This is a genomic window from Comamonas aquatica NBRC 14918 (genome assembly GCF_000739875.1).
Taxonomy (GTDB): Bacteria; Pseudomonadota; Gammaproteobacteria; order Burkholderiales; family Burkholderiaceae_C; genus Comamonas; species Comamonas aquatica.
In genome coordinates this window covers 1-55,857 of sequence record NZ_BBJR01000041.1, presented here as the reverse complement: position 1 = coordinate 55,857, position 55,857 = coordinate 1, and the positions used below count along the sequence as shown (strand labels likewise).

Genomic DNA, 55,857 nt, shown 5'->3' with positions numbered 1-55,857 from the left:
ATCCCGAGCTGGAAACCGAATTCCTGCGTCGCCTGATGATCAAGCTGGGCACCAGCGAAGAGCAATCGCGCGCCCTGGTGGCCTCCAACAAGGCCGTGGCCGCACAGCCCACAGCCGCCGCCCAGATCGCCACCGTCAACGGTCTACCGGCCCTGCAGCTGAGCGAGCCCTTCGACCGCGCCTGGCGTCGTGTGGGTGTGGCCCTGGACCGCACCGGCTTCACCGTGGAAGACCGTGACCGCAGCAAGGGCCTGTACTTTGTGCGCTACGTGCCGCCCAGCGCCGACAGCACCGAGAAGAAGAAGGGCTGGTTCAGCGGCTGGTTCAGCAGCAAGCCCGAGAACAAGCCCGGCCAGTACCAGATCGCCGTGCGTACCGCGGGCGAGAAGACCCAGGTCACCGTGCTGGACGCCAAGGGCCAACCCGAAACCACCCAGGCGGCACAGCGCATCGTGCGCGTGATTGCCGACGACCTGAAGTAAGCACCACCGCCGCTGGCCCCCTGGTCAGCGCCACCGACGCCAGTCCTGCGACTGGCGTTTTTTTATGCGCTGCTCACACGCGCATCAAGCCTTACAAGGCGTAAAAAAACCCGCTGCGCACATGCGCAGCGGGTTTTTCATTCACGCCCCAGCGGAAACCCGCTGGAGGGAGCCAATTACTTGGCTTCGATGGCGGACTTGGCAGCGTCGGCAGCAGGAGCAGCAGCGTCAGCGGCAGGAGCGGCTGCGGGAGCAGCAGCGTCAGCAGCAGGAGCAGCGGCTTCAGCAGCGGGAGCAGCGGCTTCAGCGGCGGGAGCAGCAGGTGCTTCAGCGGCAGGAGCGGGAGCTTCCACAGCAGGGGCTGCAGGAGCAGCCACGGGAGCCTCTTCCTTCTTGCCGCAAGCGACCAAAGCAGCAGAAGCGATCACGGTAGCCAAGATGAGAGAGTTTTTCATGTCAATACCTCTAGGGGTGTAAAAAGTTGGGGGCGGCGCAGCAGACTTGCCGCAATTCCTGCCACCAATGCCGATAGCCAGCATTGGCTTCCCCTGCACAACGGTCCAGTTACAAACTTGGTTTACAGCTTTGCGCACTAAATTTGTAACAAGAACCAAATCAGCCTTCGACGCTGTCGGCCCAGCCGGCATCGACCCAGGACGACAGCAGTTCCAGGGCATCGTCGCTGAACTGCTGCACCTCGCGGCGCGACAGCTGGCGCTCATCGGCCAGCTTGCGCATCAGCTGGGCGTCCTTGCCGCCGGCCAGATAGCTTTCGCCGTTGATGAAGATGTGCTTGGCGTCGTACAGCATGCGGGTACGGCGGTTCAGGCGCACGCCTTCGAGCATGCCGAAATCGTCCGCAGGCTCGAACCAGACATTCGGCTTGGGATCGCTCATGTACTCGCCCAGCGCGCGCTCCAGCGCCAGGGGTTCGGCCAGGGCCTTCTTCAGGGCCTCGCGCGCGAAATCGTACAGGTCGGCGGGGATCTCGGCAGGATGTGCCACAGCAGGCTGCTTGGGGTCCTTGTAGACCACGTCCTTGGGGCACTCGTCCGGGGCATCCGACATGCGCAGGAAGATTTCGCGCGCCATCTCGTCCTGCTTGGGCGAGCGGAAGCCGATCGAGTAGGTCATGCACTCGCCCTCGGCGATGCCGTCATGCGCCCACTTCGGGGGCAGGTACAGCATGTCGCCGGGCTCCAGCACGAACTCTTCCTCGGGCTCGAAGTTGGTCAGGATCTTCAACGGCACATCGGGCTGCAGCGAGAAGTCCTTCTGGCGGCCGATGCGCCAGCGGCGCTTGCCATGAGCCTGCAGCAGGAACACATCGTAGTTGTCGAAGTGCGGACCCACGCCACCCTGGTCAGTGGCGAAGCTGATCATCAGGTCGTCCATGCGCGCATCGGGCACAAAGCGGAACTGCTGCAGCAGCGCATGCGCCTGCTCGTTGTGCAGGTCCACGCCTTGCACCAAGGCCGTCCAGCCGGGCTTGCTCAACGCCGGCAGCTTGCGGCGCGGAAACGGACCGTGCGAAAGCTTCCAGGCCCCATCACCCAACTGCTCGATCAGGCGCGCCTCCACGCCCTCTTCGCCCGCCAGCGCCAGCAGCTGTGCACGATTCAGGATGGGCTTGAAACCGGGGATCGCCTGGCGGATCAGCAACGGTTTCTTGTGCCAGTAGGTGCGCATGAATTTCTCGGGCGAGATACCGCCAAGCAGCGCGATGGGAAGTGTGGTGTCCATAGGAAAGAGCGGGCAACGATTCTGTAAAGCAGCCCCTATTGTCTTATGACCGGCCCCGCGGAGCTTGACCCAGCACAGCTCAACCATGCAGGTCCACCTGATAAGGACCGGCGCACCGGTGCCCCACCTGCACCGACCTTCGGGCAGGCGCATGGCTGTAGGCCAGCGCAGACCTTATACTTGACAGCCTCTCCCGCAAAGGATTTGCCCCATGCTCCAACCCAGCTTGCTGATGGGCGGTCAGGCCGCCACAGCCACCGGCGGCGCCAGCTTTGACCGCCACAACCCACTCGATGGTCAGGTGGCCACGCGCGCACCGGCCGCCACGCCGGACGATGCACGGGCGGCCGTCGATGCCGCCGCCCAGGCCTTCCCCGCCTGGGCTGCCATCGGGCCGGGGGAGCGCCGTGCCCTGCTGATGCGGGCCTCTCAGGCCCTTGCGGCCAAGGGCGAGGCCATCGCGGCCGCGATGGCGGCGGAAACCGGGGCTTCTGGCCTCTGGGCCAGCTTCAACGTGCACCTGGCGGCCGACATGCTGCTGGAAGCCGCGGCACTGACCACGCAGATCAGCGGGCAGATCATCCCCTCCAACATTCCGGGCAGCGTGGCCATGGCCGTGCGCCAGCCCGCGGGCGTGGTGCTGGGGATTGCGCCATGGAATGCCCCGGTCATCCTGGCCGTGCGCGCGATTGCCACCCCCTTGGCCTGCGGCAACACCGTGGTGCTCAAGGGTTCGGAGCTGTGCCCCGCCACGCACGGGCTAGTGATTGAAGCCCTTCAGGATGCCGGCCTGCCGGCCGGTGTGGTGAATTTCGTGACCAACGCCCCTGCGGATGCCGCGGCCGTGGTCGAGGCCATGATCGCCCACCCGGCCGTGCGCCGCGTCAATTTCACCGGCTCCACGCGCGTGGGCCGCCTCATCGGCCAGACTGCGGCCCGGCACCTCAAGCCCGCGATCCTGGAGCTGGGCGGCAAGGCTCCCTTCATCGTGCTGGACGATGCCGACATCCCGGCGGCCGTGGCGGGCTGCACCTTTGGTGCCTTTGCCAATTCGGGGCAGATTTGCATGTCGACCGAACGCATCATCGTGGACGAGCAGGTCGCCGACGACTTTGTGGCCCGGCTCACGGCCCGCGCCCAGGCGCTGCCGCTGGGTGATCCGCGCCAGGGGCCGGTGGTGCTGGGGTCGGTGGTGGACATGCAGACTGTGCACCGCGCGAATGCGCTGATCGACGATGCCCTGGCCAAGGGTGCCCGGTTGCTGTGCGGCGGCAAGGCCAGCAGCACGCTGATGCCCGCCACGCTGCTGGACCATGTGACGGCCGACATGGACATCTTCCGCGAAGAGACCTTTGCGCCGGTCAAGGCCATCGTGCGGGTACGCGGGGTCGAGCAGGCGATTGCCGTCGCCAATGACAACGAGTTTGGGCTGTCCTCGGCCGTCTACGGGCGCGACACGGCCCGCGCCTGGCAGGTCGCGGCACGCCTGGAAACCGGCATCTGTCACATCAACGGCCCGACAGTGCACGACGAAGCCCAGATGCCGTTTGGCGGCGTCAAGGCCTCGGGCTATGGCCGCTTTGGCGGCCAGGCCGGCATCGATGCCTTCACCGACACCCGCTGGATCACCATGCAGACCCGCGAACGCCACTACCCATTCTGACGGGTGGCCCGGGACTGGCAATGCCCGGCACACAGCCAGACCTGGACAGCCATGGGAAAATCCCGCCCAGTGCGCCGCCTGCGCGCCCCCCACGGGGTGCTGCGCAGCCGGCCGTTTTCTTTTTTCCTCTGCGGCACTGGCCGCACAAGGCTGCAACTCATGGACATCACAGAACAATGCGTGGTCGCGCTGACCTGGACCCTCAAAGACACCCTGGGCGATGAACTGGACGTGCTGGACGAGCCCGTGGAATTCCTCGTCGGCGGCGACGACCTGCTCAAGCGCATCGAAGAAGCCCTGCAAGGCCACACGGTGGGCGACACGCTGCAGCTGCACCTAGAACCCGAGGACGCCTTTGGCGACTACATCGACACGCTGATCTTTCTGGAAAAGCGCGAACTCTTCCCCCAGGAGCTGGAAGAGGGCATGACCTTTGAAGGCAGCGCCCTGCCGCAAGGCTGCAACCCCGAGGCCCCCAAGGATGCGCTGTACACCATCACCGAGATCTACCCCGAGCATGTGGTGCTGGACGGCAACCACCCCCTGGCCGGGATTGCCCTGCGCATCGAGATCAAGGTCGAAGCCGTACGCGAAGCCACGGAAGAAGAAGTTGGCCGCGGCAGCGCGGGCACGGGCTTTTTCCGCATCCAGCCCCAGGCGCCAGGCAGCGACCTGCTGCACTGACACGGTCAGCGCATCTGGAACGCCTCCTGGTGCAGGCGCCAGCCACGCTGGCGATCGGCCGCTTGGCGCACCGCCTGCCCCAGCCCGGCGGGCCCGCACAGCCAGATGTCCAGGGCCGTGCCATGCGGCACCAGGTGTTCTGGGCGCAGGCAGTCACCCTGGGCCGCATCGTGCACCTGCAGGTGCACCGGGGGTTGCGCCTGCTGGCACAGCTGCCGCACCCGGGGTAGCACGGCATCTTGCGCCGCATTGCGGGTGCAGTAGTGCAGGTGCGCCGGCTGCAGCACCTCGGTCTGCGCTGCACCGGGCTGCCGTGCCTCCAGCAAGGCCAGAAACGGCGTCACCCCCACGCCCCCCGCCACCCAGACCTGGGTGCGCGCCTGGGCGCCCTGCCCGTCGAAATGCCCGTACGGCCCTTCGATGCGCACGGTCTGCCCCGGCTGCAGGGCCGCATGCAGGCTGCGCGTGTAGTCGCCCAGCGGCTTGATGACCAGGCGCAGCAGCGGGCGCCCATCGGCGGTGCTGCCGCAACTGCCCGGCGCACTGGCGATGGTGAAAGGGTGTGGCCCCTCCAGCCCCTCGAAGCTGGCAAACACGAATTGCCCGGGCTGGTGCCCCTGCCAGGTGGTCGGCATAGCGCACAGCACTTCCAGCGGATCCCGACCGGCCACCGGCCCCAGCAGCTGCACCGCATGCACCTGCCCCCGATGGCTGTTGCGCCCACGGCCGATGCGCCCTGCCAGTGACCACAGGGCGGCGGCGCTGCCAACGCCCAGCAGCACCGCCATCAAGCCCCCCATGGGCAGGCGCCAGAACGACAGCGGCATCAACGCCAGCGTATGGAAGGCCAGCATCAGGTACAGCGCCGGCATCACGCGGTGCAGGCGGCGCCAGGGCCGATAGGGCAGCAGGCGCTGCCACAGCGTCAGGACCACCAAGGCCAGCAGGGCGTAGAAGGCCCACTCCCCCAGGTCCTTGGCGGTGCCGCGCCAATCCACGGCCCAGGCCAGGACGGCGTCGCGTGCCGGGCGCCCTGCGCTCCCCCAGACGTCCTTGATCAGCCCACTGGATTCCTTGGCCCCCCAGTGCATGACCGCAGCCACGGCGGCGCCGATGCCGGCCCATTTGTGCAGGCGGTAGACCTGGTCCATGCCGCCCAGGGGCCATTCCATCCAGCGCTGGCGCAGCGACAGCAGCATGACCAGCGACATCATGCCGATGCTCCAGACGCCGCTGAGGTACAGCCCCTGCTGGCGCAACTGCCACCAGAACGTGGGCTCCGCCACGCCAGCGCCGCCCACCCAGGGGGCCGCCACCGCCATCCACGCCAGGGTCAGCCCCAGCCACCACGCTCCGAAAGCGATCCGCACACGCATACATCCTCCTTGCTGGTTCCGATGCTACGCAGGGCAACCCCAGGCCGCCCTGCCCGTTCTCAATGCTTGACGCGGCTGCGCAGCACGGCGCCAGTGTTGCCGTCCACGTCCAGCTTCACGCGTTCGCCCTGGGCGTTGCGGGCCTTGACTTCGTAGCGGCCATCGGACCACTCCACCTCGCGCAGATCGCGGTAGCCGGCGGCCTCCAGGCGGTCATACACCTGGCGGATGTTCAGCTGCGGCCCCGGGACGGTGGTCGCGGTCTGGGCGGCAGGGGCCGTGGGTGCAGTGGCTGGGGAGGAAGCGGTGGTCTGGGCGATGGCGCCGACGGCCAGACCCGCCAGCAAAGTGGCGGCGGCGAGACGGCGAACGGTGGCAAACTGCTGTGTGTACATGGTGAAGAACTCCTTGTGGGTGTGATGCAGGACCAGCACCGTGCTGGCCTGAAGTCATTCTTCAAAACCCAGGGTGAATGCATGCTGAAGCACCTGTTCATCTGCCATTCATCACCCTGTCGGTATAAGTTGCGGGTGTTCACCTGCACGAGGAAGCATTGCCATGGTCACCCGCTCTTCACTGTCCCGCCTTCGCTGGCCCCCGCTGCTGGGCGCCTTTGCGCTGGGTGGCGCGCTGTGGCTGGGCGCCGGCCTGGACCTGCCCCAGGCCCACTCCGACGAAAGCGACCACGAGCTGGCACGCCAGGCGCTGCAGCAGGGCAAGGTGCTGCCGCTGCGCACCGTGCTCGACCAGGTGGAGCGCCAGTACCAGGGGCAGGTGCTGAAGGTGGAGTTCGAGCACGACGATGGCCACTTCATCTATGAGATGCGGCTGCTGCACCCGAATGGTCAGCTGAGCAAGCTGAAGGTGGATGCCGTCGACGGCCGCGTGCTCAGCGTGCGCAGAAAGGGGCAGGACTGATGCGCATCCTGGTGGTGGAAGATGAACCCACGCTGTGCACCCAGCTGGCCCAAGCCATCGAGGCCGCCGGCCACACGGTGGAGACCGCCGCCGACGGCGCCACCGCGCGCTACCTGGGCGAGGTCGAGGATTTTGACGCCGTGGTGCTGGACCTGGGCCTGCCCGTGGTCGACGGCCTGAGCGTGCTGCGCCACTGGCGCGCCCTGGGGCGCAGCATGCCCGTGCTGATCCTGACGGCGCGCAGCGCCTGGCACGAGAAGGTCACCGGCATGGATGCAGGGGCCGACGACTACCTAGCCAAGCCTTTTCACATGGAAGAGCTGCTGGCCCGGCTGCGCGCCCTGCTGCGCCGCCTGTCGCCGCACAGCAGCGCCGATTGGCAGTGCGGCAGCATCCGGCTGGACACGCGCCAGGCCACGGTCTCGGTCGATGGCCAGCCGCTGGCGCTGACCAGCCACGAGTTCAAGCTGCTGTCGCTGCTGATGCAGCGCGTGGGCGAAGTGCTGTCGCGCACCGAGCTGTCGGAGCACCTGTACCCGCAGGACAGCGAACGCGACTCCAACACCATCGAGGTCTTCGTGGGCCGCCTGCGCAAGAAGCTGCCGCCCGGCAGCATCGAGACCGTGCGCGGCCTGGGCTACCGCCTGCTGCCTGTGGAAGGTGCGGCGTGAAGCTGCCACACGCCCTGTCGCTGCGCCATGGCTCGCTGCGCAAGCGCCTGCTGCTGGGCACGCTGGCCTGGATGGCACTGGCGATGGCCGTGGCGGGCTGGGGCCTGCGCGGCCTGTTCCATGAACACGTCAACCAGCAATTGCAAGGAGAGCTGGTGCGCCAGCTGGACCAGCTCAGCGCCAGCGTCAACCTGGATGCCGCGCAGCGGGTGGAAGTGCTGCCCATGGCCGGGGATGTACGCCTGAACGCCCCGCTGTCCGGCCTGTACTGGCAGGTGGACCTGCTGCCCGAGCAAGGCCCGGCCCAGCTGGGCGTGGTGCGCTCGCGCTCCCTGTGGGACCAGGTGCTGCCCCTGCCGCAGGACACGGCCTTTCCCGGCACGGCGCGCAGCGGCCACGCCGTGCTGCAACTGCGTGACAGCCAGAACCACCAGCTGGTGGCCGTCAGCCGGCCGCTGCAACTGCCCGAGGCTGAAGCCCCCCTGCTGCGCCTGACCGTGGCGGCCGACCAGGCCCTGGTGGCCGAGCCGGTGCAGCGCTTCACCACCATGCTGCTGGCCGCCCTGGGCACGCTGGCGCTGGGCCTGGCGGTGGCCGTTGCCGTGCAGCTGCAGCTGGCCCTGCAACCGCTGGACCTGCTGCGCCAGCGCCTGGCCACGGTGCGCACCGGCGAGGCCACCCAGCTGGACGGCCAGTTCCCCGACGAGCTGCAGCCGCTGATCAATGAGTTCAACCATGTGCTGGGGGCGAATGCCGACATCGTGCAACGCGCCCGCACCCAGGCCGGCAACCTGGCGCATGCGGTGCACACGCCGCTGAGCATCCTCGGCAATGCCGCCGCCCAGGACGACACGCCGCTGGCGCGCCTGGTGCAAGAGCAGGTGGCCACGGCGCAGCGCCAGGTGGACCACCACCTGGCCCGCGCCCGCGCGGCCGCCGCCATCCGCGCCACCGGCCTGCGCACACCGGTGCAGGGGCCGATGCAGGCCCTGCTGCGCACCATGCAGCGCCTGCACACGGCGCGCTCGGTGCAGTTCGTGCAGGTGGGCGAGGCCGCACCGGCACTGGCCTTCCGCGGCGAGGCCCAGGACCTGTTCGAGATGCTGGGCAATCTGCTGGACAACGCCGGCAAATGGGCGCGCAGCCAGGTGCAGCTGGGCGTGCAGCGCGACGGCGACTTGCTGTGTTTCACCGTGGACGACGACGGCCCCGGCATTCCCCCTGCCGAGCGCCAGCGCATCTTCGAGCGGGGCGAGCGCCTGGATGAGCAGTGCCCCGGCGCCGGCCTGGGCCTGGACATCGTGCGGGAGCTGGCCCAGACCTATGGTGGCTCGGTGCAGGCCGACAGCGCACCCCTGGGCGGACTGCGCATGCGCCTGTGCCTGCCGGCCGTGGCCACGGAGGCCACACGGCCTGCATCGCACTGAAGCCAGAAATGCAGCATGATTTTGGCCTGCAGTGCTTGCTGGCTGTGCGCTAGCAGCTATGGATTCGAGAGTCCACACCAACGTGGATGGCAGATCCGCCGCCGGCAGGCCGAAGGTTTTCAGCCTAGTACGCGCACAGCCACTGCGCTGGCTGCTCTGCATGTTGAAAATGCAGTGCTGCGGACGCGGGCCCACAGGCCCGCGCCAGCGGCCCGGGATCAGCGGTAGATCTGGTTGCCGTCCACGCGCACGTTGTCGCCGATGCGGAAAGGCGGCGGGTTGGGATAGTCGAAGCTGCGCTGGCTGCCGTCCTGCAGCTGCACGGTCACGCGGTAGATGTCGCGCACGCTGCCCCCCATGTTGTTTTGCACCGCATTGCCGGCCAGCGCACCGCCGACCACACCGGCAATCGTCGCCAGGTCGCGGCCCGTGCCTTTGCCGACCTGGCGCCCCAGCACCCCGCCGACCACACCACCGACAATCGCACCGCCTGCACCAATGCCGCTGGAATCCTGCACGCGCACGGTCTCGATGTGGGCGATTTGGCCATAGGCCATCTGGCCGTACATGCCGCCGCCCTGCTGGACCGGGTAGCTGGTGGCGGGATAGGCCGGCACCGGGTAGCTGGTCACCGGCTGGGGGGCCGTGGGATAGGCCGTGCGGGGATAGCCATTGCCGGGCTGGCCGGGATAGCCGGCACAGGCACTCAGCAACAGCGCCACGCTGGCGGCAGCGGCAAGACGGGGCCAATGGGAAAGAGGATGCATAAAAACTCCGGGTCACGTGGGCGGGACACGCGGGGCCGCAGAGCGGGCGGCTCGGCCCATGCCGGAGCCCCATGTGTTCGGAGTTTCAACGCAGCCGCCCACAGCCGGGACGACGGCCCTCACACTTGCTCACAAAAGAGTGAGCGTTGCCGCTGTGCTCAGGCCCGTCTGCCACGGCAGTTTCCCCGCAGAAGGAGCGCCGCCGGGCATTCGGGGCGCAGTCCGGGGCCACCGCCCTTCGCCCAGGAACCGAGGCCGCTGGGGCGACGTACCGGAGCTTACTGCTTGCCGGTCGAGCCGTAGCCGCCTTCGCCGCGCTCGGACACGGCTTCGAATTCGTCCACCAAGTTGAACGTGGGCTGCACCACGGGCACGACCACCAGCTGGGCCAGGCGGTCCATGGGCTGCAGGGTGAAGGCGGTGGGCGAACGGTTCCAGGCGCTGACCATCAGCTGGCCCTGGTAGTCGGAGTCGATCAGGCCGACCAGATTGCCCAGCACGATGCCGTGCTTGTGACCCAGGCCCGAGCGCGGCAAGATCATGGCGGCGTAGCCCGGGTCCTTCAGGTAGATGGCCATGCCGGTGGGAATCAGCTGCCACTGGCCGGGCTCCAGCGTGATCGGCGCGTCGATGCAGGCGCGCAAATCCAGGCCAGCGCTGCCAGGGGTGGCATAGGCGGGCATGTTCTCGCGCAGGCGCGCATCCAGGATCTTCAGGTCAACGTTCATAACAAAGGGATTCGGTGCCGGCCGCCACGGTGGCGGTCCAGGCAAAACAAAGAAGGCACGGATTGTGCCGGGGACGGGCCACCGCAGCGGCACGCGCGGGCATGTCAGGCCGATTCGCTGGCCGAACGAATGCCGCGGCGCACCGCGTTGATGATGGCAAACAGCAGCACCAGCGCCCCCAAGCCGGGCAGGGCCACGCTGAGGACGGCCAGGATCAGCAAGCCCACCACACGTCCCGGAGTGATCCGGAACCAGGGGCTGCGCGGGCCCGCGGCAGGCGTGGCCGGCTTCGGCGGTGCCTGCCGCGCCGCGCGCGCTGGGCGGTCGCCGGCCTTCTTGGGCGACGTCTTGCCGGCCGGGCTGCGGCTGGCGGTCTGCGCCTGCTGCTGCGCCTGGGCCATGGCGGCCTGGGCCCGCTCGCGCACCCGCGTCAGCACGGAGCCCGGTTGGGCTCCAGGGGACAGCACCTCGCCGGAGAAATCGCTGCGGCTGGCCTCCCGCAGCACCCGCCCCAGGCTCTGGTGCAGCGGGCTGGCGCGCAGCAGTTCATCGACGTAGCGCGCATAGTCGCCGCCGCGGGGGCCTTCGTAATTGGAAGTCGACATGGGTTTCAGCCTCGCAGGTATCGGTGGAGTGCGCCTCAGGCGCGGGGGGCCGGTGGCAGGCGCCGGGCCAGCTCCTGCACCAGTTGCACGCCCAGCGCAGCCTTGCTGGCCCGCGGCAGTTCGCGGTGACCCTGGGCATCGACCAGCAGCAAGGCATTGTCATCCTGGCCGAAGGTGGCCGGGCCGATATTGCCAACCAGCAAGGGCACGCCCTTGCGCACCCGCTTGGCCGTGGCGTGCTGCAGCAGGTCGTGGCTTTCGGCGGCAAAACCGACACAGTACAGCGCACCGCTTTGGGCACGCGGCGACTGGGCGACGCTGGCCAGGATGTCCGGGTTCTCGACAAACGCCAGCGCGGGCACATCGCCCGTGCCGTCCTTCTTGATCTTCTGGTCGCTGGCATTCGCCGGGCGCCAGTCGGCCACGGCGGCCGTGGCGATGAAGATGCTGGCCTGGTCGGCCTGGGACTGCACCGCTGCCAGCATCTGGCGGGCCGACTGCACATTGATGCGCTGCACGCCACGCGGCGTGGGCAGGTGCACGGGGCCGGCCACCAGGGTCACCGCGGCGCCCGCCGCCTGCGCGGCCGCGGCGATGGCAAAGCCCATCTTGCCGCTGGACAGGTTGGTGATGCCGCGCACCGGGTCAATGGCTTCAAAGGTGGGGCCGGCCGTGATCAACAGCCGGTGCCCGGCCAGCAGCTTGGGGGCAAAGAAAGCGGCGATGTCTTCCAGCAGCTCTTCGGGCTCCAGCATGCGGCCATCGCCGGTTTCGCCACAGGCCTGGTCACCCACGCCCACCCCCAGCACCTGCGCGCCATCGGCGGCAGCCTGGGCCAAGTTGCGCTGCGTGGCAGGGTGGGCCCACATCTCGCGGTTCATGGCCGGGGCCAGCAGCAGGGGCACGCGCTCGGTCGGCCGGGCCAGGCACATCAGGCTGAGCAGCTCGTCGGCCCGGCCCTGGGCCAGCTTGGCGACGAAATCGGCGCTGCAGGGGGCGATAACGATGGCATCGGCCTCGCGGCTGAGGTTGATGTGGGGCATGTTGTTGCCCTCGCGCGCATCCCACTGCGAGGTGTAGACCGTGCGGCCCGACAGGGCCTGCATGGTCACCGGGGTGATGAACTGCTCGGCCGCCTCGGTCATCACCACCTGCACGGTGGCGCCGGCCTTGGTCAGCAGGCGGCATAAATGTGCTGTTTTGTAACAGGCAACGCCCCCGGAGAGGCCCAGAACAATGTGTTTGCCAGCGAGTTCTTGCATGGCGCGAATGTAGCAGAGGCCACGGGGCTGATTGCCCCAGCTTTCAGCGGCAGTTTCTGGCCGGCACCTATAATTCGTCTTTACCACCACCATAAAAACGAACAAGACATGACCAAATTCGTCTTCGTCACAGGCGGTGTGGTGTCTTCCCTGGGCAAGGGAATCGCCTCAGCCTCCCTTGCTGCGCTGCTCGAGTCGCGCGGCCTGAAAGTCACCCTCATCAAGCTGGACCCGTACATCAACGTGGACCCCGGCACGATGTCCCCCTTCCAGCACGGCGAAGTGTTCGTGACGGACGATGGTGCAGAAACCGACCTGGATCTGGGCCACTACGAGCGTTTCATCGAAACGCGCATGCGCCAGTCCAACAATTTCACCACAGGTCGCATCTACCAGAGCGTGCTGGAAAAAGAGCGTCGCGGTGACTACCTGGGCAAGACCGTGCAGGTCATCCCCCACATCACCAACGAAATCCAGGAATACGTCAAGCGCGGCGCCGGCATCGGCACCGACGACGCCGTGGATGTGGCCATCTGCGAAATCGGCGGCACCGTGGGTGACATCGAGTCCCTGCCCTTCCTGGAAGCCGTGCGCCAGCTGTCCCTGAAGCTGGGCCCCAACAATTCGGCCTTCGTGCACCTGAGCTACCTGCCCTACATCGCAGCCGCCGGTGAACTGAAGACCAAGCCCACCCAGCACACCGTGCAGAAGCTGCGCGAAATCGGCATCCAGCCCGATGCGCTGCTGTGCCGCGCCCAGTACGCCGTGCCCGATGAAGAACGCGAGAAGATTTCGCTGTTCACCAACGTGCAGGAATGGGGCGTGATCTCCATGTGGGACGTGGACACCATCTACAAGGTGCCCCGCATGCTGCACGAGCAGGGCCTGGACGGCCTGATCTGCGACAAGCTGCGCCTGAACACCGCGCCGGCCAACCTCAAGCGCTGGGACGATCTGGTCTACGAAACCGAGCACCCGCAGGGCGAAGTGCAGGTGGCCATGGTCGGCAAGTACGTGGAACTGTCCGACGCCTACAAGTCGGTCAACGAAGCGCTCAAGCACGCCGGCCTGCGCAACCACACCCGCGTGAAGATCACCCACATCGACTCGGAAACCATCACCGACGCCAACGCCAAGGAACAGCTGTCCAAGTACGACGCCATCCTGGTGCCCGGCGGCTTTGGTTCGCGCGGTGTGGAAGGCAAGATCTCGACCGCCAAGTTCGCCCGTGAAAACAAGGTGCCCTACCTAGGCATCTGCCTGGGCATGCAGGTGGCCACCATCGAATACGCCCGCCACAAGGCCGGCCTGGAAGGCGCCAACTCCACCGAGTTCGATCCCCACACGCCCAACCCCGTGATCGCGCTGATCACCGAGTGGAAGGACGAGGACGGCACCATCAAGACGCGTGACGCCAACTCCGACCTGGGCGGCACCATGCGCCTGGGCGCCCAGTCGTCCGACGTGCAGCCCGGCACCCTGGCCCACAGCATCTACGGCGAAGTGGTGACCGAGCGCCACCGCCACCGCTACGAAGCCAACGTGCAGTACCTGGACCAGTTGCGCGCAGCCGGTCTGGTGATCTCCGCGCTGACGCAGCGCGAGCAACTGACCGAGATCGTGGAACTGCCCAAGGACGTCCACCCCTGGTACATCGGCGTGCAATTCCACCCCGAGTTCAAGTCCACGCCCTGGAACGGCCACCCGCTGTTCAACGCCTTCATCAAGGCGGCCATGGACCAGAAGAAGGCCTGATCCCGGCATCCGGAACAAGTCTGAAAAAAGGAGCTGCCAGCGCTTGAAACGCAATGACTTCAGCATCATTTAAAGCTGAAGTCATTGCATCACCTGCGCAAGCAGCTTTGATTTTTGAAGCATGCACCGCATGCCATAAAGGAACACCCCATGAAACTCTGCGGCTTCGACATTGGTCTGGACCAGCGCTTCTTCCTGATTGCCGGCCCCTGCGTGGTCGAGTCCGAGCAACTGCAGATGGACGTGGCGGGCCAGCTCAAGGAGATCACCTCCGCGCTGGGCATCAACTTCCTGTTCAAGAGCAGCTTCGACAAGGCCAACCGTTCCTCGGGCACCAGCTTCCGTGGCCCCGGCATGGAAAAGGGCCTGGAGATCCTGGCCAAGGTGCGCAAGGAGATCGGCGTGCCCGTGCTGACCGACGTGCACACCGTGGAGGAAATCCCCCACGTGGCATCGGTGGTCGACATGCTGCAGACCCCCGCCTTCCTGTGCCGCCAGACGGACTTCATCCGCGCCGTGGCCCAGTGCGGCAAGCCGGTCAACATCAAGAAGGGCCAGTTCCTGGCACCGCATGACATGAAGAATGTCATCGACAAGGCGCGGGCCGCCGCCATCGAAGTGGGCCAGGACCCCGACATGTTCACCGCCTGCGAACGCGGTGCCAGCTTTGGCTACAACAACCTGGTCAGCGACATGCGCTCGCTGGCCATCATGCGCGAGACCGGCGCCCCCGTGGTGTTCGACGCCACGCACAGCGTGCAGTTGCCCGGCGGCAACGGCACCAGCAGCGGCGGCATGCGCGAGATGGTGCCCGTGCTGTCGCGCGCGGCCGTGGCCGTGGGCGTGGCGGGCCTGTTCATGGAAACCCACCCCGATCCCTGCAACGCCCTGAGCGACGGCCCCAACGCCGTGCCCCTCAAGCACATGAAGGCCTTGCTGGAGACTTTGGTGGCACTGGACGACGTGACCAAGCGCCACGGTTTCCTGGAAAACCACTTTTCCGCCTGAGTTTGCGTAAGATGCGCAGCGCGCGTGACGTGATTGAATCTTGAAGCGAGAAAGCACGCTCTGTGGGCGTGCTTTTTCACATCCGCTCAAAGCATGCCTGGCCGCATGGGACGAACCACCACCCGACCCCACCGCCACGCCTGCCGCCCCGTTTTAAAAACCTTCCGAGGAAAACACCATGAGTGCAATCGTTGACATCGTAGGACGTGAAGTCCTGGACAGCCGCGGCAACCCCACCGTCGAATGCGACGTGCTGCTGGAATCTGGCGTGATGGGCCGTGCGGCCGTGCCATCGGGCGCGTCCACCGGCTCGCGCGAAGCGATCGAGCTGCGTGACGGCGACAAGGGCCGTTACCTGGGCAAGGGCGTGCTCAAGGCCGTGGACAACATCAACGGCGAGATCGCCCAGGCCGTGATCGGTCTGGACGCGTCGGAACAGGCGTTCCTGGACAAGACCATGATCGACCTGGACGGCACCGAGAACAAGAGCCGCCTGGGCGCCAACGCCATGCTGGCCGTGTCCATGGCCGTGGCCCGCGCCGCTGCTGAAGAAGCCGGCCTGCCCCTGTACCGCTACTTCGGCGGCATGGGCGGCGTGCAACTGCCCGTGCCCATGATGAACGTGATCAACGGCGGCGCCCACGCGAACAACTCGCTGGACCTGCAAGAGTTCATGATCATCCCCGTGGGTGCCCCCACCTTCCGTGAAGCCGTGCGCTGGGGCGCCGAAGTGTTCCACGCGCTGAAGGCCATCATCCACCACAAGGGCATGTCCACCGCCGTGGGCGACGAAGGCGGTTTCGCACCTTCCGTGGAAAACCACGAAGCCGCGATCCAGCTGATCATCGAAGCCATCGAAAAGGCCGGTTACACCCCCGGCGAGCAGATCGCCCTGGGCCTGGACTGCGCCGCTTCCGAGTTCTACAAGGACGGCATGTACGTGCTGGAAGGCGAAGGCAACATGACGCTGAACGCCACCCAGTGGACCGACATGCTGGCTGGCTGGTGCGACAAGTACCCCATCATCTCCATCGAAGACGGCATGCACGAGGGCGACTGGGACGGCTGGAAGATCCTGACCGAGCGCCTGGGCGCCAAGGTGCAGCTGGTAGGTGACGACCTGTTCGTGACCAACACCAAGATCCTGAAGGAAGGCATCGACAAGAAGATCGCCAACTCCATCCTGATCAAGATCAACCAGATCGGCACGCTGACCGAGACCTTCGCCGCCATCGAGATGGCCAAGCGCGCCGGCTACACCGCCGTGATCTCGCACCGCTCGGGCGAAACCGAAGACAGCACCATCGCCGACATCGCCGTGGGCCTGAATGCGGGTCAAATCAAGACTGGCTCGATGAGCCGTTCGGACCGCATCGCCAAGTACAACCAGCTGCTGCGCATCGAGGAAGACCTGGGCGACGTGGCCGTGTACCCTGGCCGTGACGCTTTCTATAACCTGCGTTAATCTTCGGGCTCACCCCCTGCACCAGAACCGGGGCCAACTGGCCCCGGTTTTTTGAATCCACCCATGGTTTCTCGCATCGTCACCGTCGTCTTGCTGAGCCTGCTGGCCATTACCCATGCCCAGTTGTGGCTGGGTGCGGGCAGCATGGACCGCGTGGCCGAACTGCGCGCCCAGATCAACGAACTGCACGCCACCAACGCGCAGGCCCGCAAGGAAAACGAGCGCCTGTCGTCCGAGGTCGCCGACCTGCGCGACGGTCAGGACAGCATCCAGGAAAAGGCGCGCAGCGAGCTGGGCATGGTCCGCCCCAACGAGATTTACGTGCAGATCATGCGCCGCTGAGGGCGCCCGGTCTGCCCTTCCTGCCTTCGGGCCACCCGCTTGCGCCAGCCCTTGCCTCCTGCCCCCCGCATCCTGTTGTGCGCCAGCGCAGCCCACTGCGCCCAGGTGCTGCACGCCGCCGCCCAGGCCCGTGTGCCGCTGCACGGACTGCAGCCGCTGACGCAATGGCCCACGCCGGCCATGCCGGCAGACAGTCTGCTGCTGTGGGCCCTGCTGCCTACCGGCGCGCCCGATGCCGCACTGCGCCTGGAAGCCGCCTGGCGCGCCGAACGCCTGCCGCACAGCCCCTGGCCGGTCCACATGCTGTACGGCAGCGCCGCGCAACAGGCCCAGCAGCTGCGCCCCTGGATCACCACGCCTGCCCAGGGCAATGCCCCCCATCCACAGGACGACTGCCAGGAGTGCCTGGACGCCGCCAGCGAACACCAGCTGTTCCAGCACCTGCTGCAGCGCTGAGCGCCAGCGCGGCCACGTTGGGCATAAAAAAAATAGCTGCCTGCGCTTGTTGGCCCTGGATTTCCGATCTCTTGAAACCGGAAATCCAAGCACACCGCGCGCTGGCAGCTATCTTTCATGCAGCACCCTGCGGGTGCCGCGACCCCTGAATTACTGCACCGAGGACGAGCCGGGGGCCTGGTGCTGTGCGGCCGTGAACAGCTGGGCCGCATCCACCGCGTCGAAGCGGTACTGGGCGCCGCAGTAGTCGCAGCCGACTTCCACATGGCCCTGCTCCTGCACCACCTGCGCCACTTCTTCCTGGCCCAGGTTGCGCAGCATGTCCTCCACGCGTTCGCGGCTGCAAGTGCAGGCGAAGTGCGGGCCCTGGTCACCGTCCTGGGGCACGAAGCGCAACAGCTTCTCCTCCCAGAACAGGCGGCGCAGGATGGTGTCCACATCCAGCCCCAGCAGCTCGTCGCGCGTCAGGCTGGCGGCCAGCGTGGCGATGCGGTTGTAGTCCTCGCTGGCGCCGATGGCGTCCTGCTCGTCCTGGCGGCTTTCGGTGGCCCCGGCCAGGTTGTCCTGGCCCTTGAGCGGCATGCGCTGGATCATCAGGCCCGCCGCCACCTCGTCGTTGGCGGCCAGCACGATGCAGGTATCCAGCTGTTCGGACTGGCGCATGTAGTGCTGCAGCACTTCGGAAATCTTCTCGAACGGCTCGCCGTCCATGCCCTGCAGCGGCACCACGCCCTGGTAGGGCTGCTGGCCCGGCAGGCGGTCCTTGGGATCCAGCGTGATGGCGCAGCGTCCGCCCCCCTGGAGGTTGACCAGCTCCGCCAGCTCGGCGCCCGCAGGCACGGCGCCATGCACCGAGGCCGTGGCGCGCAGCGCCAGGTTGGACTGCACCTCGGCCACGGCCACCTTGACCGGGCCGTCACCAAAGATCTGGAACACCAGAGCGCCATTGAACTTGATGTTGGACTGCATCAGCACGCTGGCCGCCGCCATCTCCCCCAGCAGCTCGCGCACGGCGGCCGGATAGGCCCCGGTGTCGGTGTTGCTGGCGCGACGCTGGAGGATGTCCTTCCAGGCATCGGTCAGTCGCACGATCATGCCGCGCACAGGCAGGCCATCGAATAGGAATTTGTGGAGTTCAGACACGCTGTGTGTATCCCAGTCAGTGATTGCTGTAAGTGCCGGGCCTCAGCCCAGCTTGCGCAGCCCCGCCTTGAAGCGGCGCGCATTCTCGATATAGTGCTGCGCACTGCGGCGCAGGCCTTCCATCTGCTCGGGGGTGAGCTGCCGAACCACGCGGGCCGGACTGCCGATGATCATCGATCCATCCGGAAACTCCTTGCCTTCGGTCACCAGTGCACCTGCACCCACCAAGCAATTTTTGCCAATTTTCGCCCCATTGAGCACGATAGCGCCAATTCCGATCAAGGACTCGTCGCCGATCGTGCACCCGTGCAGCATGACCTGATGGCCCACGGTCACGTGTCGGCCAATCGCCAAAGGCATGCCGAAATCGGCGTGCAGCACACTGGCGTCCTGCACGTTGCTGCCTTCGCCGATGCGGATGCTGTCCGTATCCCCGCGCACCACGGTGCCAAACCAGACGCTGGCGTCGGCGCCGATCTGCACCTTGCCCATCACCTGGGCGCTGTCGGCGATCCAGGCGCTGTCTGCCACCTCGGGCACCAGTTCTTCCAATGCGTATACGGCCATGCTGTGTCTCCTGTTTTTGTCTGCGCGGGAAAATTAGAATTGTAGGTATGGAGCTTCGACAACGCGCCCTTGAGGTTTTGTGCCTCTGCGACCCCATCCACAAAGCGACAGCTGCTATGGAAATGTTTGCGCACAGCGCACAGTTCTCCATCGCCCCGACCGCGCCCGCACTGCAGGCCGACTGCCACCTACCCGGGCATCCGCAGCGCCCGGTGCTGCGCCACCACACCGAAGTAGCCCGCCGCTCCCCGGCCACCCTGGAGGGCCGCATCACCCTGATGCACGCGATCGCGCACATCGAATTCAACGCCATCAACCTGGCCCTCGATGCGATCTGGCGCTTTGATGCCATGCCTGCGGCCTACTACCAAGATTGGTTGCAAGTGGCTGGTGAGGAAGGTAAGCATTTTTTACTAATCCGCGACTGGCTTTTGGCCCAGCAGCACGACTACGGCGACTTCCCGGCGCACCAGGGACTGTGGACCATGTGCGAGAAAACCGCACACGACATTACCGCCCGCATGGCCCTGGTTCCGCGCACGCTGGAGGCGCGTGGCCTCGACGCCACGCCCCAAATCCAGGCCAAGCTGCGCCAGGCCGGCACCCCCGATGCCTGGGCCGCCGTGGAGATCCTGGATGTCATCCTGCGCGAGGAGGTCGGCCATGTGGCCATCGGTAACCATTGGTATCGCTTCTTATGCCAGCGCAATGATATGGATCCGCAATCACACTACACTGCATTGGCTCTGAAATACGAAGCGCCTCGCCCTCGCCCACCGTTCAATACCCAGGCCCGACAGGCCGCAGGGTTTACCGACGAAGAGCTGGCCTGGCTGGAACAGCACTGACATGCTGGATTCACAGACCACCCAGATTACGCAACGCCAACCCGCAGACATGTCCGTTATTGCCCCCGTCCCGCCCTCATCCACGCCTGTTGCTCATGCCGGTTCTCTCATGATTGCACGCCAGGCCATCGTGAATGTGGACAAGGATGTGATTGGCTACGAGTTGTTCAACCGCTCCCGCGCTCCAGCCGAACACACGGCGGCCACCGACGTCATCCTGCTGTTCACGGCCATGTCCCATGCCGGCCGTGAAGACCTGGTGGGCACCAAGCTGCTGTTCGTCAACAGCACGCACGAAAGCCTGGCCGGTGGGCACCTGGAGTTGCTCAACCCCGAAAAAGTGGTGCTCGAGGTCGAGCCCCTGGGCCATGTCGCCGCCACCGAGGCCGTGGCCCGCCTGCCGATCCTGCGCGGCCTGCGGGAACGCGGCTTCAAGCTGTCCTTCAACCACACCGTGCTGGAATCAGCCTACGCCACTTGGCTGCCGCTGGCGGACTTCATCAAGCTGGACCTGACCGTGCTGCGCCCTGAGCAACTGGCCGTGCTGGTCAACTACGCGGCGCGCCATTCCAAGGCCCAGCTGATTGCCACCAAGGTCGAGACCCCGCAGCAGTTCGACCTGCTCAAGAGCATCGGCGTCTCCCTGTTCCAGGGCTACTGGTTCTCGCGCCCTGCCGTGGTTGAGACCAAGCTGCTGGCCCCCAACCAGGCCAGCATCATCCAGCTCATCAACCTGCTGCGCCGCCAGGCCAGCACCGATGAGATCGAGGAAGTGCTGAAAAAGGACGCCGGTCTGGCCTTCAACCTGATGCGCCTGATCAATTCCGCCGGCTTTGGCACCGCGCGCGAAATCACATCGTTCCGCCAGGCCGTGATGATCATGGGCCTGAAGAAGCTGTTCCGCTGGGCGGCCCTGCTGCTTACCGCCTCCAAGTACGGCAACACCAGCGCCTCGATCGGCCATACCGCCGTCATCCGCGGTCGCCTGATGGAACTGCTGGCCCTGGAGTTCATGAGCGAGGAAGAGGCGGAGCAGGCCTTTGTGGTCGGCATCTTCTCGCTGCTGGACGCGATGCTCAGCATTCCCATGCAGGATGCGCTGCAACTGATCAACATCCCGACCGCCGTGCGCGATGCCCTGCTCAAGCACGAGGGCGTCTTTGGCGAGCTGCTGCAGTTGGCCGAAGCCTGCGAAAGCAGCGATGACCAGGCTTTCGACCACTCGGCCTCGGTGCTCCAGCTCACCAGCCAGCAGATCAACTGGGCCCACCTCCAAGCCCTGGCCTGGTGCGACCAGATCACGCAATAAACCTGCGGGACATCACGTACGGAATACCAGTCGCCACGGTGTTGCCAATCCAGTACAGTGGGGCACCAGAGCCTGTTGCACCCACTACCATTGGCGGTTATCTGCTGCCCGCAAAGGCCCATGACCGCGTACACACCACCGATGATCTCTGATTCCAGTGCCTATCCGACCGCTCCCGCCCTGCCTGCCGGCGTGACCGATGACTCCGTGTCCATGATTGGCCGCCAGGCCATTCTGAACGAGCGCCGCGAAGTTTTTGGCTATGAGCTGTTCGATCGCACGACCGCCGTGGATGCGCACACGGCCGCCAGTGATGCGGCACTGCTGTTCAACGCCCTGTCGTATGCCGGCACCGAGGCCCTGGTCGGACGCAAGCTGGTGTTCGTCAACTGCACCCACGAGAGCCTGGTGGGCGGCCACCTGGAGCTGATCCACCCCGACAAGGTGGTGCTGGAAGTGCCCACCCTGGGCGATGACGCCACGCCCGAAGAAATTGCTGCCCTGATCCCCGTGTTCCAAAGCCTGCGCCAGCGCGGCTTTCGCCTGGCGTTCGACCAGAACCTGCTGCGCCGTGCCTACGTACACTGGCTGCCGATGGCCAGCTTCATCAAACTCGACATGCTGAGCTTCCCGGTCGAGAGTGCCGAAGCGCTGGTGAAATTTGCCCAGACCCACACCATGGCACAGATCGTGGCGGAGAAGGTGGAGACCCAGGAACAGTTCGACCTGATGCACTCGCTGGGCGTGCGCCTGTTCCAGGGCTTCTGGTTTGCACGCCCTGATGTGGTGTCCGCCAAGACCGTGCGCCCATCGCAAGGCACTATCTTGCAATTGCTCAACCTGGTGCGCAGCCAGAGCAGCACGGCAGAGATTGAGGAAGTGCTCAAGAAGGACCCCACGCTGTCCTTCAACCTGCTGCGCTTCATCAACTCCTCGGGCTTCGGTCTGTCCTGCGAAATCACCTCGTTCCGCCATGCAGTCATGATCCTGGGGCTCAAAAAGCTGTTCCGCTGGGCCGCTCTGCTGATGACCACCTCCCGCGCGGGGGGCACCGCCCCTGCCGTCGGCCAGACCGCCGTGGTGCGCGGTCGCCTGATGGAGCTGCTGGCCGCCGAGATGCTGTCCACGGAGGAAGTCGACAATGCCTTCGTGGTCGGGGTGTTCTCCCTGCTGGACGTGATGCTGGGCATTCCCATGGACAAGGCACTGAGTTCGATCGCCCTGCCCCAGACGGTCCAGGACGCCCTGCTGCACAAGACGGGGGTCTACGCCCCCTTCCTGGAGCTGGTGCTGGCCTGCGAGAACGGCGACGACGAAGTGTTTGCCCGCACCTCCGAAGCCCTGCACCTGTCCAACCACCAGGTCAACTGGGCGCACCTGCAGGCCCTGGCGTGGGCCGACAACCTAGCCGACGACATCGGCTGAGCCGGCACACCACGCCACCGCACATAAAAAAAAGCCACCTTCGCGGTGGCTTTTTTACACGGCCTCGCGGCGCTGCATCACTGCGCGCGCAGGTTGGCAGCCTTGATGATGCGGGCGTTGTTGGCCGACTCTTGCGCAATCTGCTTGGCAAAGGTCTGGGCATCGCCACCGGTCGGAACGTTGTCCGAAGCCTTGAGCTTGGCCTGGATGTCAGGCTCGGCCAGCGCCTTGTTGAATTCCTTGTTCAAACGCTGCAGCACGGCCTGCGGGGTCTTGGCCGGGGCAAAGATGCCGAACAGCGAGGTGGAATTGGCTTCGGGAAAGCCCAGCTCCGCCAGTGTGGGGACCTGCGGCAGCGATTCCAGGCGCTGCGGCGCACCCACGGCCAGGGCCTTGAGCTTGCCGGCCTGGATGTGCTGCATCACGGTGGGGCCGGCATTCGTTGACAGCACCTCAAACTGCCCGCCCAGGGCATCGTTGAGCTGCTGGCCACCGCCCTTGTAGGGAATGTGCGTGATGTCCACCTTACCGCTGTACTTCACCTGCTCCAGCACGATGTGCCCCAGGGAGGCCAGGCCGGCGGTCGCCCAACGCACCGCACCAGGATGGCTCTTGGACTCTGCCAGCAAGGCCTGGAAGCTGGACGCACGGTTGGCGGAAGTGCCCAGGATCAGCACGGGCGAATACATCACGCTGACCACGGGGGCCAGGTCCTTTTGCGGATCGAACGGTACCGCGCCCAGGTGCGGGTTCAGGGCCACGGGGCTGATGGCGGCAAAGCCGATCGTGTAGCCATCGGGGGCCGCCTTGGCCACGGCATCCAGGCCAATCGTGCCACCGGCACCGGCCTTGTTCTCCACCACGATGGGGGTGGCCAGTTGCACGCTGAGCTTTTCCCCCAGGGCACGCGCCACCGTGTCGCTCACGCCCCCACCGGGGTAGGCCACCACGATGCGGATCGGCTTGCTGGGCCAGGGTGCGGTCTCGGCCCAGGAAATGGCGGGTGCTGCAGCAGACAGCAGTGCGGCGGCCAGCAGGCCGCGGCGCATGGCGTTCATGATCGTTACTCCGTATTGACAAACCAATCTTTGATTTTGCATCAAGATTAATTTGCCTTAACCCACATCAAGACTGCTTAAGCACATCAGCCACGCGGGTGGTGCTGGGCGTGCAGCTGCTGCAGGCGCTCACGCGCCACATGCGTGTAGATGGTGGTCGTGGAAATGTCGGCATGCCCCAGCAGCATCTGCACCACGCGCAAATCCGCGCCATGGTTGAGCAAATGCGTGGCAAAGGCATGGCGCAGCGTGTGGGGCGACAGCGGGTCCGTGATGCCCGCCACCTGGGCATATTTCTTCACCAGCACCCAGAACATCACCCGCGTCATGCCGCTGCCGCGCTGGGTGACGAACAGGTCACTCGTGCTTTGGCCATGCAGGATGGCGGCGCGGGCCTCCTGCAGATAACGCAGCAACCAGGCCTGCGCCTCCTCACCAAACGGCACCAGACGCTCCTTGCGCCCCTTGCCCTCGGTGCGCAGCACGCCGGCCGGGATGTCCAGATGGTGCATCTGCAACCCCACCAGCTCGCTCACCCGCAGGCCGCTGGCATACATCAGCTCCAGCATGGCGCGGTCCCGCAGCCCCAGGGGCGTGGTGACATCCGGCGCCAGCAGCAAGGCTTCCACCTGGGCCTGGGTCAGGGTGTGGGGCACGCGCAGCGGCTTCTTGGCGGCCAGCAGGCGCACCGTGGGATCGCTCTGGATGCGACGCTCGCGCAACCCCCAGTGAAAATAGCGGCGCAGCACGCTCAGCCCGCGGTTGCTGGACACGGCCTTGACGCCCTGCACGTGGCGCGCCTGCAAAAAGGCCTGCAGGTGCGACTCCTGCGCCGCATCCAGCGTGCAGGCTGCGCTGGCCTGCGCCAGAAATTGCGCGCAGGCCGTCAGGTCCCGGCGGTAGGCCTGCAAGGTGTTCGAGGACAGGCCATCCTCCAGAAACAGGGATTCGATGAAGTCATCGATGGCCGATAGGCTGGCCTGCAGGGTTGCATCACTCATGGTCATGCGATTGTGGGCGATAAAAAAGGCGCGGCCCCTACAGGGCAGCGCCTTGGTACCCGGGGACCGATCAGGTCCTCATTCCAGCGTCAGCTTCTGCTCGACCACGACCTTTTTGTAGGTCTCGTACTCCGCCTTGATCTGCTGCGCAAACTCTTCCGGCGTATTGCCGATCACCAACGAGCCCGTGTCTTCGATGCGCTTGATCACGGCGGGGTCGTGCAGCACCTTCTTGACGGCGGCATTCAGCTTGTCGACCACGTCCTTGGGCATGCCCTTGGGACCCACGATACCGTAGTAGGCCATGCGGTTCACGGGCTCCAGACCCGCTTCCTTGAAGGTGGGCACATCGGGCAGCACCGCCAGGCGCGAGGGCGCGGCCACAGCGATCGGCAGCAGGCGCTTGTCCTTGATGAACGGCAGCGCCGAAGGCAGGTTGTCCAGAATCATGGGCACCTGGCCCGCCACCGTGTCGTTCAGCGCAGGGCCGGCACCGCGGTAGGGAATGTGTGTGATGAAGGTGCCTGTCAGGCTCTTGTACAGCTCCATCAGCATGTGCTGGATGCCCCCCGTGCCGGAGGAGGCGTACGAGAACTTGCCCTGGGAAGCCTTCAGCGTGGCCAGGAAATCCTTGTGGTTGGTGGGACCGAACTTGGGGTTCACCGCCAGCACATTCGGTGTGGCCGCGATGTTGATCACGGGAGTGAAGTCCGTGAGGGTGTTGTAGGGGATCTTGGGATTGATGGCGGGGTTGGTGGCCGTGGTGGACACCGTGGCAATCCCCAGCGAATAGCCGTCCGGCGCGGCGCGCGAGGTCTCCAGCGCGCCGATCACGCCGCCGCCACCGCCCTTGTTTTCCACGATCACTGTCTGCCCCAGCTCACGCCCCAGAGGCTCCGCCATCACGCGCGCAATGATGTCCGTCGTGCCGCCGGGGGCAAACGGCACCAGCAGCTTGATGGGTTTCGTGGGATAGGTTTGTGCCATGGCGGCAGAACCCACCAGCGCGAATGCAAGGCCAATGCAGGTGCGACGATTCATAGGTCTGGGACTCCTCATGTTGTAAGTTTGGGTGCAGCGTTTGATGCTAAAGGACGCACTTTCCCAACGGGCAGGCAGGCAACGGCTTTTTTCTCAGTAGATTCCCGGTAACACTTTGTGCCTTCCGCCGACCTAGAAACTGTCGCCGGCGCGCCAGCGCGGCAACACTCCAGACCCGCCGGCGGCGCCCGTCCAGAGTAAGCTGTGCGCCCGTGAATTACGCCCAACTCCTCTTCCCCGACTTTGCCCTCATCCTGCTGGGCTATCTGCTGTGCCGCTTCAGCCCGCTGAACCGCCCCATCTGGCAGGGGGCGGAAGCCCTGGTGTACTACCTGCTGTTCCCGGTACTGCTGTTCCACTCCATCGTCAAAAGTCCGCTGGACTGGGCCGCCACCTCCAGCCTGATCGCGGCGGGCGTCACCTCGGGGCTGGTGGGCATCGCGCTGGCCTACAGCCTGCCGTGGTGGCCCGGGCTGCGCCGCCACATCAGCACGCGCGACCATGCCGGTGCCGCGCAGGTGGCGTTCCGCTTCAACTCCTTCATCGGCCTGGCGCTGGCGGACCGGCTGGCGGGTGCCCAGGGGCTGCTGTTCATTTCCGTGCTCATCGGTTTTTGCGTGCCCATGTTCAACATTGCGGCGGTCTGGCCCATGACGCGCGAGGGCCAGCACAGCTTCTGGGGCCAGCTGATCCGCAACCCGCTGATCGTCGCCACGGTCTGCGGCCTGTGCGCCAACCTGCTGGGTTTTCGCATGCCCACCTGGCTGGAACCGCCGGTGGCGCGGATTGGCGCGGCCTCCATCGCCCTGGGCCTGATGTCGGCCGGCGCCGGCATGCAGCTGGGCCTGCTCACGCACGCCAAGCGCCTGAGCGTCGGCGTGCTGGGCATCCGGCACCTGCTCCAGCCCCTGATCGCGCTGGGCGCCATCCATGTGTTTGGCCTGCAGGGTGAGCAGGCGCTGGTGCTGCTGTTGTTTTCGGCCCTGCCCACGGCCTCGACCTGCTATGTGCTGGCGGCACGCATGGGCTATAACGGACCGTATGTCGCCGGCCTGGTCACGCTGTCCACCATCCTCGGTGTGCTCAGCCTGCCCTATGCCTTGTCCCTGACGTCCTTGCTGCCCACGCCATGATTCCACGCCGCACCGCCCTGCTCACCCTGTTGTCCACATCAGTCCTGCTGGCCTGCGGTGCCAAGACGCCCCCGGCAGCCGCCGTGCCGGCCGGTGCCAGCGTGCTGGCCCTGGGGGATTCGCTGACCGCCGGCGTCGGTGCCCGCACTGGGGAGGACTGGCCCAGCCTGCTGGCCGAGCACACGGGCTGGGAGGTGACCAACGGCGGGGTCTCCGGCGACACCAGCGCCCAGGGCCTGGCGCGCCTGCCGGCCCTGCTGCAGGAGCATGCCCCGCGCCTGGTGATCGTGGGGCTGGGCGGCAACGATTTTCTGCGCCGTGCCTCGCCCGGCACCACGCGCGAGGCCCTAGAGCAGATCGTGCGCAGCATCCAGGCGGCCAACGCCCAGGCGGTGCTGGTGGCCATTCCGCAGCCCAGCCTGATGGCCGCCGCGGGCGCCACGCCCAGCGATCACCCGCTGTATCAGGAGCTGGCCCAGGAACTGAAGGTGCCGTTGATCGCCAACCTCTGGGGACCCATCCTGGGCGATGCCAGCCTGCGGGCCGACCAGGTGCACGCCAACGCGCAAGGCTATGCGGCCTTTGCCCAGGCGCTGGAGCAGGCCCTGCGCCGCCAGGGCTTGCTGGCACATTGATGAAAAAAGTGAGCGTGCTGCGCTTGCACAGCGGTCGTTTGACAGCTATTCCTTAATGAAACGCTTGCGCCACGAGCGCAGGCCGCTCTTTTTTTATTCGTCCGCAGCCTGCGCCAGCGCCCACTGCACGTGCTCGCGCACCAGGGCGCTGTCGTGCGTGGCCCGCGCCTGCAGCGCCTGGCGCAGCGCCGCCCGGGCATCGGACTGGGACTCTGCGCGCAGCGCATTGCCCAGGGCCACGGCGATGTTGCGCAGCCAGCGTTCATGGCCGATGCGGCGGATGGGGCTGCCTTCGGTGCAGCGCAGGAACGTGGCCTCGTCCCAGCCGAACAGCTGCACCAGGGTGCTGCCGACCATGCCGCCGCGCACATCGAAGTCGGGCAGCGGGCTGCGCTGGGCAAACTTGTTCCACGGGCAGGCCAGCTGGCAATCGTCGCAGCCGTAGATGCGGTTGGCCATCAGGGGACGCAACTCCAGCGGGATCGCCCCGTCGTGCTCGATGGTCAGGTAGGAGATGCAGCGCCGCGCGTCCACGCGGTGGGGGGCCACGATGGCCCCCGTGGGGCAGGCATCGATGCAGCTGCTGCAACTGCCGCAGTGCGCGGTGACCGGCGCCGTCTCGGGCAGCGCCAGGTCCACATAGATTTCCCCCAGAAAGAACATGGAACCCGCATCGCGGCTCAGCACCAGCGTGTGCTTGCCGCGCCAGCCCTGGCCGCTGCGGCGTGCCAGCTCGGCCTCCATCACCGGCGCCGAATCCGTGAAGGCGCGGTGCCCCAGCGGCCCGACCTCCTGCGCAATGCGCTCGGCCAGCTTCTGCAACCGGTTGCGCAGTATCTTGTGGTAATCCCGCCCGCGGGCATAGACCGAGACGATGGCCTCCTGCGGGCGCTGCAGCCGTGCCCATTCCACGGCCTGCCAGTCCTGGGGCGTGGTGCTGGGCAGGTAGTCCATGCGCGCCGTGATCACGCTGACCGTGCCCGGCACCAGCTCCGCCGGGCGTGCGCGCTTGAGGCCGTGGGCCTGCATGTACTGCATCTGGCCGTGGAAGCCCTGGGCCAGCCATTGCAGCAGCCCGTCCTCACAAGACGACAAATCCACGCCGGACACGCCGATTTGGGAAAATCCCAGCTCGCGGGCCCAGTCCTGCATCAAAGGAACCAATTGACTGCTGCACACCATAACCCTTCGATTGTAGAAAGCGGCCCGGCCGACGAGCGCGTGCTCACCTGGCAAGACGAGACGGCGACTGCGGCTTTTGCCGCCGCGCTGGCGGCGCTGCCCGAAGCCCGCAACGCCTACATCACCTTGCACGGCGACCTGGGCGCCGGCAAGACCACGCTGGTGCGCCACCTGCTGCGCAACCTGGGGGTGGCCGGCCGCATCAAAAGCCCTACCTACGCCGTGGTGGAGCCGCACGAAGCCCCGGGCCTGGCCATCTGGCACTTTGACTTCTACCGTTTCGACGATCCGCGCGAATGGGAAGATGCAGGTTTTCGCGACATTTTTGCGGCAGAGGGCCTGAAACTGGCAGAATGGCCGGAAAAGGCTGCTGCGCTGACACCGCCAGCGGACCTAGCTATTCATATTGAAGCAATTGACGAAACCCAGCGCCGCGTCACTCTGCGCACCAGCACAGAGCGCGGGCGGCGCATGCTGCAGCACTGGCCCCAATGAGCGAAGACGCCGCGCACCCCCTGTTCACCGCCTACCGTCCCAACCGCCGCACCCTGCTGCAAGCCGGTAGCCTGGCCCTGCTGCTGGCGGGCAAGCAGCAAATCGCCTTCGGCGCCTCCATCATGGCGGTGCGCGTGTGGCCTGCCGAAGACTATTCGCGCGTCACCCTGGAGTCCGATGTGCCCCTGGTGGCCAAGCAGACCCTGATCAACTCGCCGCCGCGGCTGGCCGTGGACATCGAGGGCCTGCAGCTCAACAGCGCCCTCAAGGAACTGGTGGCCAAGGTGCGGCCGGACGACCCGAACATCGCGGCCATCCGCGTGGGGCAGAACAGCCCGAACGTGGTGCGCCTGGTGATCGACCTGAAGCAGGATGCCGTGCCCCAGGTGTTCTCGCTCAAGCCCGTGGCCAGCTACCAGCACCGGCTGGTGTTCGACCTCTACCCCTCCAAGCCCGTGGACCCGCTGGAAGCGCTGATCCAGGAGCGACTGCGCGATGCCAGCAGCCACCCCGACCTGCCGCCAGGCCTCAGCCCCAGCCCCTCCGCACCGGCCCAGGACCCACTGGGCGACCTGATCGCCAAGCACAGCCAGCCCAACGCCGCCCCCCCCACGCCGGCAGCCCCAGCGACCTCGACGGCGACGGCGCCCACACCGGCTGCCCCCGCGTCCAAAACACCGGGCAGCTCCATGACCGCCAGCCCCGCGCCGGCACGCAAGACCGACCGCATCATCATCGTGGCCCTGGACCCTGGCCATGGCGGCGAGGACCCGGGCGCCGTCGGCCCCAAGGGTACCTATGAGAAGGACGTGGTCCTGAAGATCGCCAAGCTGCTGCGCGACCGCATCAACAACAGCACGGTCAACGGCAGCCCCATGCGGGCCTACATGACGCGCGACGGCGACTTCTTCGTGCCCCTGGGCGTGCGCGTGCAAAAGGCGCGCCGCGTGCAGGCCGACCTGTTCATCAGCATCCACGCCGATGCCTTCACCCGCCCTTCGGCCGCCGGTGCCAGCGTGTACGCGCTCAGCCACAAGGGGGCCTCCAGCACGGCGGCCCGCTGGCTGGCGGACAAGGAAAACCAGGCCGATCTGGTCGGCGGCCTGAACGTGCGCAGCCAGGACAAGGGCGTGCAGGAAATGCTGCTGGACATGAGCACCACCGCCCAGATCAACGACAGCCTGAAGCTGGGCACCGCCCTGCTGACGCAGATCGGCGACTTTGCCCGGCTGCACAAGCCCCGCGTCGAACAGGCGGGCTTTGCCGTGCTCAAGGCGCCGGACATTCCCAGCGTGCTGATCGAAACCGCCTTCATCAGCAACCCCGATGAGGAGCAGAAGCTGCGCAGCCCCACCTACCAGGTCAAGCTGGCCGACGCCATGATGGACGGCATCCGCCAGTACTTCATCAAGAACCCGCCGCTGGCCCGTTCCCGCACGGTCTGAGGCGCGCCAGCGCCGGCCGCCCGCCGTGGGTGCGGCGGCCCCGCTCCTCGAGGTCCGACCACGGCGCCACGCCCGCGCCGCCTGGGCCGTCGACGGACACCGGGGAACCTTTTGGGCTGGCGCGCGGGTCCAGCATAGGTTGTGCCCGCCCTGTGGCCTGCGCTTCCCTCCACCGCCCTTTTTGCATCGCCCATGACACCGTCCTCCCCAGCCCCTGCCAACCCCGCGGCACGCCCACGGATCCATACCGACGTCTACCGCGCCGTCTGGCGCTGGCACTTCTATGCTGGCCTGCTGGTCCTGCCCTTTCTCATCTGGCTGGCGGTCACCGGCGGGCTGTTTGTGTTCAAGGACACGATCGACGATGCCTTCCACCGGGAGCTGCGCTTTGCCAGCACCAGCACCCAGCCACTGCAGCCCAGCAGCCAACTGATCGCCGCCGCCTTGCACGCGCACCCCGGCAGCTTCGTGAAGTACACCGGCCCATCCACGCCCGGGCGCACCGCGGAAGTCGGCATCGCCACCGCACAAGGGCGGCTGCTGGTCTATGTGGACCCCAAGGAGGGCACGGTGCGCGGTGCATTGCCCGAAGGCGGCAGCGTGGCCTGGACCATCCGCAAGCTGCACAGCCTGAAGTATTTCGGCAGCATCGCCCGGGGCGCCATCGAGATCGCCGCCGGATGGGCCATCCTGCTGGTGCTGACCGGCCTGTACCTGTGGTGGCCAGGCGGGCGGACCCAGGGTGTCGTGTCCGTGCGCGGCACGCCCACGCAGCGCGTGTTCTGGCGCGACCTGCATGCCGTGACCGGCCTCTTCGTCGGGGCTGCGCTGCTGTTCCTGGCGATCACCGGCATGCCCTGGTCGGTGTTCTGGGGTGCCAAGGCCAATCAACTGGCCAACGGCCACAACTTCGGCTATCCGGCCGGGGTGCGCGTGCAGGTGCCCATGTCCCAGGCCCGGCTGAGCGACCACACGACCACTGCCTGGTCGCTGCAGCAGGCACAGATTCCGCAGTCCGGGCCCACGCCCGCCGACCAGGACGCCCATGCGGGCCACGCAGGCCATGCCGCAGCCATGCCTGCCAGCCCCGCGCCCACACCGGCCGACGGTGCCCTCGACTGGGATGCGGCCATCGCCATCTTCGACCGCCTGGGGATTGCGCAGGGCTACACGGTACAGCCACCCAAGGGCCCGACCGGCGTCTATTCCGCCTCGATCTACCCGCACGACCTGGACCAGCAGCGTGTGATCCACATCGACCAGTACAGCGGCCTGCCCCTGGTCGACATGAGCTACCAGGACTATGGCCCCCTGGGGCGGTGGCTGGAATGGGGCATCAATGTCCACCTGGGCCAGGAATTCGGCGTGCTGAATCAGGTTGTGCTGGTGGTGGCCTGCCTGGCCATCGTCCTGCTGTGCGTCAGTGCGGGCACCATGTGGTGGAAACGCCGTCCGGCCAAGGGCTGGGGCGTGCCTCCCCAGCCGCAGGATGCCCGCAGCCTGTGGGGCGTCACCGCCTTGCTGGCCGTGGGCGGTGTGCTGTTCCCCCTGGTCGGTGCTTCGTTCCTGGTCATCGCGCTGCTGGACCGCTGGCTGTGCCGCCCCGCGCAACCGGCCGCCTAGGCATCCACCACCCCGACGCTGGCTGCCCCTAGGTGGGGCAGGCACAGGCTCCCTGGACCTACAGGCCTGTGCAAGCACGCCCGACGCCGGGCACAGCGCACGCCCCGGATACTGCAGGGACTTGTGAATGACAGGAGTTCAAGCATGCAACAACCACACACTTGGCTGACCGCCCTGGCACTGACCACCACCCTGGCCCTGGGTGGCTGCGCCAACAACCAGCAACTGGGCACCGGCGTGGGGGCCGTGGCAGGGGGTCTCGTCGGCGATGCCGTGCTGGGCGGCACCATCGGCACCCTGGGCGGTGCGGCAGCCGGTGCCGTGATCGGCAACCAAATCGGTAAGAACCAAGACCAGAAATGAGCGTGCTCCGCCTGAGGAGCGCACAAACAAAAAGCCGACCTGGGTCGGCTTTTTGTTTGGCTAGGCACTCGTGCGCGGGTCAGGCCTGCGGCGTCTGCCGCCCGGTCTTCCAGCCACCATACAGCGCCACCGCACCCGGGATCAGGATCAAGGCCCAGATGATGGTTTCCAGGTGCTCACGCACCCACAGCAGATTCCCAAAGAAATAGCCCGCTGACACAATCCCCAGCACCCACAGCACGGCGCCGGCCACATTGAACACGCTGAACTTGCTGCGCGACATGTGGGCCACACCCGCCGCGAAGGGCACAAAGGTCCGGATAAAAGGCATGAAGCGCGCCAGGATGATGGTCACGCCGCCATAGCGTTCATAAAAAGCATTGGCCTTGTCGAAGGCTGCACGGTTGAACCAGCGCGACTTTTCCCAGCGAAAGACCTGGGGGCCGACCATGCGCCCCACCGTGTAGTTGCACTGGTCGCCCAGAATGGCGGCTGCCAGCAAAATGCCGCAGGCCAGCGGGAAATGCAGCATGCCCACACCGGCCATGGCGCCCACAATGAACAGCAGCGAATCCCCGGGCAGGAACGGCATCACCACCAGGCCGGTTTCGACAAACACGATCAGGAACAGCAGCGCGTAGACCCACGCGCCATAGGCCACGACCAAGGCCTCCAAGTGCTTGTCGATATGCACAATGAAGTCGATCAAAAACGAGACGATTTCCACCACAACATCCTCAAAGTCCAGCCTGCACCGTGTGCGGACCGGCGTCCAAACAAGGCGTTAATGTAGTCCCATGCGCAGCCCGTGCGGACCGCGGCGGGGCAAGTGATGCCTCTGCCGGACACACACTCCGACAAGCGCTGCAACAACCTGCAAACCAAAGCCACAAATACTTGCAATACCGGCCAGAACTTTGCATGAAGTTCATGCAAAGTTCTGGCAGACCCAGGCACAGTCACGCCTGAGTTTGACTATCGACACGCAAGGAGGTGCACATGATGAAAGCTCGCAGCACATTTTTGATCGCCGCCGTTGTGGGCGCTTTCGCACTGGGGGGCTGTGCCCACCGCCCACCCAGCAATGCCCAGGTCGGCACAGGCGTCGGCGCGGTGGCCGGCGGCCTGCTGGGCAATGCCGTGTTCGGCTCCACCCTGGGCACTGTGGGCGGCGCCGCAGCCGGCGCCCTGATCGGCAACCAGGTGGGACAGAACAGCGACTACTACGATGGTCGCCGCCGTCGCCGCTGATCCCGGCGGGACCCGAAAACCTCTTGCCGCAGCGCCCCGAAGGGGCTGCATACAATGCGGTCAATGACCGCTTTTGCCCCTGCTGCGCCGCGCCGCGCCATCCAAGACCTGCCCGATGAACTCATCAGCCAGATTGCGGCTGGCGAGGTGGTGGAACGCCCCGCCTCGGTGGTGCGGGAACTTGTCGACAACGCCCTGGATGCCGGCGCCACCCAGATCACCGTGCGCCTGCTGGCCGGCGGGGTACGGCTGATTGCCGTGGAAGACGACGGCTGCGGCATTCCGCGCGAGGAACTGCCCGTGGCCCTGCGGCGCCATGCCACCAGCAAGATCCGCGACCTGCAGGAGCTGGAGCACGTGGGCACCATGGGCTTTCGTGGCGAGGCGCTGGCCGCCATCGCCTCGGTGTCGGAGACCAGCATCCTCTCGCGCCTGGACGGCGAAGACAAGGCCTGGCTGCTGGAAGCGCGCAGTGGCGAGCTGCGCCCCGCGCCGCGCAACCGCGGCACCACGCTGGAGGTCAAGGAGCTGTTCTTCAGCACCCCGGCGCGACGCAAATTCCTCAAAAGCGATGCCACCGAGCTGGCGCACTGCATCGAGTCCGTGCGCCGCCACGCCCTGGCACGCCCGGACGTGGGCTTTGCCATCTGGCACGAAGGCAAGCTGGTCGAGCAGTGGCGCGCCGTGCCCCTGGCCGAAGGCGCCGACCGCAACGAGGCCCAGGCCCGCCGCCTGGGCGATGTGCTGGGTGACGACTTCATCGCCAACTCCATCACCGTGCAACGCACCTCGGCCTCCAGCGGCATCACCGTCTATGGCCGCGCTGGCCTGCCCGACGCCGCACGCAGCCGCCCCGACCAGCAGTACTGCTACGTCAACGGCCGCTTCGTGCGCGACAAGGTGCTGACCCATGCCGCCAAGAGCGCCTACGAAGACGTGCTGCACGGGCACAAGCAGCCCATCTATGCCCTGTATGTGGAGATGGACCCGGCCCGCGTGGACGTCAACGTCCACCCCACCAAGATCGAAGTGCGCTTTCGCGACAGCCGCGAAGTGCACCAGGCCATCAAGCACGCAGTGGAAGACGCCCTGGCCGCGCCGCGCGCCGCCTTGCTGGCCGACGCCGCGCAGGCCCCGTTGACCGAAGCCAACGCCCCGGCAGCCCCCGCCAGCCTGGGCTGGCAGCCCAGCACCAGCCCCGTGCGTGCGCCCATGGCGCCGCAGGTGCAGTACGCCATGCCCCTGCAGGAGGTGGCGGGCCACAAGGTCAACGACCTGCAGGCCCTGTGGGCGCCGCTGCGCGAGGCCACACCCGCCAGCCCCGCCCCGACCACCACCGTGGCCACGGCCCCTGCCACAGATTTGGCATGGAATACGGCTGCAACGCCCACTGCGACTGCGCAGACAGCTACAGAAATTGCGAACACAGCCACCCCACAGGACCCTGGGACGGACACCACCTGGCCGCTGGGCCGCGCCGTGGCGCAGATCCACGGGGTCTACATCCTGGCCGAGAACGCCCAGGGCATGGTGGTGGTGGACATGCACGCCGCGCACGAGCGCATCGTCTACGAGCGGCTGAAGGAGCAACTGGGCAACGACCAGCCGATCGCCAGCCAGCCGCTGCTGATCCCTGCCACCTTCGCCGCCACGCCGCAGGAAGTGGCCACGGCCGAGGCCCATGCCGACACCTTGCGCGTGCTGGGCCTGGAGGTCGTGCCCTTCTCGCCCAAGACCCTGGCCGTGCGGGCCGTGCCCGCCACCCTGGCCCAGGGCGATGCGGTGGAACTGGCGCGCAGCGTGCTGGCCGAGCTGGAACAACAGGACGCCAGCGGCGTGATCCAGCGCGCGCGCAACGAAATCCTCGCTACCATGGCCTGCCACGGCGCCGTGCGCGCCAACCGACGACTGACTCTGGATGAAATGAACGCCTTGCTGCGACAGATGGAAACCACCGAACGCTCCGACCAATGCAACCACGGCCGCCCCACCTGGCGCCAACTGAGCATGAAAGAGCTGGACGGCCTGTTCCTGCGAGGCCGCTGAACCACCATGGCGACCACCCTCCCCCCTGCCAAGGACGCCATCACCGTCCCCTTCTTCGCCCGCGTGCGCGCCGCGCTGGACAGCTTTTCGCCCACCGAGCGCAAGCTGGCCCAGGTGGTGCTGGACTACCCCATCAACCTGGCAGGCTACAGCGCCAGCGAGCTGGCCCAACTGACCGGCGTGTCCAACGCCACCGTCACGCGCTTCATCCGCCGCCTGGGCTATGACAGCTACGAAGAGGCGCGCCGCACCGCGCGGCTGGAGGCCACCACCTCCGGCCTGCCGCTGCCCAGCGCCGGCATCGCCCTGTCCCCCAGCACGCCCAACTGCGCGCTGCTGTGGCAGCAACTGCAGGACAACCTGACCGCCACGCTGGCGCAGATACCGGCCAGCACCATGGACGCCATGGCCTCGGCCCTGCACCAGGCGCCGGCCATCTTCTGCGTGGGCCTGCAGCACAACCACATGCTGGCGCGCTCGCTGCGCGGCCACCTGATGAGCGGCCTGGACAAGCCCGTCTACGGCGCGCCCGCCGCCGGCGAGACCATCGAGGACGTGCTGGCCCGCATCGCCCCGCGTGACATGGTGGTGCTGTTTGCCCTGGGCGGCATCCGGGCCGACATGGCCGACCTGTGCGAGCGCGCGCGCAAGCTGGGCGCCAAGCTGATCTGCATCACCGACACCGCCAGCCATGCCCCGCCGTCCGACTGGCTGCTGCGCTGCCACACCACGCCACACGCCACCGAGGTGCGCCACCTCACCGACACCAGCGCCGCCCAGGCCCTGGCCTATGGCCTGGCGGCCCACACCATCCAGTGGGGCGCCATCCCGTTCGAGTTGATCTGAGACCGCGGCCACGGCCGGGCACGGTGGCCAACGACCCCTTCCAGGTCCGTCACCCTCATTTTTCATAGCTGTCAGCGCTTGAAGCTTCAGGGCTTCAAGCGCTTTTTTATTGCAGCAGCATGACAACCGTGCGCCACCAGCTTCCGTATCCATAGCAGCACCGCGCCAGGCAGCCACTCGTGCCACGCCATGACCACCATCGCCGCATACGATGGCTGATCCACCTTGCCCCAACCAGCTATCAATTCAGAAGCATTGAGTGCTCGGCCACCTTGACCGGGTGGCATGCCTGCGTCTGCCGCAAACACACAAACTTGGTGCATACATGCACCATAGCAAGGCATCTATGCACCAATCTTCTACAAGTCATGCCTGTTTTGGTGCATACATGCATACATTTTTGGCATAATTTTTTGCTGCGCTGCGGCGCTTTTGTTTTGTGCCCTGAAAGAACCACCTCATGAAGTACGCCACCCTCGAGCAATTCCTGCAAGACGTTGCCACCCGCAACCCTGGTCAACCCGAGTTCCTGCAAGCCGTCACGGAAGTGATGGAATCGCTGTGGCCCTTCATCGAGAAGCACCCCAAGTACGCCGACAACGCCCTGCTGGAGCGCCTGGTTGAGCCCGAGCGCATCATCCAGTTCCGCGTCAGCTGGATGGACGACAAGGGCCAGGTGCAGGTCAACCGCGGCTTTCGCATCCAGCACAGCATGGCCATCGGCCCCTTCAAGGGCGGCATCCGCTTCCACCCCTCGGTGAACCAGTCGGTGCTGAAGTTCTTGGCCTTCGAACAGACCTTCAAGAACGCGCTGACCACACTGCCCATGGGCGGCGGCAAGGGCGGTTCGGACTTCGACCCCAAGGGCAAGAGCCCCGCGGAAGTCATGCGCTTTTGCCAAGCCTTCGTGACCGAGCTGTTCCGCCACGTCGGTCCTGACACCGACGTGCCTGCGGGCGACATCGGCGTGGGTGGCCGCGAAGTGGGCTTCATGGCCGGCATGTACAAGAAGCTGTCCAACAGCGCCGCCTGCGTGTTCACCGGCAAGGGCCTGACCTTCGGCGGCTCGCTGATCCGTCCTGAAGCCACCGGCTACGGCACCGTCTACTTCGCCGACGAAATGCTCAAGACCCGCGGCCTGTCCTTCGAGGGCAAGACCGTGTCCGTCTCCGGTTCGGGCAACGTGGCCCAGTACGCCGTGGAAAAGGCCATGCAGCTGGGCGCCAAGGTGGTGACCGTGTCCGACTCCTCCGGCACCGTGTACGACCCCAACGGCTTCACCACCGAGAAGCTGGCCACCCTCATGGAGATCAAAAACCACCAGTACGGCCGCGTCAGCGACTACGCCGCCCAGGTGCCCGGCGTGCAATTCCTGGCCGGCCAGCGCCCCTGGGGCATCAAGGTCGACGTGGCCCTGCCCTGCGCCACCCAGAACGAGCTGGACGCCGCCGATGCCCAGGCCCTGATCGCCAACGGCGTGATCTGCGTGGCCGAAGGCGCCAACATGCCCTCGACCATCGAAGCCGCCAAGGCCTTTGAAGCCGCTGGCGTGCTGTATGCGCCCGGCAAGGCCTCCAACGCCGGTGGCGTGGCCACCTCGGGCCTGGAAATGTCGCAAAACGCCGCCCGCCTGAGCTGGCCCGCCGAGGAAGTCGACGCCCGCCTGCTGCAGATCATGCAAGGCATCCACGCCGCCTGCGTGAAGTACGGCAAGCGCGAAGACGGCTCCATCAGCTACATCGACGGCGCCAACATCGCCGGCTTTGTGAAGGTGGCCGAAGCCATGCAGGCCCAGGGCGTGATCTGAGCGCCAGCCGCGACGCGCGCTGTCCCCCTAAAAAGGAACCTTCGGGTTCCTTTTTTCATGGCCGCACGCAGTGCGCCACCAATCCGCCAGCGTGCAGTTGCCCGCCTGCGGCCCGCGTCCGCCCGCCGCCGTTCATCGCCTTGTCACAGGTCTTGCCTAGCCTTGCGCTGCTTATTCACCAGGACCGACAAGGACACACACGATGGAACGCCGCCGATTCATGGGTTGGGGATTGACTTCTGGCGCCCTGCTGGGCAGCACCGGGCTGCTGCCCCAGGTGCTGCAGGCCCAGACCGCCCCTGCCGCCATCACCCGCGACAGCGCCCGCGCCCTCTTGCCCTCGGGGGTGCAAAGCGGTGACGTGCTGGCCCACAGCGCCATCGTCTGGGCGCGCGCCAGCCGCGATGCCCGCATGTGGCTGGAGTGGTCCACCACCGCCAGCTTTGCCCAAAGCCAGCGCGTGCGCGGCCCCGACCTGCTGGCCAGCAGCGACGGCACGGGCCGCATCGACCTGCAGGGTCTGCCGGCCGGCCAGGACATTTTCTACCGCGTCACGCTGGAAGACTTTGCCAGCGCCAACGTGCGCTCGCCGGTGCAGCAAGGGCACTTCCGCACCCCGCAGGCCGCGCACCAGCCGGCGCGCAAGGGCTTGCGCCTGGTGTGGAGCGGGGACACCGCCGGCCAGGGCTGGGGCATCAACGAGGACTTTGGCGGCATGCGCATCTACGAAGCCATGCGCCAGACCAACCCCGACGTGTTCGTGCACAGCGGCGACACCATCTATGCCGACGGCCCCATCCTGCCCGAAGTGCGCCTGCCCGATGGCACGCTGTGGAAGAACCTGGTCACACCCGAAGTCGCCAAGGTGGCCGAAACCCTGAATGAATACCGGGGCCGCTACCGCTACAACCTGATGGATGCGAATGTGCGCGCCTTCGGCAGCGAAGTGGCGCAGATCTGGCAGTGGGACGACCACGAGGTCACCAACAACTACTCCAGCAGCAAGAGCCTGCTGGGCAACGCCGCCTACACCGAGAAGAACGTCGAGCTGCTCACCGCCCGCGGCCAGCGCGCCTTCATGGAATACGCGCCCATCCGCCCGTGGGGCGCGGCTGAGTCCCAGCGCATCTACCGCGTGCTGCCGCAAGGCCCGCTGGCCGATGTGTTTGTGCTGGACATGCGCAGCTACCGCGGCCCCAACACCACCAATCTGCAGACCCAGGAAAGTGCCGACACCGACCTGCTGGGCCGCCCGCAGATCGAGTGGCTGATCCAGGGGCTCAAGGCCAGCCAGGCCACCTGGAAGCTGATTGCCTGCGACATGCCCATCGGCCTGTTCGTGCCCGACGGCAAGGATGAACAAGGTGTCTCGCGCTGGGAGGCCGTGGCCAACGGCGAGCACGGCACGCCCAAGGGGCGCGAGCTGGAGATGGCACGCCTGCTCAAAGGCATCAAGGATGCGGGCGTGAAGAACGTGGTCTGGCTGACGGCCGACGTGCACTACACCGCCGCCCACCACTACAGCCCCGAGCGCGCGCAATTCCAGGACTTCGATCCGTTCTGGGAATTTGTCTCCGGCCCGCTGAATGCCGGCACCTTCGGCCCCAACGAGGCCGACAAGACCTTTGGCCTGGAGGTGGTCTACAGCAAGGCCTCGCCCCGCCCGAATGCCGCGCCCAGCGAGGGCTACCAGTTCTTTGGCCAGCTGGACATCGACCACCGCAGCCAGGCGCTGACCGTGACGCTCAAAGACCTGCACGGCCACTCGCTCCACACGCAGACGCTGGAGCCCCAGCGCAGCTGAGCCACCATCCCCGGGTACCGGTGCCCTGCGCAGGGCGCCGGTGGCCCGCACCAGGGTCTGAGGTCGAACGCGGGCACAGCGCCGCCCCCCGACCGCATGCCCAGCGCCAGCCGGGGGCGAAAGGTCCGCTCCCCGCCGGATGCCGAACAGCACTGGGCCGCACACCACGGTAGGCATCCGCCAAAAAAGGTCTCCAGCCCTTGCCCAATGCGCGCAGGCAGCTATGGTTTCCATACCTCAGAACGCCCCTGGGTTGAACCGCTGCAGGTATAAACGCCGCCCACACCAGCCAGACCCCACGGTCTGCCTGCGTGCCTCCCACACCGTGGCCCATCCCGCTGCGGTGTGCGTGATCGTTTGCCGGGCCCAGGCCCGGCTTTGCTTTTTCCGAGTGTGACGTGACAGTTTTTTCCCCCAAGACCCTGGCCGCCTGCGGCCTGTTCGCCTTCTCCACCACCGCCCTGGCCGATGCCAGCGCGGTCGCCTTCTACGGCCGCCTGGACACAGCCCTGGAATCCACCCAGACCGGCCACCGCCGCGTGCACAGCCTGAACAGCAGCGACGCCTACTTCGGTTTCAAGGGCGTGGAAGCCCTGGTCCAGGGCCTGAAGGCCGGCTTCGTGCTGGAAAGCGCCATCCAGACCGATGACGGCGCCACCAGCCAGGCCGGCAGCTTCTTCAGCAACCGCAGCGAAGTGTTCCTGGAAGGCGCATTCGGCACCGTGCGCATGGGCCGCTTCTTCAACCCCTCGTACTACGCCGTGGCCGACCGCACCAGCCTGCACAACGAGGACTACGGCATCAGCGCCGATGCGCTGTACGCCAGTGTGGAAAACGCCGCCAACCGCCTGGGCTACAGGTCGCCCACACGGCACGGCCTGACGCTGGAGTCCACCGTCAGCTTCCACGAGCGCGACGCCGCCCACCAGGGCCACAACGCCTATGACCTGGCCGCCAACTACGAACGTGGCCCCTGGTCCTTCGGCGCCGGTTACGGCGCATGGGCCGATGCCCGGCAGTACGCTGTGCGCGCCACCTGGACCCAGGGCGACTGGACCGTCTCGGGCTACCACCAGCGCAGCCAGGACCGGGTCGCCGGGGTACAGACCAAGACCCAGGTGACCCGCGCCGCCGTGGCCTATGCGATGGGTGCCGGCGAACTGCACGCCAACTTCGGCCACGCCAGCGCCCCTGGCCAGGCCGAGGCCGACCAGTGGACCGTGGGCTACAACCACCACCTGAGCGCGCGCACCAAGCTCTACGCCTTCTACACCGTGCTGCAAAACCGCCACGGCGCGCACTTCGCCCCCGAGGACCTGGCCGCGGGCGAAGACCGCAAGTCACTCTCGGTGGGCATCCGCCACCACTTCTGAGGCCTTCCCACAGCAGGCACACCCACAAAAAAAGCAGCCCGCAGGCTGCTTTTTGGATGACTTGGGATGGGAGCGCTCAGGCGCGCAGCAAGGCGGCATCGCACCAGCGCTGCGCCACCTTCAGCGTGGTGGTGCAGACCGCTTCGTGCGTCACCGTGGTCACGGCGCGCTCCAGCAGTTGGATGTCGGCCTCGTGCTGGCGTGCCACGTGCGGGTCTTCGAAGAAGATCACGCGCTGGCAGCGGCGCTCCAGCACCAGATCGGCAATCTGCGCATCGCCCCCCAGCGGGCCGCTGTTGTAGCGGTCCACCCAGGGCAGGTCCTGCGGCCAGCCCTTGCTCCAGGCCAGTTCGTTGAGCTTCTGGCCCGTGGTGCCCGTGCCCACGCGGCGGCGAAAGCGCGACAGCAAGGCAAAGTTCTGCGCCGCAAACTCCAGCATCTGCGGCTTGAGCGCATCGTGGGCAATCAGCGCCAGGGTCTGGTTCTCGTAGTCGTGGAAACGATCGGCATGGCGATCCTGGGGCAGGCCGGCATGGATGCGCTCCATCTCGATCCAGTCGCGCGCGCTGGCCACCGTGGACAAAAAGGCCTTGCCGTGGATCACGCACTGGCGCTTGAGGGCCAGCGCCTCGGGGAAGATGGAGGACGGGTCCACCGGGTCGGTCAGGTAGATGGCGGCGTCCAGCGTGCGCCCGTCGCCCATGCCCACCACCTCGGCCACCAGCTTCATCAGCCCGCCCTCGCGGCCATAGGGGTAGCGCACCAGCTGGGGGTATCGGTGCAGCATGTCGGCCGCCGCGATGGCATCATAGGTGCGGCCCACGGCATGCAGGCCCAGCTGCAGCTCACGGATGCCGGGTTCGATGGCGCGCAGCAGTGCGAACAGTGCAGCGTCCTCGGTCTGGTGATGGAGTCGGTTGGCAGCAAGCCCGATCAGCATGGTCACATTCATCCTTGGTCAACGCCTGCACGGCCGCGCGCAAGCTTGCCGGCAAGCATAGTCCCAAACCACCCTGTTTTGCGTCACCACCACCATGAAACTGCGCCACCTGATCTGGGCCACCGCCGTCGCCACCGCACTGTCCGTGGCCGGCTGCTCTGCGCTGGATGCCAAGCAGCGCGCCATGATCTTCCAGCCCAGCGACCGCGTCTGGCAGCGTGCCGACATGGCGGGCATGCAGGACGTGTGGATCGACTTCCACAGCCAGGCCGACCAGCAGGCCGTGCGCCTGCACGGCCTGTGGCTGGCCCAGAAAAATGCCCGCGCACCCGTGCTGCTGTACCTGCACGGCGCGCGCTGGAACGTCACCGGCTCCACCCAGCGCATGCGCCACATGCACGCCCTGGGCTTTGCCGTGCTGGCCATCGACTACCGCGGCTTCGGCCAGACCCAGCCGGCCAGCCTGCCCTCGGAGGTCAGCGCCCGCGAAGACGCGCTGGCCGCCTGGCACTGGTTGGCGCAGCAGCACCCCCAGGCGCCGCGCTTCATCTTCGGCCACTCGCTGGGCGGGGCCATCGCCATCGACCTGGCCACGCGCGTCGACGACGAACAGGGCCTGGTGGTGGAAGGCACCTTCACCAACATCCGGGACATGGCGCGCAATTTCCAGTGGGGCTGGCTGCCGCTGGGGCCGCTGATCACGCAGAAGTTCGACTCGCTGGACAAGGTGGCCCACATCGGTGCGCCGCTGCTGGTGGTGCACGGCAGCGCCGATACGCTGGTGCCCCCGGCCCTGGGCCAGCAGCTGTACGACGCCGCCATGCCACCCAAGCAGTGGGTGCTGGTGCAAGGCGGCACTCACCACAACACCAACAGCCTGGGCCAGACCCAGTACCGCGCCGCCCTGGCTGCGTGGCTGGCGCCTAAAAATCCATAGCTGTTCGCGCTTGCCAGGCAAGCGCCAGAGGCATTTTTTGCCACTGTCTTAAACAAGCGACACCACGCCCAGGTGCAACTGCTAACCTGCGCGGCGGCCGGTCCCCATGGCCTGCCGCCCGTTGGTTTCACTTCGCACTGGTTGTTCGTGTCTTCTGTTTCCCCCTCCGCCGCAGCACGCGCGGCCATGTCCCCCGTGTTCGTCATCGCCATGCTGGCCCTGCTGCTGGGCCTGCAGCCGCTGACGACCGACCTGTACCTGCCGGCCCTGCCCCTGCTGACCGAACAGCTGGGCGCCAGCGTGGCCCAGACCCAAACCACCTTCACCGCGCTGCTGCTGGCCTTTGGCGGCTCGCAGCTGCTGTGGGGCCCGCTGTCCGACCGCTGGGGCCGCCGCCCCATCCTGCTGACCGGCATCGGCCTGTACGTGCTGGCGGCCGTGGGCTGCGCGCTGGCGCCCGACATGCACAGCCTCATCGTGCTGCGGGTGCTGCAGGGCGCTGCCCTGGGCGCGGCCGTCATGGCGGCGCGCGCCATCGTGCGCGACCTGTACCAGCCCGTCGAAGGGGCGCAGGTCATGTCCAAGGCCCTGACCGGCCTGGGCGTGCTGGCCTGCAGCAGCCCGCTGCTGGGCAGCCTGCTGGCCACCCACCTGGGCTGGCGCGCCACCATGGTCACCCTGGCGCTGGCCGGCAGCGGGGCCTGGCTGCTGGTGTGGCTGCATTTCCAGGAAAGCGTGCAGCACTTCAACCCACACGCCCTGCGCCCGCGGCTGCTGTGGCAAAACTGGCGCCGCATCCTCAGCCACCCCACCTTCCTGGCCTACACGGCCACCACCAGCTGTTCGTTCGCCGGGCTGGTGGTGTTCCTGACCGGCTCGCCCTTCGTGTTCATGGGCGTGCTGGGCTGGAGCGCACAGGACATCGGCCTGCTGCTGGCCGCCAACGGCATGGTCTACATCGGTGGCACCATCCTGTGCCGCCGCCTGCTGGTGCGCTGGGGCGTGCGCCGCACCGTGGCCGTGGCCGGCGGCCTGGCCCTGCTGTGCGCCGTGCTGCTGGCGGCGCTGGCCTGGGCCGGCGTGCGCAGCGGCCTGGCCTACGCCGCGGTGTGCATGCTGTACCCGGTGGCCCACGGCATCCAGCAGCCCTGCGGGCAAAGCGGCGCGGTCAGCAGCTTTCCGCAGGCGGCGGGCACGGCCTCGGCGCTCAACGGTTTCATCATGATGGTGTGCGCCTTTGCCACCGGACAGGTGCTGGGCCGCAGCTTCAATGGCACTGTGTACCCCTTGGTTTTCGGGCTGGGCCTGTGGTGCCTGGCCGCAGCCTTGGCATCATGGACGCTGGTGCGCCGCTACGGCGCCCCCGGCGCGGCCACTTCGGCCTGATGCGCGCCGGGCTGGCTTCAACCCTTTCCTGCCCCCTGCCTTGACTGCGTCCCCCCACCCTCTGCCCTGCATTGCGATTGCAGGCCCCACGGCTTCCGGTAAAACCAACGGTGCGCTGGCCCTGGCCGCCGTCCTGGCCCAGCGCGGCCAACCCAGTGAAATCATCAGCGTGGACTCGGCCCTGGTCTACCGCGGCATGGACATCGGCACCGCCAAACCCAGCCCGCAGGAGCGGGCCGCCGTGCCCCACCACCTGATCGATATCCTCGACCCGTTGCAGTCGTACAGCGCGGCCGAGTTCGTGCAGGACACCCAGCGCCTGGTCGCTGAGATCCGAGCGCGCGGCGCCATCCCGCTGCTGGTGGGCGGCACCATGCTGTATTTCAAGGCGCTGCTCGACGGCATCGACGACATGCCCGCCGCCGACCCCGAGGTGCGCGCCCGGCTGGACGCCCAGGCCGCCAGCATCGGCTGGCCCGCCATGCATGCCGAACTGGCCCAGGTGGACCCGGAAACCGCCGCCCGCCTGGCGCCCGGCGACAGCCAGCGCATCCAGCGCGCGCTGGAGGTCTGGCACATCTCCGGCCAGCCACTGTCCAGCTTTCACCAAGCCAAAAAGAGAGCTGAAGACGCACAGCCTGCCTTCGACTGCACGCTATTTTCTTTGGAACCCAGCGACCGTGCCTGGCTGCATGCCCGCATTGCCCAGCGCTTCCAGGCCATGCTGGACGCCGGCTTCATCGACGAAGTGCAAGCCCTGCGCGCGCGCGGCGACCTGCACCCCGACCTGCCCAGCATGCGCTGCGTGGGCTACCGCCAGGTCTGGGAAGAGCTGGACTGGCAGGTCCGCAAGAACACCCCGCAACTGAACATGCACCTGGTGCGCGAAAAGGGCATTGCCGCCACGCGCCAGTTGGCCAAGCGCCAGATCACCTGGCTGCGCAGCATGCCCCAGCGCCACACCATCGCCTGCGACGACCCGCTGGCCACCATGCAACTGGTCCAGGCCGCGCTGCAGTGCCTGCCGGCCTGACCAGCCCCCGGACCACATAGACAAGGGGGCACGGACCAGCCTTCCCGGTGCAAGACCGGGCTGACCCCGGCCAAGGACGGGGCGATGCCCCGGCCCACTGCGCCCGGTCCAATAACCGTGGCCTTCGGAGGGCTGCCGGTGCCCCCTGTGCCTGGACACCCCCGCCTGCCAGGGCGACACTTACCTCTGCTTACCGGCCCCGGCCGCCCAGGCCTTAGCCTTGGACCAGGAGTTGCCCATGAAAACCATGACCCTTTGCGCCACCGCCCTGTGCCTTGCACTGGCCCTGGGTGGCTGCGCCCAGCGCGCGCAGTACTACCAGCCCTCGGACACCAGCGCCCGCAGCGGCAGTGGCATCACCGTGTATGGCGAGATCGACGCCAGCGTGGTGCATTCGCGCTGAGCGCGCTGGACACACACCCCACGCCACAGGCTCCGTGCGTGTGGGCGATGCCGCATGTGTACGCACACAGTGCAAGCACCAACTTTCAGCACAACCCCTGCCATTCCACAGCCTGGATGCACGTCCCAGCGCTGCGGGCTCCTGCGCCGCGCAACCCGTGCGGTCGGGAAGCCCGGTATCATCGCCGTCCACTGCCTCCCAAGAGGCGGTGACCACGTTATCGGTGCCCAGGTCGGTCACGCCCTGGGTTAAACGGGAAACAGGTGCGCGCCATTCCCCAATCGATGCAATGCCTGTGCTGCCCCCGCAACGGTAAGTGCGAGTCTGTGGAACCTGTGCCACTGGGACGACAACGTCCTGGGAAGGCGTTCCACATGTCCGGTCAACCGGACCAACGCACCAGCCCGGAGACCGGCCGAAACGTACAGAGTCGGATGCGCTGCGGGGTGGCAGCGACGAGTGCGGCATGTTGGCTGCCTTCAGCAGCCCCCTTCCCCGAACGCGGTGCATCCATGTACGCAACGCCGCCGCCTGCGGGGACGCAGGATCGCGGCCTGATGAGTGATGTCCATGCCCTTCCGTCCTTCCCCCTGTTCCCTGGCTGTGGGAACCGCCCTGTCCTTGCTGGCGGCCCCTGGCAGCGCCCAGTCCAGCCTCAGCGAGCCCATCGTGGTCTCGGCCACACGCATCGACATGCACGACCAGGATGCGCCCTATGCGTCCGAGGTGCACACCCGCAGCGACATCGAGCGCTCGGGCGCGCATTCGCTGTTCGACTATCTGGCGCAGCAAAGCTCGCTGCAGATCAGCCCCAGCTACGGCAACCGCTACACCCCGCAGATCAGCATGCGGGGCTATGGCAATGACGGCTTCCAGAACCTGGTGATCTCGGTCGATGGCCGTCGGCTCAACAACATCGACTCCATCCCGCAGCTCATCGGCTCGATCTCGCTCAGCGACATTGAGCGCATCGAAATCACCAAGGGCAGCGGCGCCGTGATGTTCGGTGACGGCGCCACCGCCGGCACGATCCAGATCTACACCAAGCCGCGCAGCGGAGTCAGCCTGGAAACCTATGCGGGCGACCACGGGCAGCGCGGCGCCATCGCCTCGGCAGGCCTGGTCCGCGAGCGCTTCGATCTGTCGGCCACCCTGGACCACAGCCATGTGAACGGATTCAGCAGCCCCGACCCCACGGGCCACCGGGACCAGTCGGAAGCCAACACCTGGCGTGTGGCCGGCGCCCTCAAGCCGGTGGAAGGCCTGCGCCTGGACATGGAGGCCGGCGCCTCGCACATCGACACGCGCTACCAGAATCCGCTGACGCAGGCACAGTTCAACGCCCACCCCGGCATGCACACCGGCGCCGCCTACACCCAGCAGAAGCTGCAAAGCGACCACTGGAGCCTGGGCGCCGAGTACCGCGTGAACCGCCAGTGGAAGCTGTCGGCCCGCCACCACGATGAGGACAAGTCCTCGCTGTTCCCCAGCTTTCCCCCCGCCGCCCAGTACCGCTACGTGTCCAACGAAGTGGCAGCGCAGTACCAGCACGATACGCTGATCCTGAATGCGGGTTATCAGAACTTCGACGGCCAACGCACGCAATCCGGCAGCACCACCAAGCACAACCGCGGCCTGTTCCTGCAGGGGCAGTACATGCTGGAGGCCCTCACCCTGTCCGCCGGCATCCGCCGCGAGGAAGTCACCTACCGCCACAGCCCGCTCAGCGGCCAGTCCCTGCAATCCGAGCAGCGCCTGACCTCGTGGGAGCTGGGTGCCAACCACCGCCTGTCGCCGCAACTGGCACTGTTTGCGAACTACAGCGACGCCTTCGTCACCCCGGACGTGGATCGTTTCTTCTTCACCGACTGGAGCTCGGGCTCGCCCATCACCGCCTTCAACGGCTTCATCGAACCCGCCAAGGCGCGCACGCTGACCGTGGGCGCCAACCACCAGACGGCACGCCACCGCCTGAAACTGTCGGCCTTCTACGCCAAGCTCTCGAACGAGATCTACTACTTCGAGACTGGCCCGTTCTCCGGCATCAACACCAACATCGACCAATCCCACAAGTACGGCCTGGAGCTGCAGGACCGCGTGCAGATCACCCCGCGGCTGTCCGGCCACATCAACTACGCCTGGACACGCGCCATCATCGACCGCGAGAACGACGGCGGCGGCGCTTTCAATGGCAAGGAGCTGCCGGGCGTGTCTCGCCACAGCGTGGTGCTGGGCCTTAACCTGCGCGTGGCGGAGCGTGGCAACCTGCACCTGTCGCACACCTGGCGCAGCAGCACCTGGGCCGCGGGCGACTTTGACAACAACAACGCCCAGTGGCAGAAAGCCTTCCAGAGCACGGACCTGACCTACCGCCACCAGCTGGACAAGCACCTGGACATGTACGTGGGCGTCAGCAACCTGCTGGACCGCAAGAACGGCATCTGGGTGCGCGACGACGCCATCTACCCCGTGCAGTTCGAGCGCACCTGGAAACTGGGCGCACGCGTGCAGTTCTGACCCCGTGCCCCTGCCGCGCCCACGCCCGGGCGTGGTACAGCAGTGGGACATCCCCACCGACCCCATGCCCCGCATGCCCCATGCGACCAGCGACGGCCAGAGCGCCGCACTGGCCGCTTGGGGCAGGTGCAAGACCCAGCCTTCAGCGCCCGGCAGGTGGCGTGCCTCACCCCGCGCCACACCGTCGGTGCCTCGGTGCAGACACCGTGCACGGCCTGCGCCCCGCACGACCTCTCCAGCCCAAAGGCGTGCCAGACGCAGACCAAATCGGACCCACTCGATGGCCGGTACCCTGCCCCACCACCACGCCATCCCGCCCGCCAGCACACCGTCCGCCTGATTTAGGTACAGTGATGCCCCCTGCACGCCCTGCGTGCCCGCAGAAAAGAACACCATGACCCAAGACCCACAGCGCCAGAGCGAACTCAAAAAAATCGAAATGTGCGATGCCTGCGCCGGCATCCAGCGCAACTGGCGCAAAGCCCCCGGCCACGTCGAGCTGGCCCAGGGCAGCAACTACAAGCGCGAACGCGCCACCGGCATGGTCACCGTCACCCGCTACGTCTGCGAGCGCTGCGGCACCAACTGGGAATACGAGAACGACAAGAACAACATGCACGCCGGTTGGTCCCTGACCGGCCGCCGTCCCACCAAAGACTGAGATTTCTCAAAAAATATAGCTGGTAGCGCAGTATCTACAAGCTGCACTGCCCAAAAAGGCAAAAAGCGGGGCGTGCCCGTCGCACCGCCAGGCCCATGCCCCACGCTCCATCGCTTTCTGCCTTGCAGCATTGCGGAGGCTGTCGGAACTGGCAGGCGCGCAACGGCTGGGTCTTCGCGGGGCTACGCTCTCGCCCCAATTTCAGCCACCATGTCCGTCAAGACAGCGGCTGGCACCGTGCGGCAGTCGAATCACCCCGGTAGGTTTTTTTCAGCATCGGCGCGTGTGGCTGGCCGCAGGTGTGACCGTCATCGGTGCTACCGCTGACTGCGGCTGCATGGTTGTCAGTGCCCCACCAACTGCGCATGTTCTGTGACCAGGGCTACCTGTGCAGAGGATTTTCCCCACGCGGTCTTGGGCATCGGGCTGCACGCCACCACCACGGCCCGGCCACCGTAGACGGCAACATCGCCCTAGCACGCCACCGCATCAAAGCCATCGGATTGGGAATGCCCAGGCCATCCACCAAGCTTGCGAACGCTGACGGATTGCGATCTTGGCCTGCGCAGCATGCGGCACAGACAGACCCAGGGTTGCAGTTGCAGTTGCAGTTGCAGTTGCAGTTGCAGTTGCAGTTGCAGTTGCAGTTGCAGTTGCAGTTGCAGTTGCAGGTGCAGGTGCAGGCGCAGGCGCCACCGCAGTGTTGACCGACACCGCGGGTGCTACCGCCCCTCTCAGAACCCCGCGCCAGGCTGGCTCAGATAGGCCTTCTCGGCCGCCGTGCTCTCGCGCCCCAGGATGGGGTTGCGGTGCGGAAAGCGTCCGTACTGCGCAATCACCTCGCGGTGCTTGTGCGCATAGTCCAGCGTGACCTGGAAAAACTCGCGCAGCTGCGGCGGCGCGTTGCGCTGCAGCTCTTCGAAGGCCACCACGCTGCTCTCTTGCATCGCCAGGTTCTCGGCATGCTCCAGTGGCAGATAGACAAAAATGCGCGCCATCTCCGGGATGCTGGGGTCCTGGTCCCAGCCCCGGTCAATGCCCTGCAGGGCCAGCGCCAGCGCCTTGGCATCACCGGCAAAGCTCTTGGGCGTGCCGCGGTAGGCGTTGCGCGTGAACTGGTCCAGCACAATCAGCAGCGCCAGCCATCCCAGCGGGGACTCCAGCCCCTCGCCGTCCAGCTTGCCCGCCAGCGCCTCCTGCAGCACCGCACCAAACAGGTGGCGGATTTCCTCGTCCACCTCTTCCGATTTGGTGAACCACAGCGCCTGGCGCGTCTGCGCACTGGCGTTGGTGGGCAACTCCGCCCCCAGCCAGTACTCCAGCACCTGCGACAGGCGAGGATCCAGCACCGACGCGATCGGCAGTGCCCAGGGTTTGGAAGGGATGGACATGTGCAAACTCCTTGTCATCTGTAATCTCATGCGGCCCGTGCGGCCTGCGCCCATGGTGCATGCCTTGCGCCCCCCATGCAAGGCAAGACCGACCGTGGGGGGACGCTGTAGAACCACAACGCAGGTGATCAAGGCACCCTGCGGGCACAGCAAACGCGCGACTGCCACGTCGGCCTGGTCCGAACGGACTGCGCAAGGCCGCCACATTTTCGATGGTGCGGCCTGAGCCCACGGTCTGCAGGTGCTGTGCCCGCAAGCCCGGCCGCTTCGCCCCCCGACAATGACCTGAGAGCTGCCATTGGGACACGGCAGGGCCACGCTGCAGCCGTGCCTGGGGTCCATGGGGGGCAGCGGCACGCGATTGACGAGGAGGATTCCACACCACCGTGCACCCCGGCGCTGGGTCACTGCAGATGCGCTGCTGCTGCGCCGTGTCCGCCCGACCAGGCAGGTGGGCTTGGGGGACCACTCGGGTGGCCACCCAGTCAGGGGATCGGGGCCACGCCGCAGGCAGCGCGCTTCACCCCACCTGTGACCTGCGGGGTGAAAATTTCATCGAAATCACCATCTAACGCTTATCCCACCTGCGCTAACAGCTATCAAAAAATTCTTCTCCAACGGAAAGCCTGGGCGTGGGCTGGCACGGTCCAGCCACCGGCCCGCGCTTCAGTCCTGCTGGGTGCCTGCGGCCTTGACGATCTGGCCCACGCTGACAAAGTCGGCATCCAGCAGCTTCTGGAACTGCGCGCTGGGCAGCGTGTGTGCCAGGTCTTCGGCCACCCGCACACCTGGCATCCGCAGCACCACAGCGATAGGAGGCATGCGCTGCACGGCAAACCCCGAGCACGCTTCACCCGCGGTGGGATGCGTGGGGAAGCATGACCTCGCCATGTGCCCGTGCTGTGTACCCCGCCTGTTCGCCCGCATGGCGGGGGCCACACGCTGCCAGCGCTGGGCCAACCCCTCTGCATCCGAAGGGTGTCCACCGTGACCACCGTTCATCGTGAGCAAGTGTGAACCAAAAAATCAAAATTCCTAGCAGCTTGCGCTGAATAGATAAGAGTTAACAGCCAAAAACATACGGATCACGCAAAGCAACCATGGCCCACAGTTCACTCGACTATGTACTGCCGTTCATCCGTTCGCCCCTATAACGCAACGAATTGCTACAACAACCGCGCAGCCTGCCAGGGAGGGGCAGCGCACTCCTGAGACATGGCCATCCTGATACCTACCCTGATTTCCTACCTGTACCGCATGACAGCGGGCGAAAAATACTGCAAGAGATAAGCCATGGAAACGCTGATCTCGCCCATCCCGCTGCTCACGGCTAGCCTCTCCGCGATTGCGATCTTAGGGATTGCCTACCTGTGCTGGCGCGCGCAGTCGCTGCACTTTCTTCTGCGCCGTTTCTGGCTCTTGGTGCATGGCAACAAAGACATCCCAGACCCACGCATTCAAGCCTTTACCCACGACCAAACCAGCCTTTACGCATTTCGCCTGTTCAGTGGCACACAAGTGCAAAGTCTGGCACAAGCGCACGAACTGATCGCATGGAGCGAGAAACAGCAAGTGCCCATGGCCACTATCAGCGCTTGTGGCGACTGCTTTGATTTGGAAAACCACCGGGTGTACACCAACAAACTGCCTGGAATGCCTTACAGAGTGGCCCTTTTCATGTGGCTGTGCACTCTGATTTTTTTTCTCGGAGTCAGCATTTTTGTGGCCATCGCCAAACCCGGACTGGCCACCCTCAAAGCCACAGACCGCTGGATTGTTTTAAATGAAGACAGTGTGGAAATGGTATTTGCATGGCCTTTGGTAACACCACCATTGGATCGTGGAGATTGTCAAAAACAAAACCCAGCCCGTCTGCAAACCACGGGTTTCAGCCCTACCGAGATTCAAACCATCTGCGAATTTTTTGAATTCAAGGAATGGCGTGATCACATTACACAAACTAAAAAAGAGCAACGCAAATTGCTTTTCATTTTGGGATTGATTTGTGCAGCTTGTATTGCAATTTATATACCTGACATCCACAAATACTATCACGCCAGAGAGCTTCACAAAAAACTAACCCAAACCAAGGAGAGAGAAATTGAACACACAACCACTTGAATATGCTGGTTTCTGGACGCGCACCGGCGCCGCATTGATTGATGGCATTTTACTCTTGCTCATCACCCTCCCCTTGCTGATCTCTATTTACGGATGGGAATATTTAGAAACTGAAGACCTGGTACTGGGCCCTGCAGATTTCTTAATTAGCTGGGTACTACCCGCTTTTGCCACTGTGCTTTTTTGGCTTTACAAAAAAGCAACTCCGGGGAAGATGGCTGTGGCGGCTCAAGTCGTGGATGCACAAACTGGCGCAACAGTCACCGTCGGTCAAGCCATGCTGCGCTACCTCGGTTACTTTATTGCAATGCTTCCGCTCGGCTTGGGTATTTTCTGGATCGGTTTTGACCGCCGCAAACAAGGTTGGCATGACAAAATTGCCGGGACTGTGGTTGTCAAACGCACCAATACAAGACCAGAGCCTGTACGGTTCAACTAGTGCAGACTAATGACGCCATCAAGTTCTGGAATTTCCGTTGGTGGCATTCGACGTCAAAACTTAGAGAAAATTTAAGCCAGAAAGATTTGGAGATGGAATCTAAATTGGCTTATGTGGCGGCGACAAGAGCAACAGCATTAATCATAAACCAATATGCAAGACATTAAGAAAAATGCTATCGAAGCATTAAAAAAACTACAAACAAGTATAAGCTCCTCAATTGCTGGAGATAATCTTTTAATAGATCATTACGGTTGGTATGCCCCAGCAATTAAGAAAAGTGAATTAAACGATCAAATCGAATACATTATTTCCTCTATTGATAGAATTGATGAAAAAACAAAAATTCCAGATTCATTAATTGATGTCATCAAATCACTTCCAGATAGAATTCAAAAAATCATATCAAACAACATAACACACATTCAAAATGGGAATGGCGGTCAAGCATTTCCACCGTTATTATCTTTTATTGATTGGCTTTTTTCTCAATCAATCCAATCCTATCATGGACAACATTAAAAAACCCTAATGCGATGCCAAAATCTTTGGCAAGCAGAATATCTGCCATCGATAAAAGAATTAATGAAATAGAGCCTGAACACAAGCTACTTCAAGAAAAGATAAAAACAATTAATGATGCCTATGCAGCAGCGGACGAGCTTCCAGAAAGCTTAGAAACTTTAAGAAACGCAAAGTCCAAAGCGAATGTTGCAGCAGAAGAAACCGCTAGGTGCGAGATTCAATCAAAAGAATTAAAAGGAAAAATTGAAAAAATAGAAAATTCACTTGAAGGCAGCAAACAAAAAGCCGAGGCAATATTAGCTCAATGCGAAACAGCTCTTCGCGCATCAACTAGCGTTGGGTTGGCTGCAGCATTTGAAGAAAGAGCAAGATATTTAAATATATCTATTCGATGGTGGGTTGCTGCATTGAGCGTATCGCTGGTAGGCGGCGCAATACTTGCACTATTAAGAATAAATTACATGAACGAATTGCTATCTAAAGATAACATTAATTTTATTGCAATTTTCGTTCACTTATTATTGAGCACTCTATGTATTGGCGGACCATTATGGTTTGCCTGGATATCAACAATTCTAATCTCATATAGATTCAAATTATCAGAAGACTATTCTTTTAAATCATCAGTCGCAAAAGCTTATGAAGGGTATCGAAGAGAAGCTGCTGAAATTGACGATGCATTTATACACCGATTATTTGGTAGTGCATTAGATCGCCTTGACCAAGAACCTATGCGAGTTATGGAACAAAAAACTCCATCTAGTCCATTTCATGATTTGATTGAATCAAGTGCATTCAAAAATGCTTTAGATAAATTTCCAGATTTAAACAGTGTGTATAGAAATATTTTCTCCAACAAAAAAGATAGTAAAGAAAAGTCAAATCAAGATGATGATCTGATTGGTGGGACAATAACAAAGCACGATTAAATAAATAGCTTTCAATTCCATATGCTCTCCCACATCCTCCTCGGCACCAACGACCTCACCGCCAGCCGCCAGTTCTATGACGCCGTGCTCGGCATCTTGGGCGCACCCTCCGCCAGCCACATCCAGGTCAACGGTTTTGAACGCTATGTTTGGGACCACGACGGCACGCGCCTGATGATCGCCACGCCGCGCGATGGCCAGCCCTGCACCCACTACAACGGCTTCACGCTGGGTTTCAAAACCACCTCCATCGACCAGTTGCACCGCGCGCTGGACGCGGCGCTGGCCCACGGCGGTGTGGCCATCGAAGACCCTGCAGGCTGGCGCAAGGCCCCGGGCAATGACCGCTATCTGGCCTATGTGCGAGACCCGGCCGGCCACAAGCTGTGCCTGATGTTCCGCGAGATCTGGGCACTGCCTGCGCCAGAAGCAGCTAAAAACCATAGCTTTCAGCGCTCTGTAGATTAGCGCTAGAGGCTGATTGGAGACTCAGCACTTCTGCCTGGGCTGGCACACCAACGCGCGTTGCCCGACGCGTGCCCTCTGCCCCGCACGGCCCCAGCCTGCGCGGGTGGGCGCCATGCCTACCAACCGCCATAGCACCGAGGTGTTGCCGTCGGTTTGACAGCGGCGCGCCTCACCGGTGCGGCGTTGCGTCGGTTGGTCTGTCGCTGCGCAGGGGGCTCTTTTTCGCAGGGCGCGTTGCCGCGGCTCCGACATGCTCCTTCGCAAGAGGGAACTGGTGCCGTCGCGTGCCCCCTGGCGCGGCACTCGCGCCGTCCGCGTAGCCTGGCCGCTGCCTGCCCGCATCGCTTGCCGCTGCATGTA

At 65.3% G+C, this 55,857-nt stretch carries 55 protein-coding genes and 1 riboswitch (1 of these 56 only partly in view); of the genes, 37 read left to right on the top strand and 18 right to left on the bottom strand.

All coding sequences use genetic code 11. The annotated features are described in order from the left end of the window. Positions 1 to 482, top strand: the final stretch of a protein-coding gene (bamC, locus tag CA2_RS08695; RefSeq protein ID WP_042415552.1) for an NlpB/DapX family lipoprotein. The gene continues 628 nt to the left of window position 1, outside the view; 482 of the gene's 1,110 nt are visible here — the last part of the coding sequence; the start codon falls outside the window, past its left edge; the stop codon is at positions 480 to 482. 176 nt (positions 483 to 658) lie between these two features. On the opposite strand, the gene CA2_RS17525 is transcribed toward bamC, so the two are convergent. After that, positions 659 to 937 (bottom strand): hypothetical protein, encoded by a 279-nt coding sequence (locus CA2_RS17525; protein WP_081770617.1) that lies wholly within the window; start codon positions 935 to 937, stop codon positions 659 to 661. Positions 938 to 1,097: 160 nt separating this feature from the next. Next, positions 1,098 to 2,225 (bottom strand): cupin domain-containing protein, encoded by a 1,128-nt coding sequence (locus CA2_RS08685; RefSeq protein WP_042415408.1) that lies wholly within the window; start codon positions 2,223 to 2,225, stop codon positions 1,098 to 1,100. Positions 2,226 to 2,436: 211 nt separating this feature from the next. Between CA2_RS08685 and CA2_RS08680 the strand changes: the two genes are divergently transcribed. Together CA2_RS08680 and CA2_RS08675 are read left to right on the top strand one after the other, a co-directional pair. Beyond that, positions 2,437 to 3,888, top strand: coding sequence for an aldehyde dehydrogenase (locus tag CA2_RS08680; protein WP_042415405.1), 1,452 nt, complete (start codon positions 2,437 to 2,439; stop codon positions 3,886 to 3,888). A gap of 159 nt (positions 3,889 to 4,047) precedes the next feature. Further along, positions 4,048 to 4,572, top strand: a complete 525-nt coding sequence (locus tag CA2_RS08675) for an FKBP-type peptidyl-prolyl cis-trans isomerase (protein ID WP_042415402.1) — start codon at positions 4,048 to 4,050, stop codon at positions 4,570 to 4,572. 5 nt (positions 4,573 to 4,577) lie between these two features. Here CA2_RS08675 and CA2_RS08670 read toward each other — a convergent pair whose 3' ends face one another. Together CA2_RS08670 and CA2_RS08665 are read right to left on the bottom strand one after the other, a co-directional pair. Further along, a complete protein-coding gene (locus CA2_RS08670) occupies positions 4,578 to 5,948 on the bottom strand; it encodes a ferredoxin reductase family protein (RefSeq protein WP_042415399.1) in 1,371 nt (456 codons plus the stop codon). Positions 5,949 to 6,007: 59 nt separating this feature from the next. Next, positions 6,008 to 6,343, bottom strand: coding sequence for a PepSY domain-containing protein (locus tag CA2_RS08665; protein WP_042415545.1), 336 nt, complete (start codon positions 6,341 to 6,343; stop codon positions 6,008 to 6,010). A 163-nt stretch (positions 6,344 to 6,506) separates the two neighbouring features. Here CA2_RS08665 and CA2_RS08660 point away from each other — a divergent pair, with 163 nt between their 5' ends. The 3 genes from CA2_RS08660 (at position 6,507) to CA2_RS08650 (ending at position 8,964) form a co-directional block, all read left to right on the top strand. Beyond that, positions 6,507 to 6,866 (top strand): PepSY domain-containing protein, encoded by a 360-nt coding sequence (locus CA2_RS08660; protein WP_156105997.1) that lies wholly within the window; start codon positions 6,507 to 6,509, stop codon positions 6,864 to 6,866. Continuing rightward, the gene (locus CA2_RS08655; RefSeq protein WP_042415396.1) at positions 6,866 to 7,537 is read left to right on the top strand and encodes a response regulator transcription factor; all 672 of its coding nucleotides are present in this window, start codon (positions 6,866 to 6,868) and stop codon (positions 7,535 to 7,537) included. The genes CA2_RS08660 and CA2_RS08655 overlap by 1 nt, the downstream gene beginning before the upstream one ends. Positions 7,538 to 7,608: 71 nt before the next feature. After that, on the top strand, positions 7,609 to 8,964 hold the full coding sequence (locus tag CA2_RS08650; RefSeq protein ID WP_081888928.1) for a sensor histidine kinase: 1,356 nt from the start codon (positions 7,609 to 7,611) through the stop codon (positions 8,962 to 8,964). A gap of 218 nt (positions 8,965 to 9,182) precedes the next feature. On the opposite strand, the gene CA2_RS08645 is transcribed toward CA2_RS08650, so the two are convergent. From CA2_RS08645 to coaBC, 4 genes are all read right to left on the bottom strand, one after another. After that, positions 9,183 to 9,731: an outer membrane lipoprotein gene (locus CA2_RS08645; RefSeq protein WP_042415391.1), complete on the bottom strand. Its 549-nt coding sequence runs from the start codon at positions 9,729 to 9,731 to the stop codon at positions 9,183 to 9,185. 278 nt (positions 9,732 to 10,009) lie between these two features. After that, positions 10,010 to 10,459: a dUTP diphosphatase gene (dut, locus tag CA2_RS08640; RefSeq protein WP_042415387.1), complete on the bottom strand. Its 450-nt coding sequence runs from the start codon at positions 10,457 to 10,459 to the stop codon at positions 10,010 to 10,012. 104 nt (positions 10,460 to 10,563) lie between these two features. After that, the gene (locus CA2_RS08635) at positions 10,564 to 11,064 is read right to left on the bottom strand and encodes a hypothetical protein (RefSeq protein WP_042415385.1); all 501 of its coding nucleotides are present in this window, start codon (positions 11,062 to 11,064) and stop codon (positions 10,564 to 10,566) included. Between the two features lie 35 nt (positions 11,065 to 11,099). Then, a complete protein-coding gene (gene coaBC / locus CA2_RS08630) occupies positions 11,100 to 12,326 on the bottom strand; it encodes a bifunctional phosphopantothenoylcysteine decarboxylase/phosphopantothenate--cysteine ligase CoaBC (RefSeq protein ID WP_042415383.1) in 1,227 nt (408 codons plus the stop codon). Positions 12,327 to 12,434: 108 nt separating this feature from the next. Here coaBC and pyrG point away from each other — a divergent pair, with 108 nt between their 5' ends. From pyrG to CA2_RS08605, 5 genes are all read left to right on the top strand, one after another. After that, positions 12,435 to 14,081: a CTP synthase gene (pyrG, locus tag CA2_RS08625; RefSeq protein WP_042415381.1), complete on the top strand. Its 1,647-nt coding sequence runs from the start codon at positions 12,435 to 12,437 to the stop codon at positions 14,079 to 14,081. 150 nt (positions 14,082 to 14,231) lie between these two features. Then, positions 14,232 to 15,089, top strand: a complete 858-nt coding sequence (gene kdsA / locus CA2_RS08620; protein WP_042415380.1) for a 3-deoxy-8-phosphooctulonate synthase — start codon at positions 14,232 to 14,234, stop codon at positions 15,087 to 15,089. Between the two features lie 178 nt (positions 15,090 to 15,267). Next, a complete protein-coding gene (gene eno / locus CA2_RS08615) occupies positions 15,268 to 16,554 on the top strand; it encodes a phosphopyruvate hydratase (RefSeq protein ID WP_042415378.1) in 1,287 nt (428 codons plus the stop codon). Between the two features lie 63 nt (positions 16,555 to 16,617). Beyond that, entirely contained in the window at positions 16,618 to 16,896 is a 279-nt protein-coding gene (locus CA2_RS08610) for a septum formation initiator family protein (protein WP_042415375.1), read from the top strand. A 51-nt stretch (positions 16,897 to 16,947) separates the two neighbouring features. Next, positions 16,948 to 17,352 carry a hypothetical protein gene (locus CA2_RS08605; protein ID WP_156105996.1) on the top strand — a complete coding sequence of 135 codons (405 nt, stop codon included), beginning with the start codon at positions 16,948 to 16,950 and terminating at the stop codon, positions 17,350 to 17,352. 150 nt (positions 17,353 to 17,502) lie between these two features. Here CA2_RS08605 and hslO read toward each other — a convergent pair whose 3' ends face one another. Beyond that, positions 17,503 to 18,495 carry an Hsp33 family molecular chaperone HslO gene (hslO, locus tag CA2_RS08600; protein WP_042415369.1) on the bottom strand — a complete coding sequence of 331 codons (993 nt, stop codon included), beginning with the start codon at positions 18,493 to 18,495 and terminating at the stop codon, positions 17,503 to 17,505. 42 nt (positions 18,496 to 18,537) lie between these two features. Further along, positions 18,538 to 19,062 carry a gamma carbonic anhydrase family protein gene (locus tag CA2_RS08595; RefSeq protein ID WP_042415365.1) on the bottom strand — a complete coding sequence of 175 codons (525 nt, stop codon included), beginning with the start codon at positions 19,060 to 19,062 and terminating at the stop codon, positions 18,538 to 18,540. A gap of 47 nt (positions 19,063 to 19,109) precedes the next feature. Between CA2_RS08595 and CA2_RS08590 the strand changes: the two genes are divergently transcribed. The 3 genes from CA2_RS08590 (at position 19,110) to CA2_RS08580 (ending at position 22,644) form a co-directional block, all read left to right on the top strand. Further along, complete coding sequence (locus tag CA2_RS08590; RefSeq protein ID WP_042415361.1) at positions 19,110 to 19,910, top strand: ferritin-like domain-containing protein; 801 nt, start codon at positions 19,110 to 19,112, stop codon at positions 19,908 to 19,910. Between the two features lie 49 nt (positions 19,911 to 19,959). Next, the gene (locus tag CA2_RS08585; RefSeq protein ID WP_042415540.1) at positions 19,960 to 21,219 is read left to right on the top strand and encodes an EAL and HDOD domain-containing protein; all 1,260 of its coding nucleotides are present in this window, start codon (positions 19,960 to 19,962) and stop codon (positions 21,217 to 21,219) included. A 141-nt stretch (positions 21,220 to 21,360) separates the two neighbouring features. After that, positions 21,361 to 22,644 carry an EAL and HDOD domain-containing protein gene (locus CA2_RS08580; RefSeq protein ID WP_042415359.1) on the top strand — a complete coding sequence of 428 codons (1,284 nt, stop codon included), beginning with the start codon at positions 21,361 to 21,363 and terminating at the stop codon, positions 22,642 to 22,644. A 77-nt stretch (positions 22,645 to 22,721) separates the two neighbouring features. Here CA2_RS08580 and CA2_RS08575 read toward each other — a convergent pair whose 3' ends face one another. From CA2_RS08575 to CA2_RS08565, 3 genes are all read right to left on the bottom strand, one after another. Continuing rightward, entirely contained in the window at positions 22,722 to 23,702 is a 981-nt protein-coding gene (locus tag CA2_RS08575; RefSeq protein ID WP_439708931.1) for a Bug family tripartite tricarboxylate transporter substrate binding protein, read from the bottom strand. Between the two features lie 86 nt (positions 23,703 to 23,788). Next, positions 23,789 to 24,703: a site-specific tyrosine recombinase XerD gene (gene xerD, locus CA2_RS08570; protein ID WP_042415535.1), complete on the bottom strand. Its 915-nt coding sequence runs from the start codon at positions 24,701 to 24,703 to the stop codon at positions 23,789 to 23,791. Positions 24,704 to 24,781: 78 nt separating this feature from the next. Continuing rightward, a complete protein-coding gene (locus CA2_RS08565) occupies positions 24,782 to 25,744 on the bottom strand; it encodes a tripartite tricarboxylate transporter substrate binding protein BugE (RefSeq protein ID WP_042415356.1) in 963 nt (320 codons plus the stop codon). 212 nt (positions 25,745 to 25,956) lie between these two features. Here CA2_RS08565 and CA2_RS08560 point away from each other — a divergent pair, with 212 nt between their 5' ends. Further along, positions 25,957 to 26,877 (top strand): AEC family transporter, encoded by a 921-nt coding sequence (locus tag CA2_RS08560; protein WP_042415352.1) that lies wholly within the window; start codon positions 25,957 to 25,959, stop codon positions 26,875 to 26,877. Continuing rightward, positions 26,874 to 27,512: an arylesterase gene (locus tag CA2_RS08555; RefSeq protein WP_042415348.1), complete on the top strand. Its 639-nt coding sequence runs from the start codon at positions 26,874 to 26,876 to the stop codon at positions 27,510 to 27,512. Before CA2_RS08560 ends, CA2_RS08555 begins: the two co-directional genes overlap by 4 nt. Before the next feature lie 93 nt (positions 27,513 to 27,605). Here the strand turns inward: CA2_RS08555 and queG are convergent, their stop codons facing one another. After that, the gene (gene queG / locus CA2_RS08550; protein WP_042415345.1) at positions 27,606 to 28,664 is read right to left on the bottom strand and encodes a tRNA epoxyqueuosine(34) reductase QueG; all 1,059 of its coding nucleotides are present in this window, start codon (positions 28,662 to 28,664) and stop codon (positions 27,606 to 27,608) included. 12 nt (positions 28,665 to 28,676) lie between these two features. Here queG and tsaE point away from each other — a divergent pair, with 12 nt between their 5' ends. The 4 genes from tsaE (at position 28,677) to CA2_RS08530 (ending at position 32,620) form a co-directional block, all read left to right on the top strand. After that, entirely contained in the window at positions 28,677 to 29,189 is a 513-nt protein-coding gene (tsaE, locus tag CA2_RS08545) for a tRNA (adenosine(37)-N6)-threonylcarbamoyltransferase complex ATPase subunit type 1 TsaE (protein ID WP_042415341.1), read from the top strand. After that, positions 29,186 to 30,634, top strand: a complete 1,449-nt coding sequence (locus CA2_RS08540; RefSeq protein ID WP_042415338.1) for an N-acetylmuramoyl-L-alanine amidase — start codon at positions 29,186 to 29,188, stop codon at positions 30,632 to 30,634. The genes tsaE and CA2_RS08540 overlap by 4 nt, the downstream gene beginning before the upstream one ends. A 192-nt stretch (positions 30,635 to 30,826) precedes the next feature. After that, the gene (locus tag CA2_RS08535; RefSeq protein WP_042415336.1) at positions 30,827 to 32,257 is read left to right on the top strand and encodes a PepSY-associated TM helix domain-containing protein; all 1,431 of its coding nucleotides are present in this window, start codon (positions 30,827 to 30,829) and stop codon (positions 32,255 to 32,257) included. Positions 32,258 to 32,401: 144 nt separating this feature from the next. Next, positions 32,402 to 32,620, top strand: coding sequence for a glycine zipper domain-containing protein (locus CA2_RS08530; protein ID WP_042415334.1), 219 nt, complete (start codon positions 32,402 to 32,404; stop codon positions 32,618 to 32,620). Between the two features lie 79 nt (positions 32,621 to 32,699). Here CA2_RS08530 and CA2_RS08525 read toward each other — a convergent pair whose 3' ends face one another. Further along, positions 32,700 to 33,347, bottom strand: a complete 648-nt coding sequence (locus CA2_RS08525; protein ID WP_042415532.1) for a DedA family protein — start codon at positions 33,345 to 33,347, stop codon at positions 32,700 to 32,702. A gap of 275 nt (positions 33,348 to 33,622) precedes the next feature. Here CA2_RS08525 and CA2_RS08520 point away from each other — a divergent pair, with 275 nt between their 5' ends. The 6 genes from CA2_RS08520 to CA2_RS08495 all read left to right on the top strand — a co-directional run bounded on the left by CA2_RS08520 (position 33,623) and on the right by CA2_RS08495 (position 41,747). Then, on the top strand, positions 33,623 to 33,871 hold the full coding sequence (locus CA2_RS08520; protein WP_042415528.1) for a YMGG-like glycine zipper-containing protein: 249 nt from the start codon (positions 33,623 to 33,625) through the stop codon (positions 33,869 to 33,871). Positions 33,872 to 33,934: 63 nt separating this feature from the next. Continuing rightward, positions 33,935 to 35,917, top strand: a complete 1,983-nt coding sequence (mutL, locus tag CA2_RS08515; protein ID WP_156105995.1) for a DNA mismatch repair endonuclease MutL — start codon at positions 33,935 to 33,937, stop codon at positions 35,915 to 35,917. Between the two features lie 6 nt (positions 35,918 to 35,923). Further along, a complete protein-coding gene (locus tag CA2_RS08510) occupies positions 35,924 to 36,763 on the top strand; it encodes a MurR/RpiR family transcriptional regulator (protein ID WP_042415326.1) in 840 nt (279 codons plus the stop codon). A gap of 460 nt (positions 36,764 to 37,223) precedes the next feature. After that, complete coding sequence (gene gdhA / locus CA2_RS08505) at positions 37,224 to 38,570, top strand: NADP-specific glutamate dehydrogenase (protein WP_042415323.1); 1,347 nt, start codon at positions 37,224 to 37,226, stop codon at positions 38,568 to 38,570. A gap of 202 nt (positions 38,571 to 38,772) precedes the next feature. Beyond that, positions 38,773 to 40,374: an alkaline phosphatase D family protein gene (locus CA2_RS08500; protein ID WP_042415320.1), complete on the top strand. Its 1,602-nt coding sequence runs from the start codon at positions 38,773 to 38,775 to the stop codon at positions 40,372 to 40,374. A gap of 398 nt (positions 40,375 to 40,772) precedes the next feature. Next, a complete protein-coding gene (locus CA2_RS08495; protein ID WP_052369879.1) occupies positions 40,773 to 41,747 on the top strand; it encodes a porin in 975 nt (324 codons plus the stop codon). Positions 41,748 to 41,823: 76 nt separating this feature from the next. Here the strand turns inward: CA2_RS08495 and CA2_RS08490 are convergent, their stop codons facing one another. Beyond that, positions 41,824 to 42,687: a methylglyoxal synthase gene (locus CA2_RS08490; protein WP_042415521.1), complete on the bottom strand. Its 864-nt coding sequence runs from the start codon at positions 42,685 to 42,687 to the stop codon at positions 41,824 to 41,826. A gap of 94 nt (positions 42,688 to 42,781) precedes the next feature. Here CA2_RS08490 and CA2_RS08485 point away from each other — a divergent pair, with 94 nt between their 5' ends. The 6 genes from CA2_RS08485 to CA2_RS08460 all read left to right on the top strand — a co-directional run bounded on the left by CA2_RS08485 (position 42,782) and on the right by CA2_RS08460 (position 49,624). After that, positions 42,782 to 43,624, top strand: coding sequence for an alpha/beta hydrolase (locus tag CA2_RS08485; RefSeq protein ID WP_042415317.1), 843 nt, complete (start codon positions 42,782 to 42,784; stop codon positions 43,622 to 43,624). A 147-nt stretch (positions 43,625 to 43,771) separates the two neighbouring features. Next, positions 43,772 to 45,010 (top strand): multidrug effflux MFS transporter, encoded by a 1,239-nt coding sequence (locus CA2_RS08480; protein WP_245620914.1) that lies wholly within the window; start codon positions 43,772 to 43,774, stop codon positions 45,008 to 45,010. 40 nt (positions 45,011 to 45,050) lie between these two features. Then, positions 45,051 to 46,043 carry a tRNA (adenosine(37)-N6)-dimethylallyltransferase MiaA gene (miaA, locus tag CA2_RS08475; protein ID WP_042415312.1) on the top strand — a complete coding sequence of 331 codons (993 nt, stop codon included), beginning with the start codon at positions 45,051 to 45,053 and terminating at the stop codon, positions 46,041 to 46,043. 238 nt (positions 46,044 to 46,281) lie between these two features. After that, complete coding sequence (locus CA2_RS08470; RefSeq protein ID WP_154165012.1) at positions 46,282 to 46,446, top strand: hypothetical protein; 165 nt, start codon at positions 46,282 to 46,284, stop codon at positions 46,444 to 46,446. Between the two features lie 203 nt (positions 46,447 to 46,649). Continuing rightward, positions 46,650 to 46,880, top strand: a riboswitch (cobalamin riboswitch). 136 nt (positions 46,881 to 47,016) lie between these two features. After that, positions 47,017 to 48,963 carry a TonB-dependent receptor gene (locus CA2_RS08465; RefSeq protein WP_042415306.1) on the top strand — a complete coding sequence of 649 codons (1,947 nt, stop codon included), beginning with the start codon at positions 47,017 to 47,019 and terminating at the stop codon, positions 48,961 to 48,963. Positions 48,964 to 49,357: 394 nt separating this feature from the next. Next, positions 49,358 to 49,624, top strand: coding sequence for a hypothetical protein (locus CA2_RS08460; protein WP_042415518.1), 267 nt, complete (start codon positions 49,358 to 49,360; stop codon positions 49,622 to 49,624). A 734-nt stretch (positions 49,625 to 50,358) separates the two neighbouring features. On the opposite strand, the gene CA2_RS08455 is transcribed toward CA2_RS08460, so the two are convergent. Then, entirely contained in the window at positions 50,359 to 51,015 is a 657-nt protein-coding gene (locus CA2_RS08455; protein WP_042415303.1) for a DUF924 family protein, read from the bottom strand. A 666-nt stretch (positions 51,016 to 51,681) separates the two neighbouring features. After that, positions 51,682 to 51,837, bottom strand: a complete 156-nt coding sequence (locus CA2_RS17990) for a hypothetical protein (protein WP_156105994.1) — start codon at positions 51,835 to 51,837, stop codon at positions 51,682 to 51,684. A 471-nt stretch (positions 51,838 to 52,308) separates the two neighbouring features. Here CA2_RS17990 and CA2_RS08450 point away from each other — a divergent pair, with 471 nt between their 5' ends. From CA2_RS08450 to CA2_RS08440, 5 genes are all read left to right on the top strand, one after another. Then, positions 52,309 to 53,136 (top strand): DUF6216 family protein, encoded by an 828-nt coding sequence (locus CA2_RS08450; protein WP_042415299.1) that lies wholly within the window; start codon positions 52,309 to 52,311, stop codon positions 53,134 to 53,136. After that, positions 53,117 to 53,575 carry an RDD family protein gene (locus CA2_RS08445; protein WP_042415296.1) on the top strand — a complete coding sequence of 153 codons (459 nt, stop codon included), beginning with the start codon at positions 53,117 to 53,119 and terminating at the stop codon, positions 53,573 to 53,575. Before CA2_RS08450 ends, CA2_RS08445 begins: the two co-directional genes overlap by 20 nt. A gap of 153 nt (positions 53,576 to 53,728) precedes the next feature. Beyond that, positions 53,729 to 54,097, top strand: coding sequence for a hypothetical protein (locus tag CA2_RS17985; RefSeq protein WP_156105993.1), 369 nt, complete (start codon positions 53,729 to 53,731; stop codon positions 54,095 to 54,097). A gap of 14 nt (positions 54,098 to 54,111) precedes the next feature. Next, complete coding sequence (locus CA2_RS17980; protein WP_156105992.1) at positions 54,112 to 55,029, top strand: hypothetical protein; 918 nt, start codon at positions 54,112 to 54,114, stop codon at positions 55,027 to 55,029. Positions 55,030 to 55,050: 21 nt separating this feature from the next. Further along, on the top strand, positions 55,051 to 55,497 hold the full coding sequence (locus tag CA2_RS08440) for a VOC family protein (protein WP_042415293.1): 447 nt from the start codon (positions 55,051 to 55,053) through the stop codon (positions 55,495 to 55,497). Positions 55,498 to 55,857 lie beyond the last annotated feature (360 nt).

What these genes read in the sequence shown, in the direction of transcription:
- CA2_RS17985 (WP_156105993.1), top strand. Translation starts at nt 53,729, where the DNA reads ATGCAAGACATTAAGAAAAATGCTATCGAAGCATTAAAAAAACTACAA.
- CA2_RS08675 (WP_042415402.1), top strand. Translation starts at nt 4,048, where the DNA reads ATGGACATCACAGAACAATGCGTGGTCGCGCTGACCTGGACCCTCAAA.
- CA2_RS17980 (WP_156105992.1), top strand. Translation starts at nt 54,112, where the DNA reads ATGCCAAAATCTTTGGCAAGCAGAATATCTGCCATCGATAAAAGAATT.
- CA2_RS08540 (WP_042415338.1), top strand. Translation starts at nt 29,186, where the DNA reads ATGAGCGAAGACGCCGCGCACCCCCTGTTCACCGCCTACCGTCCCAAC.
- CA2_RS08580 (WP_042415359.1), top strand. Translation starts at nt 21,361, where the DNA reads ATGATCTCTGATTCCAGTGCCTATCCGACCGCTCCCGCCCTGCCTGCC.
- CA2_RS08510 (WP_042415326.1), top strand. Translation starts at nt 35,924, where the DNA reads ATGGCGACCACCCTCCCCCCTGCCAAGGACGCCATCACCGTCCCCTTC.
- CA2_RS08520 (WP_042415528.1), top strand. Translation starts at nt 33,623, where the DNA reads ATGAAAGCTCGCAGCACATTTTTGATCGCCGCCGTTGTGGGCGCTTTC.
- CA2_RS08555 (WP_042415348.1), top strand. Translation starts at nt 26,874, where the DNA reads ATGATTCCACGCCGCACCGCCCTGCTCACCCTGTTGTCCACATCAGTC.
- coaBC (WP_042415383.1), bottom strand. Translation starts at nt 12,326, where the DNA reads ATGCAAGAACTCGCTGGCAAACACATTGTTCTGGGCCTCTCCGGGGGC.
- CA2_RS08485 (WP_042415317.1), top strand. Translation starts at nt 42,782, where the DNA reads ATGAAACTGCGCCACCTGATCTGGGCCACCGCCGTCGCCACCGCACTG.
- xerD (WP_042415535.1), bottom strand. Translation starts at nt 24,703, where the DNA reads ATGAGTGATGCAACCCTGCAGGCCAGCCTATCGGCCATCGATGACTTC.
- CA2_RS08575 (WP_439708931.1), bottom strand. Translation starts at nt 23,702, where the DNA reads ATGAACGCCATGCGCCGCGGCCTGCTGGCCGCCGCACTGCTGTCTGCT.
- pyrG (WP_042415381.1), top strand. Translation starts at nt 12,435, where the DNA reads ATGACCAAATTCGTCTTCGTCACAGGCGGTGTGGTGTCTTCCCTGGGC.
- CA2_RS08490 (WP_042415521.1), bottom strand. Translation starts at nt 42,687, where the DNA reads ATGCTGATCGGGCTTGCTGCCAACCGACTCCATCACCAGACCGAGGAC.
- CA2_RS08655 (WP_042415396.1), top strand. Translation starts at nt 6,866, where the DNA reads ATGCGCATCCTGGTGGTGGAAGATGAACCCACGCTGTGCACCCAGCTG.
- CA2_RS08450 (WP_042415299.1), top strand. Translation starts at nt 52,309, where the DNA reads ATGGAAACGCTGATCTCGCCCATCCCGCTGCTCACGGCTAGCCTCTCC.
- CA2_RS08470 (WP_154165012.1), top strand. Translation starts at nt 46,282, where the DNA reads ATGAAAACCATGACCCTTTGCGCCACCGCCCTGTGCCTTGCACTGGCC.
- mutL (WP_156105995.1), top strand. Translation starts at nt 33,935, where the DNA reads ATGACCGCTTTTGCCCCTGCTGCGCCGCGCCGCGCCATCCAAGACCTG.
- CA2_RS08610 (WP_042415375.1), top strand. Translation starts at nt 16,618, where the DNA reads ATGGTTTCTCGCATCGTCACCGTCGTCTTGCTGAGCCTGCTGGCCATT.
- CA2_RS17525 (WP_081770617.1), bottom strand. Translation starts at nt 937, where the DNA reads ATGAAAAACTCTCTCATCTTGGCTACCGTGATCGCTTCTGCTGCTTTG.
- CA2_RS08680 (WP_042415405.1), top strand. Translation starts at nt 2,437, where the DNA reads ATGCTCCAACCCAGCTTGCTGATGGGCGGTCAGGCCGCCACAGCCACC.
- CA2_RS08535 (WP_042415336.1), top strand. Translation starts at nt 30,827, where the DNA reads ATGACACCGTCCTCCCCAGCCCCTGCCAACCCCGCGGCACGCCCACGG.
- CA2_RS08460 (WP_042415518.1), top strand. Translation starts at nt 49,358, where the DNA reads ATGACCCAAGACCCACAGCGCCAGAGCGAACTCAAAAAAATCGAAATG.
- CA2_RS08665 (WP_042415545.1), bottom strand. Translation starts at nt 6,343, where the DNA reads ATGTACACACAGCAGTTTGCCACCGTTCGCCGTCTCGCCGCCGCCACT.
- CA2_RS08635 (WP_042415385.1), bottom strand. Translation starts at nt 11,064, where the DNA reads ATGTCGACTTCCAATTACGAAGGCCCCCGCGGCGGCGACTATGCGCGC.
- CA2_RS08585 (WP_042415540.1), top strand. Translation starts at nt 19,960, where the DNA reads ATGTCCGTTATTGCCCCCGTCCCGCCCTCATCCACGCCTGTTGCTCAT.
- CA2_RS08670 (WP_042415399.1), bottom strand. Translation starts at nt 5,948, where the DNA reads ATGCGTGTGCGGATCGCTTTCGGAGCGTGGTGGCTGGGGCTGACCCTG.
- CA2_RS08465 (WP_042415306.1), top strand. Translation starts at nt 47,017, where the DNA reads ATGCCCTTCCGTCCTTCCCCCTGTTCCCTGGCTGTGGGAACCGCCCTG.
- queG (WP_042415345.1), bottom strand. Translation starts at nt 28,664, where the DNA reads ATGCAGGACTGGGCCCGCGAGCTGGGATTTTCCCAAATCGGCGTGTCC.
- CA2_RS08590 (WP_042415361.1), top strand. Translation starts at nt 19,110, where the DNA reads ATGGAGCTTCGACAACGCGCCCTTGAGGTTTTGTGCCTCTGCGACCCC.
- CA2_RS08500 (WP_042415320.1), top strand. Translation starts at nt 38,773, where the DNA reads ATGGAACGCCGCCGATTCATGGGTTGGGGATTGACTTCTGGCGCCCTG.
- CA2_RS08685 (WP_042415408.1), bottom strand. Translation starts at nt 2,225, where the DNA reads ATGGACACCACACTTCCCATCGCGCTGCTTGGCGGTATCTCGCCCGAG.
- CA2_RS08595 (WP_042415365.1), bottom strand. Translation starts at nt 19,062, where the DNA reads ATGGCCGTATACGCATTGGAAGAACTGGTGCCCGAGGTGGCAGACAGC.
- CA2_RS08530 (WP_042415334.1), top strand. Translation starts at nt 32,402, where the DNA reads ATGCAACAACCACACACTTGGCTGACCGCCCTGGCACTGACCACCACC.
- CA2_RS08565 (WP_042415356.1), bottom strand. Translation starts at nt 25,744, where the DNA reads ATGAATCGTCGCACCTGCATTGGCCTTGCATTCGCGCTGGTGGGTTCT.
- eno (WP_042415378.1), top strand. Translation starts at nt 15,268, where the DNA reads ATGAGTGCAATCGTTGACATCGTAGGACGTGAAGTCCTGGACAGCCGC.
- CA2_RS08440 (WP_042415293.1), top strand. Translation starts at nt 55,051, where the DNA reads ATGCTCTCCCACATCCTCCTCGGCACCAACGACCTCACCGCCAGCCGC.
- CA2_RS08650 (WP_081888928.1), top strand. Translation starts at nt 7,609, where the DNA reads ATGGCACTGGCGATGGCCGTGGCGGGCTGGGGCCTGCGCGGCCTGTTC.
- gdhA (WP_042415323.1), top strand. Translation starts at nt 37,224, where the DNA reads ATGAAGTACGCCACCCTCGAGCAATTCCTGCAAGACGTTGCCACCCGC.
- kdsA (WP_042415380.1), top strand. Translation starts at nt 14,232, where the DNA reads ATGAAACTCTGCGGCTTCGACATTGGTCTGGACCAGCGCTTCTTCCTG.
- CA2_RS08660 (WP_156105997.1), top strand. Translation starts at nt 6,507, where the DNA reads ATGGTCACCCGCTCTTCACTGTCCCGCCTTCGCTGGCCCCCGCTGCTG.
- CA2_RS17990 (WP_156105994.1), bottom strand. Translation starts at nt 51,837, where the DNA reads ATGCCTCCTATCGCTGTGGTGCTGCGGATGCCAGGTGTGCGGGTGGCC.
- CA2_RS08455 (WP_042415303.1), bottom strand. Translation starts at nt 51,015, where the DNA reads ATGTCCATCCCTTCCAAACCCTGGGCACTGCCGATCGCGTCGGTGCTG.
- dut (WP_042415387.1), bottom strand. Translation starts at nt 10,459, where the DNA reads ATGAACGTTGACCTGAAGATCCTGGATGCGCGCCTGCGCGAGAACATG.
- CA2_RS08645 (WP_042415391.1), bottom strand. Translation starts at nt 9,731, where the DNA reads ATGCATCCTCTTTCCCATTGGCCCCGTCTTGCCGCTGCCGCCAGCGTG.